General features: G+C 35.7%; 65 protein-coding genes, 1 other RNA gene and 1 other annotated feature (1 of these 67 running past the window's edge). Of the genes, 3 read left to right on the forward strand and 63 right to left on the reverse strand.

Features of this window, described 5'->3' with window-relative positions:
- Positions 1-80: 80 nt before the first annotated feature.
- The 16 genes from JF76_RS06725 to JF76_RS06800 all read right to left on the reverse strand — a co-directional run bounded on the left by JF76_RS06725 (position 81) and on the right by JF76_RS06800 (position 17828).
- The gene (locus JF76_RS06725) at positions 81-599 is read right to left on the reverse strand and encodes a TetR/AcrR family transcriptional regulator (protein WP_045928363.1); all 519 of its coding nucleotides are present in this window, start codon (positions 597-599) and stop codon (positions 81-83) included.
- Positions 600-812: 213 nt separating this feature from the next.
- Entirely contained in the window at positions 813-2174 is a 1362-nt protein-coding gene (locus JF76_RS06730) for a DEAD/DEAH box helicase (protein WP_045928364.1), read from the reverse strand.
- Positions 2167-3123: a DHH family phosphoesterase gene (locus tag JF76_RS06735; protein WP_045928365.1), complete on the reverse strand. Its 957-nt coding sequence runs from the start codon at positions 3121-3123 to the stop codon at positions 2167-2169. Before JF76_RS06735 ends, JF76_RS06730 begins: the two co-directional genes overlap by 8 nt.
- A 49-nt stretch (positions 3124-3172) precedes the next feature.
- Positions 3173-4309 (reverse strand): DNA polymerase IV, encoded by a 1137-nt coding sequence (gene dinB / locus JF76_RS06740; RefSeq protein ID WP_156962765.1) that lies wholly within the window; start codon positions 4307-4309, stop codon positions 3173-3175.
- Positions 4302-5750, reverse strand: coding sequence for a glucose-6-phosphate dehydrogenase (gene zwf, locus JF76_RS06745; RefSeq protein ID WP_045928367.1), 1449 nt, complete (start codon positions 5748-5750; stop codon positions 4302-4304). Before zwf ends, dinB begins: the two co-directional genes overlap by 8 nt.
- Positions 5751-5894: 144 nt before the next feature.
- Positions 5895-6359, reverse strand: coding sequence for a preprotein translocase subunit YajC (gene yajC / locus JF76_RS06750; RefSeq protein WP_045928368.1), 465 nt, complete (start codon positions 6357-6359; stop codon positions 5895-5897).
- Positions 6360-6430: 71 nt separating this feature from the next.
- Positions 6431-7444, reverse strand: a complete 1014-nt coding sequence (gene ruvB / locus JF76_RS06755) for a Holliday junction branch migration DNA helicase RuvB (protein WP_045928369.1) — start codon at positions 7442-7444, stop codon at positions 6431-6433.
- A gap of 44 nt (positions 7445-7488) precedes the next feature.
- Positions 7489-8073: a Holliday junction branch migration protein RuvA gene (ruvA, locus tag JF76_RS06760; RefSeq protein WP_045928370.1), complete on the reverse strand. Its 585-nt coding sequence runs from the start codon at positions 8071-8073 to the stop codon at positions 7489-7491.
- Between the two features lie 5 nt (positions 8074-8078).
- Positions 8079-9959 (reverse strand): DNA mismatch repair endonuclease MutL, encoded by a 1881-nt coding sequence (mutL, locus tag JF76_RS06765; protein WP_045928371.1) that lies wholly within the window; start codon positions 9957-9959, stop codon positions 8079-8081.
- Positions 9960-9961: 2 nt separating this feature from the next.
- Complete coding sequence (gene mutS / locus JF76_RS06770; protein ID WP_156962794.1) at positions 9962-12544, reverse strand: DNA mismatch repair protein MutS; 2583 nt, start codon at positions 12542-12544, stop codon at positions 9962-9964.
- Between the two features lie 159 nt (positions 12545-12703).
- Positions 12704-13351 (reverse strand): pyroglutamyl-peptidase I, encoded by a 648-nt coding sequence (gene pcp, locus JF76_RS06775; protein ID WP_045928373.1) that lies wholly within the window; start codon positions 13349-13351, stop codon positions 12704-12706.
- Positions 13352-13371: 20 nt separating this feature from the next.
- Complete coding sequence (locus JF76_RS06780) at positions 13372-14295, reverse strand: DUF979 domain-containing protein (protein ID WP_045928374.1); 924 nt, start codon at positions 14293-14295, stop codon at positions 13372-13374.
- An 8-nt stretch (positions 14296-14303) separates the two neighbouring features.
- Positions 14304-14972, reverse strand: coding sequence for a DUF969 domain-containing protein (locus tag JF76_RS06785; protein WP_045928375.1), 669 nt, complete (start codon positions 14970-14972; stop codon positions 14304-14306).
- 126 nt (positions 14973-15098) lie between these two features.
- Positions 15099-16727, reverse strand: a complete 1629-nt coding sequence (gene groL / locus JF76_RS06790) for a chaperonin GroEL (RefSeq protein ID WP_045928376.1) — start codon at positions 16725-16727, stop codon at positions 15099-15101.
- A gap of 19 nt (positions 16728-16746) precedes the next feature.
- Entirely contained in the window at positions 16747-17031 is a 285-nt protein-coding gene (groES, locus tag JF76_RS06795) for a co-chaperone GroES (RefSeq protein WP_034980276.1), read from the reverse strand.
- A 161-nt stretch (positions 17032-17192) separates the two neighbouring features.
- Positions 17193-17828 carry a redox-sensing transcriptional repressor Rex gene (locus tag JF76_RS06800; RefSeq protein WP_045928377.1) on the reverse strand — a complete coding sequence of 212 codons (636 nt, stop codon included), beginning with the start codon at positions 17826-17828 and terminating at the stop codon, positions 17193-17195.
- Positions 17829-18105: 277 nt separating this feature from the next.
- Between JF76_RS06800 and JF76_RS06805 the strand changes: the two genes are divergently transcribed.
- Positions 18106-20028 (forward strand): ABC-F family ATP-binding cassette domain-containing protein, encoded by a 1923-nt coding sequence (locus JF76_RS06805; protein ID WP_045928378.1) that lies wholly within the window; start codon positions 18106-18108, stop codon positions 20026-20028.
- A gap of 299 nt (positions 20029-20327) precedes the next feature.
- Complete coding sequence (locus JF76_RS06810) at positions 20328-20732, forward strand: GNAT family N-acetyltransferase (protein WP_045928379.1); 405 nt, start codon at positions 20328-20330, stop codon at positions 20730-20732.
- Between the two features lie 405 nt (positions 20733-21137).
- Here the strand turns inward: JF76_RS06810 and JF76_RS06815 are convergent, their stop codons facing one another.
- The 28 genes from JF76_RS06815 to JF76_RS10510 form a co-directional block, all read right to left on the reverse strand.
- Positions 21138-22307, reverse strand: a complete 1170-nt coding sequence (locus JF76_RS06815; RefSeq protein ID WP_045928380.1) for an ABC transporter permease — start codon at positions 22305-22307, stop codon at positions 21138-21140.
- The gene (locus tag JF76_RS06820) at positions 22307-23476 is read right to left on the reverse strand and encodes a hypothetical protein (RefSeq protein WP_045928381.1); all 1170 of its coding nucleotides are present in this window, start codon (positions 23474-23476) and stop codon (positions 22307-22309) included. The genes JF76_RS06815 and JF76_RS06820 overlap by 1 nt, the downstream gene beginning before the upstream one ends.
- On the reverse strand, positions 23473-24096 hold the full coding sequence (locus tag JF76_RS06825; protein ID WP_244267931.1) for an ABC transporter ATP-binding protein: 624 nt from the start codon (positions 24094-24096) through the stop codon (positions 23473-23475). Before JF76_RS06825 ends, JF76_RS06820 begins: the two co-directional genes overlap by 4 nt.
- A gap of 613 nt (positions 24097-24709) precedes the next feature.
- On the reverse strand, positions 24710-25759 hold the full coding sequence (gene tsaD, locus JF76_RS06830; RefSeq protein WP_045928966.1) for a tRNA (adenosine(37)-N6)-threonylcarbamoyltransferase complex transferase subunit TsaD: 1050 nt from the start codon (positions 25757-25759) through the stop codon (positions 24710-24712).
- A 16-nt stretch (positions 25760-25775) separates the two neighbouring features.
- Positions 25776-26327: a ribosomal protein S18-alanine N-acetyltransferase gene (gene rimI / locus JF76_RS06835; RefSeq protein ID WP_167594938.1), complete on the reverse strand. Its 552-nt coding sequence runs from the start codon at positions 26325-26327 to the stop codon at positions 25776-25778.
- Positions 26311-27057, reverse strand: a complete 747-nt coding sequence (tsaB, locus tag JF76_RS06840) for a tRNA (adenosine(37)-N6)-threonylcarbamoyltransferase complex dimerization subunit type 1 TsaB (RefSeq protein WP_045928383.1) — start codon at positions 27055-27057, stop codon at positions 26311-26313. Before tsaB ends, rimI begins: the two co-directional genes overlap by 17 nt.
- Positions 27058-27084: 27 nt before the next feature.
- A complete protein-coding gene (locus tag JF76_RS06845) occupies positions 27085-27603 on the reverse strand; it encodes a folate family ECF transporter S component (protein WP_045928384.1) in 519 nt (172 codons plus the stop codon).
- Positions 27604-27658: 55 nt separating this feature from the next.
- Complete coding sequence (locus tag JF76_RS06850) at positions 27659-28396, reverse strand: acyl-[acyl-carrier-protein] thioesterase (protein WP_045928385.1); 738 nt, start codon at positions 28394-28396, stop codon at positions 27659-27661.
- Between the two features lie 8 nt (positions 28397-28404).
- Positions 28405-29259 carry a 16S rRNA (cytidine(1402)-2'-O)-methyltransferase gene (gene rsmI, locus JF76_RS06855; RefSeq protein WP_045928386.1) on the reverse strand — a complete coding sequence of 285 codons (855 nt, stop codon included), beginning with the start codon at positions 29257-29259 and terminating at the stop codon, positions 28405-28407.
- A gap of 12 nt (positions 29260-29271) precedes the next feature.
- Positions 29272-29607 carry a DNA replication initiation control protein YabA gene (gene yabA / locus JF76_RS06860; RefSeq protein WP_034980509.1) on the reverse strand — a complete coding sequence of 112 codons (336 nt, stop codon included), beginning with the start codon at positions 29605-29607 and terminating at the stop codon, positions 29272-29274.
- A 9-nt stretch (positions 29608-29616) separates the two neighbouring features.
- A complete protein-coding gene (locus JF76_RS06865) occupies positions 29617-30477 on the reverse strand; it encodes a DNA polymerase III subunit (RefSeq protein WP_045928387.1) in 861 nt (286 codons plus the stop codon).
- Positions 30477-30800 (reverse strand): cyclic-di-AMP receptor, encoded by a 324-nt coding sequence (locus JF76_RS06870; RefSeq protein ID WP_045928388.1) that lies wholly within the window; start codon positions 30798-30800, stop codon positions 30477-30479. Before JF76_RS06870 ends, JF76_RS06865 begins: the two co-directional genes overlap by 1 nt.
- Before the next feature lie 5 nt (positions 30801-30805).
- The gene (tmk, locus tag JF76_RS06875) at positions 30806-31453 is read right to left on the reverse strand and encodes a dTMP kinase (RefSeq protein WP_045928389.1); all 648 of its coding nucleotides are present in this window, start codon (positions 31451-31453) and stop codon (positions 30806-30808) included.
- A gap of 102 nt (positions 31454-31555) precedes the next feature.
- Positions 31556-31786, reverse strand: coding sequence for a YaaL family protein (locus JF76_RS06880; RefSeq protein ID WP_045928390.1), 231 nt, complete (start codon positions 31784-31786; stop codon positions 31556-31558).
- A complete protein-coding gene (recR, locus tag JF76_RS06885) occupies positions 31786-32385 on the reverse strand; it encodes a recombination mediator RecR (RefSeq protein ID WP_034980309.1) in 600 nt (199 codons plus the stop codon). Before recR ends, JF76_RS06880 begins: the two co-directional genes overlap by 1 nt.
- A complete protein-coding gene (locus tag JF76_RS06890; protein WP_045928391.1) occupies positions 32386-32715 on the reverse strand; it encodes a YbaB/EbfC family nucleoid-associated protein in 330 nt (109 codons plus the stop codon).
- 20 nt (positions 32716-32735) lie between these two features.
- Positions 32736-34541: a DNA polymerase III subunit gamma/tau gene (gene dnaX, locus JF76_RS06895; protein ID WP_045928392.1), complete on the reverse strand. Its 1806-nt coding sequence runs from the start codon at positions 34539-34541 to the stop codon at positions 32736-32738.
- Between the two features lie 57 nt (positions 34542-34598).
- An RNA gene (ffs, locus tag JF76_RS10110) (signal recognition particle sRNA small type) lies at positions 34599-34692 on the reverse strand.
- A gap of 28 nt (positions 34693-34720) precedes the next feature.
- On the reverse strand, positions 34721-35230 hold the full coding sequence (gene tadA, locus JF76_RS06900; protein WP_045928393.1) for a tRNA adenosine(34) deaminase TadA: 510 nt from the start codon (positions 35228-35230) through the stop codon (positions 34721-34723).
- Positions 35230-35850 (reverse strand): class I SAM-dependent methyltransferase, encoded by a 621-nt coding sequence (locus JF76_RS06905; protein WP_045928394.1) that lies wholly within the window; start codon positions 35848-35850, stop codon positions 35230-35232. Before JF76_RS06905 ends, tadA begins: the two co-directional genes overlap by 1 nt.
- 118 nt (positions 35851-35968) lie before the next feature.
- Complete coding sequence (locus JF76_RS06910; protein WP_045928395.1) at positions 35969-36739, reverse strand: hypothetical protein; 771 nt, start codon at positions 36737-36739, stop codon at positions 35969-35971.
- Positions 36740-36859: 120 nt separating this feature from the next.
- Positions 36860-37804 carry an SLAP domain-containing protein gene (locus JF76_RS06915; protein ID WP_045928396.1) on the reverse strand — a complete coding sequence of 315 codons (945 nt, stop codon included), beginning with the start codon at positions 37802-37804 and terminating at the stop codon, positions 36860-36862.
- Between the two features lie 282 nt (positions 37805-38086).
- Entirely contained in the window at positions 38087-39184 is a 1098-nt protein-coding gene (locus JF76_RS09965; RefSeq protein ID WP_052697088.1) for a C40 family peptidase, read from the reverse strand.
- 75 nt (positions 39185-39259) lie between these two features.
- Positions 39260-40288 (reverse strand): C39 family peptidase, encoded by a 1029-nt coding sequence (locus tag JF76_RS10425; protein ID WP_045928397.1) that lies wholly within the window; start codon positions 40286-40288, stop codon positions 39260-39262.
- Positions 40289-40421: 133 nt separating this feature from the next.
- Positions 40422-41369 (reverse strand): SLAP domain-containing protein, encoded by a 948-nt coding sequence (locus JF76_RS09975; RefSeq protein ID WP_052697089.1) that lies wholly within the window; start codon positions 41367-41369, stop codon positions 40422-40424.
- Positions 41370-41380: 11 nt separating this feature from the next.
- Positions 41381-41950, reverse strand: a complete 570-nt coding sequence (locus JF76_RS06935; protein ID WP_052697090.1) for a L,D-transpeptidase — start codon at positions 41948-41950, stop codon at positions 41381-41383.
- 31 nt (positions 41951-41981) lie between these two features.
- The gene (locus JF76_RS06940) at positions 41982-42584 is read right to left on the reverse strand and encodes a D-alanyl-D-alanine carboxypeptidase family protein (protein WP_052697091.1); all 603 of its coding nucleotides are present in this window, start codon (positions 42582-42584) and stop codon (positions 41982-41984) included.
- 2 nt (positions 42585-42586) lie between these two features.
- Entirely contained in the window at positions 42587-42880 is a 294-nt protein-coding gene (locus JF76_RS10510; protein WP_052697092.1) for a hypothetical protein, read from the reverse strand.
- Between the two features lie 250 nt (positions 42881-43130).
- Here JF76_RS10510 and JF76_RS09985 point away from each other — a divergent pair, with 250 nt between their 5' ends.
- Complete coding sequence (locus JF76_RS09985; protein ID WP_052697093.1) at positions 43131-44270, forward strand: C40 family peptidase; 1140 nt, start codon at positions 43131-43133, stop codon at positions 44268-44270.
- A gap of 118 nt (positions 44271-44388) precedes the next feature.
- On the opposite strand, the gene rplL is transcribed toward JF76_RS09985, so the two are convergent.
- The 19 genes from rplL to gltX form a co-directional block, all read right to left on the reverse strand.
- Positions 44389-44754 (reverse strand): 50S ribosomal protein L7/L12, encoded by a 366-nt coding sequence (gene rplL / locus JF76_RS06950; protein ID WP_045928398.1) that lies wholly within the window; start codon positions 44752-44754, stop codon positions 44389-44391.
- Between the two features lie 41 nt (positions 44755-44795).
- Positions 44796-45305, reverse strand: a complete 510-nt coding sequence (gene rplJ / locus JF76_RS06955) for a 50S ribosomal protein L10 (RefSeq protein WP_045928399.1) — start codon at positions 45303-45305, stop codon at positions 44796-44798.
- A gap of 39 nt (positions 45306-45344) precedes the next feature.
- Positions 45345-45468, reverse strand: a sequence feature (ribosomal protein L10 leader region).
- A 33-nt stretch (positions 45469-45501) separates the two neighbouring features.
- On the reverse strand, positions 45502-46170 hold the full coding sequence (gene phoU, locus JF76_RS06960) for a phosphate signaling complex protein PhoU (protein WP_045928400.1): 669 nt from the start codon (positions 46168-46170) through the stop codon (positions 45502-45504).
- A gap of 15 nt (positions 46171-46185) precedes the next feature.
- Positions 46186-46941 carry a phosphate ABC transporter ATP-binding protein PstB gene (gene pstB, locus JF76_RS06965; RefSeq protein ID WP_045928401.1) on the reverse strand — a complete coding sequence of 252 codons (756 nt, stop codon included), beginning with the start codon at positions 46939-46941 and terminating at the stop codon, positions 46186-46188.
- 14 nt (positions 46942-46955) lie between these two features.
- Positions 46956-47756 carry a phosphate ABC transporter ATP-binding protein PstB gene (gene pstB / locus JF76_RS06970; RefSeq protein ID WP_045928402.1) on the reverse strand — a complete coding sequence of 267 codons (801 nt, stop codon included), beginning with the start codon at positions 47754-47756 and terminating at the stop codon, positions 46956-46958.
- A gap of 10 nt (positions 47757-47766) precedes the next feature.
- Positions 47767-48660: a phosphate ABC transporter permease PstA gene (gene pstA / locus JF76_RS06975; RefSeq protein WP_045928403.1), complete on the reverse strand. Its 894-nt coding sequence runs from the start codon at positions 48658-48660 to the stop codon at positions 47767-47769.
- Positions 48661-48667: 7 nt separating this feature from the next.
- Entirely contained in the window at positions 48668-49660 is a 993-nt protein-coding gene (gene pstC, locus JF76_RS06980; RefSeq protein ID WP_034980330.1) for a phosphate ABC transporter permease subunit PstC, read from the reverse strand.
- Position 49661: 1 nt separating this feature from the next.
- Positions 49662-50528 (reverse strand): phosphate ABC transporter substrate-binding protein PstS family protein, encoded by an 867-nt coding sequence (locus JF76_RS06985; protein ID WP_045928404.1) that lies wholly within the window; start codon positions 50526-50528, stop codon positions 49662-49664.
- Positions 50529-50668: 140 nt separating this feature from the next.
- Positions 50669-51361 (reverse strand): 50S ribosomal protein L1, encoded by a 693-nt coding sequence (rplA, locus tag JF76_RS06990; RefSeq protein WP_045928405.1) that lies wholly within the window; start codon positions 51359-51361, stop codon positions 50669-50671.
- A gap of 70 nt (positions 51362-51431) precedes the next feature.
- Positions 51432-51857: a 50S ribosomal protein L11 gene (gene rplK, locus JF76_RS06995; protein ID WP_034980336.1), complete on the reverse strand. Its 426-nt coding sequence runs from the start codon at positions 51855-51857 to the stop codon at positions 51432-51434.
- Positions 51858-51983: 126 nt separating this feature from the next.
- Positions 51984-52532 carry a transcription termination/antitermination protein NusG gene (gene nusG, locus JF76_RS07000; protein ID WP_038523578.1) on the reverse strand — a complete coding sequence of 183 codons (549 nt, stop codon included), beginning with the start codon at positions 52530-52532 and terminating at the stop codon, positions 51984-51986.
- Positions 52533-52632: 100 nt separating this feature from the next.
- Positions 52633-52803, reverse strand: coding sequence for a preprotein translocase subunit SecE (gene secE, locus JF76_RS07005; RefSeq protein ID WP_045928406.1), 171 nt, complete (start codon positions 52801-52803; stop codon positions 52633-52635).
- 3 nt (positions 52804-52806) lie between these two features.
- Positions 52807-52956, reverse strand: a complete 150-nt coding sequence (rpmG, locus tag JF76_RS10120) for a 50S ribosomal protein L33 (protein ID WP_081945356.1) — start codon at positions 52954-52956, stop codon at positions 52807-52809.
- A gap of 178 nt (positions 52957-53134) precedes the next feature.
- Positions 53135-53353: a P8 family protein gene (locus JF76_RS07010; protein ID WP_045928407.1), complete on the reverse strand. Its 219-nt coding sequence runs from the start codon at positions 53351-53353 to the stop codon at positions 53135-53137.
- Between the two features lie 72 nt (positions 53354-53425).
- Positions 53426-54001 (reverse strand): sigma-70 RNA polymerase sigma factor region 4 domain-containing protein, encoded by a 576-nt coding sequence (locus JF76_RS07015; RefSeq protein WP_045928408.1) that lies wholly within the window; start codon positions 53999-54001, stop codon positions 53426-53428.
- Between the two features lie 210 nt (positions 54002-54211).
- A complete protein-coding gene (rlmB, locus tag JF76_RS07020; RefSeq protein WP_045928409.1) occupies positions 54212-54967 on the reverse strand; it encodes a 23S rRNA (guanosine(2251)-2'-O)-methyltransferase RlmB in 756 nt (251 codons plus the stop codon).
- Entirely contained in the window at positions 54954-55379 is a 426-nt protein-coding gene (locus JF76_RS07025; protein WP_222711221.1) for a Mini-ribonuclease 3, read from the reverse strand. Before JF76_RS07025 ends, rlmB begins: the two co-directional genes overlap by 14 nt.
- A 10-nt stretch (positions 55380-55389) precedes the next feature.
- On the reverse strand, positions 55390-56814 hold the full coding sequence (gene cysS / locus JF76_RS07030; RefSeq protein WP_045928411.1) for a cysteine--tRNA ligase: 1425 nt from the start codon (positions 56812-56814) through the stop codon (positions 55390-55392).
- A gap of 176 nt (positions 56815-56990) precedes the next feature.
- A protein-coding gene (gene gltX / locus JF76_RS07035; protein WP_045928412.1) for a glutamate--tRNA ligase crosses the window boundary here: on the reverse strand, positions 56991-57671 show its 3' end. The gene runs 819 nt beyond the window's last position; the window shows 681 of its 1500 coding nt (coding positions 820-1500); its start codon lies beyond the right edge, outside the window; it ends in the stop codon at positions 56991-56993.

Genomic DNA, 57671 nt, shown 5'->3' on the forward strand with positions numbered 1-57671 from the left:
CGGCTCATTGCCCGACGACAGTTATTAATACTAGCAATTATTTTTATCTTTTGCAAGTCTTTTTTACAAAAAATTTAAGTTCACTCAGATTTTTTTATAGATTGCTCAATATGAACCAATAATAAATGGATACTTTGGTATACGTCCCTTATATCAAGTTGACACTCATCTACAACCCAATTGTAAACAATAGCATAAATTCCGTTTGCTACTAATTCTACTTTACGAACCGAAAATGATCCTCTAGGTCGCATATACTTCTCTATGGCTATAGCATATTCTTTTCGTAAAACACGATAAAATTCTTGTGGGTTTTGCGCAATTCTATTGAGGTTAATATAGAAAGTCTTATTTTCTTTTATTTTCGACAGCATCCTGTAAAACATGCGATCCATCGTTTCACCGTCAATACTTCGTAATGCCCGTCTAGTTTGTAAAGCTAAAACTGAAGTAAACAAATCACAAATATTACGGTATTTTCTATAAAAAACTCCACGGTTAATATTCAATTGCTTACAAAATTTAGTGACTGTGTACTTATAGACATTATATTTTGATAGCTCTAACACGAGAACTTGTTCATTCTTTGTTAAACTCATATTAAATGCTCCTACTTATAATGCTATAAGTATATCAATAATAGTAACGACAAGCAATATTATCTTGGAAAAAAATGATTTTATTTTTAAAATGCTAAAAAGAACTTAAAACGACAAGATTCTTTAATTTGTATGCAAAATAAAAAGCCAACATCTAAGTGAAATCGTGTGTTGGCTTTCTAGGAATAATTTAAATATAATTTTTATTTTAAGTTAGTCTTGACTATCACGCCTATTTTTTCTTTGTCGTTTAGCTTTTCGAATTTTACTGCGTTGTTCAATTCTATTTTTTTGCGCTCTATCTTGCTTAATAGCTCTTTTAATCTTTTTCTTATAGCCAGGTTTACGTTTTTTCTGCGCTTTTTTTACCATCCCTCTTACCTTATTATCAAGGCCTTGAGAAGTTGATTGTCTTAATTTGCGGTTATGATAATGCGTTCGCGGTACCAGAGAACTATCTTTAATTTCGACAAAATCAAAATGAATTCCCATTTTTTCCAGCTTAAGAATTTGATTCATTTCTTCTTCACGAATTAACGTGATGGCATGACCGCTCATCCCATTTCGGCCGGTTCTACCAATACGATGAATCACAAATTCTAATTCACGGGGAATTTCATAATTAATAACTAAGCTGACACCTTCAATATCAATGCCGCGTGCAGCTAAATCAGTTGCCACTACATACTGGTATTGTCCGGCTTCTACTTCACGCATTGTTCTTTTACGTTCGCGCTCAGTAATTCCACCATGAATTTTGGCCACTTTTAAGCCTTGATTAATGAGAAAATCTGCTAGTTCATCAACAGTTTGCTTTGTGTTAGCAAAAATTAGTGCTAAATACGGCTGACCCATTGTTAATAATTGATAAAGTATTTTTTTGCGACTTTTTGAGCCAATATCAAGCAAGTCGTTTTTGACCGTTGGCGAGATAACAGTAGGATTATCTATGATAATGGTTTCTGGCTTTGCCATGTATTTACGTAAAAAGTTAGCCAACTTAACCGGAATTGTGGCTGAAAAAGCAGTCAAAACACAGTTTTGGGGCAATCTTTGTGCAATAAAATCGATTTCACTTAAAAATCCCATGTCCAGAGTCATATCAGCCTCATCAATGACAAAGTTTTTGACATAATCTAGTGGCAAAATCTTTTTTTCAACAAAATCATGTAGTCTACCGGGAGTAGCAATGATAATTTGCGGTTTATGTCTGCTAATACTTTCAATTTGCCGCTCACGATCGGTACCACCTGCTAATAACGCAATAGACAGGTTTAGATTGGAAGCATCCCTTAACTGACGGGCTACTTGATACAATTGCTGGGCAAGTTCACGACTAGGCGTAGTCAAGATTGCCTGAGGAAATTGAAGATTCTCGTCAATTTCATTCATAACAGGAATCAAAAAGGCGTGAGTTTTACCTGAACCGGTAACTGCTTGCACTACAGCATTTTTGCGTGCCATTAAAACAGGGATCACTTTTTCCTGCACTTCAGTGGGTCTAACAAAATTAATCTTTTTTAACCCCTGTCTAATTGCTGGATTTATCTGTTCATTTTCAAAAATATTATTCATGTTCCTCTTGATATTCCTTGGTTACCTGAACTAGTTCTGCGAAAATTTGTTTCACTTCCGCCATGTCTTTTGCGTTAGCTCCACTTGCTAAAGCGTGACCGCCTCCATCATGTTTTGCTGCTAATTCGTTAATTACTGGTCCCTTTGAACGATAATGGACTCTGAATGTACCATCTGGTTTTTCAACAAAAACATTCCAGGCAATGATATCCTTAATTCGACCGGGAGTAGAAACAGTACATGAAGCTTGTTCTGAATCTACACCCAATTTATGCAAAGTATCTTGAGTTAAAATTGCATAGGCTGCACCACTAGCATCGACTTTCATATACTCCAAAACTTCGGCCTGTAATTTTGCCTGTTCGAAGGTAACATCACTGATATTACGCGCAATTTCATTAATATTAATTCCGGTCGCTGCCAATTTAGCCGCAATTTTAAAAGTATGATCTGTTGTTTCAGGATACATAAATCTACCGGTATCACCCACTATTCCAGCATAAAGTGGATAGGCAACTTCTGCAGTAAGTGGCATTTTTTCAGTAATAATAAAGTCTGCTACAATTTGTGAAGCAGCAGGAGCCTGATCATCAACAAAACTCATATCAGCATATGGTTCAACATCGGGATGATGATCAATTTTAATTAAGAAATCACCTTTGCTATATAGTTTATTAGAAATACGGGCTGTATTTCCGGTGTCTGTTGTGATTACAAGAGCTCCTTCATAATCCTGTTCAGTCACTTGATCCATATGATTGATCCATGCTAGATCGCCTTCATCATTTTCACCCGCGCATAAGATACGCTTATTGGGAAACTGCAGCTTTAAAGAACGTGCAAGTCCTGCCTGAGAACCTAAAGCGTCTGGGTCTGGACTAGTGTGTCTATGTAAAATAATGGTGTCATATTGTGTGATTTTTTGATATATTTCGGTAAAAGCATTCATATCTAAACTCCTTTGTTACTTATATAAATTCCAGCCTAATAACAACTTTTTATTGAGTAAACAAATCTAAATCCATATTTTCATAGTCTGCTTCTGTAAAATCTGTAGCAGTCACACCCAAAAGTCTTATTCCATCATTTAAAAATGAACTGGAAATAGGATCAAAAAGTTCTTTAGCAACATTGTATAACTCTAATGGATTATTAGTAGCATGATCAAGTTTACGCCTTTTAGTAACAGTCTTAAAATCACTGTTGCGAATTTTTAAGACAACCGTATTAGCATAAAAATTACGTTCAATTAGCTTATCGGCCAGATCATTAACGTAATTACGCAAATTTGTCAGTGCGGTTTGCTCACTGTAAACGCTGGGTTCATAGGATCGTTCAATACCAATAGATTTGCGATTACGCTCGTCGTCGGGAATTACCCGGGATAAATCAATACCATTTGCGTGCTCTGCCATTAAATAACCCATACGGTTGAAATGTTTTATTAAATCACGAACATGCATTTTTTGCAAGCCACGTCCTGTAAATACACCCATTTCTGTTAATTTTGCTTGAGTTTTTGGACCGATACCATGAAACTGAGCAATTTTTTGTTTTGCTAAAAATTGCTGCGCTTCTTCGGGCAAAATAATAGTGCGACCAAAAGGCTTCGAATATTCAGAACCCATTTTGGCCAAAAATTTGTTATAGGTGACACCAAAGGAACAGTTCAGGCCAATTTCTTTTTTTATTTGTTTCTGCAAATTAATTGCAATCTGCAAAGCAGAAGTTACTCCTAATTTGTTTTCAGTTACATCCAAATAAGCTTCGTCAAGTGCAATAGATTGAACGTTATCAGTAATTTCATGCATCAACTGATGAATTTCTGCAGAAACACTATGATATTTCTTAAAATCGGGACTCATAAATACTAGTTTATTTTTGGGTATAAGTCTTAGGGCCTTAATCGATGGCATAGCCGAATGAACGCCATATTGACGGGCAATATAGTTGGCTGTAGCAACCACACCGTGACCGTGATAATTTCTAGGATCTTGACCAATTACCAGTGCTTTATTTTTTAATTCAGGATTATCGCGTGTTTCTACAGATGCATAAAAAGCATCCATATCAAGATGAATAATTTTTCTATGTGTATCATTTTTAGGCAAAAGGCCATCGTCAAAATTACTCATAAATCCAACGCTCTGTCGGTGACTCAAAAATTTTAGCAGCTGATTTAGGACCCATTCTGTATGGCAAATATTGTTCAGGTTCTTGACCCTGTTCGTTTTCTTTTTGCCAAGCTTCTTCAACATGGTCAATAAATTTCCAATAGTTTTTTAGTTCACTCCAGTGAGTAAAATTAGTTGAATCATTTACAAAAACATCATGCAGCAAACGTTCATAACCATCTGGCACCTGTTTTTGCTCATCACTTGAAAGTCCGTAACTCAAATTCTCTCGTCTAATGCCAGATTCATTGATTTTTTTACCGTTAATAGTAATAAAAATCTGCATCTGCGGATCTATAATGATTGAAATATTATTTGAATGAGCCATGCCATACTGATTCGACATATGCTTTAAAACAATGTCAATCCTATTTTTCTTTTCTCTCATTTCTTTACCAGTTCTAAAATAAATTGGTAAATCTGCCAGTGGCCCCTTTTTAAACTTTACTTCACCTGCTACATAGGTTTCCGTATGAGAATCCTCAGCAACATTAGGCTCTTGACGATAGCCAAAGGTAACATCGCTTCCAAGATATTGCCCCCTCACAAAATGCCGCTCAATTTCATCTTCTGTGGGAATTACCATACTATCAAGAAGTTCTTGCTTTGCTTTGTGGATACTTTGCGAAGTTAGATCTTTAGGTTCCGGCATTGCGAGCAACGTAATTATCTGAAAAATATGGTTCTGTACCATATCGCGCAAAGCTCCTGCTGTTTCGTAATAGCCACCTCGAGCCTCAACTCCCAGTTGTTCTGCCAAAGTGACCTGAACGTTTTTAATATTATGATTATTCCAAATATTTTTAATCAATGGATTAGTAAGCCTCATTGGTAAAATGTTCTGAATCATTTCCTTGCCTAAATAATGATCAATCCGAAAGATATCATCTTCAGCAAAAGAAGCAGTTATTTGCTTGTTTAACTCTTCTGCTGTAGCTAGATCACGCCCAAAAGGCTTTTCAACAACAATGCGGTTAAAACCTGAGCTGGTTAAATGTTGATCATTAATGTGTTCAGCAATAGTACCAAAGAATTTAGGAGCCATCGCCATGTAGAAAATACGATTTCCCTGTGCACTATATCGATCGTCAAGATCTTGCGCCAAATTTTTCAAGGTTTCATAGTGTTCCACATTTGTCACATCATGAGACTGATAGTAAAAATGACTGGCAAACGTAGCTAAATCATTTTCATCCACTTCATTATGTGTTTCGTGCACAGCGTCACTCACTTGGTCGCGCAAATATTCATGTGACCAGGGACGACGAGCCGTGCCAATTACAGCAAAATTATCGTGAATTAAACCTTGTTCAAATAAATTAAACAGTGCTGGGTATAGCTTCCTATGTGCTAAATCTCCACTACCACCAAAGATAATCATAATTACCGGAATATTATTCATGAAAAAATCCTTTCTGTTATCTTTTTACACTAGCTTTATTTTATACTATTTTGCCGGTAAACTCGCGCTTTGAGCAATATTTGCTATTTTTTGTTTATTAATTTTGGTAACAAAAAAGTGCCTTAAAGGCACTTTTTAACCACTTTATTTTGACTTGTCCGGTGTTTCAGCAGATGAACTAGCTGGTTTTTCTTCAGCTGGTTTTTCAGCAGGCTGATCCGGCTTTTGATCAGTAGTCGGTTCACTTTGCTCTGCTTCTTCAGTTTTGTCAGCACTTTCAGAAGTAGCAGCTGGTTCAGCATTGGTTGCATTGCCTGGCAGAATTTGCTGTACCGCCATTCTACTAAAGGTTAAATAAATGCCATCTGCATCAAGCACCACAGTTTTGTCTTTAGTATTAACAGAATCAATTTTACCGTGCAGGCCGTCGATCATGATGACGCTGTCACCTTTCTTCAATTGATTCATCATTTCCATTTTCTTTTGCTGTTGCTTTTTTTGGGGTTTGATCATAGTAAAATACATCAAAGCGATCAAAACAACAAAGATAATGATCGTCCACAAACTTCCTCTTCCATTATTAGCATTAGCTAAAAATAAATTATTCAATGTTACACTCCTCAAATTAAAATTACTCATTGTCTAAATATTAATTATACAAAAAATAACGAACAATTGCATTATTTGTTTGGCAAGGGCAGGCCTAAATGAACGTAAGCTTTCTCAGTGACCATTCTTCCTCTTGGAGTCATTAATAAAAAGCCATTTTGCATTAAATATGGTTCGTACAGTGACTGGATAGTTTCAACGTCTTCTCCTGAATTTGCCGCTAAAGTCCTGATTCCTACCGGACCACCACGATAATTTTCAATAATCACACGCAAAATTTTGCGATCAGTCTGATTAAGCCCTTCATCGTCAACTTGCAATTGTTGCAATGAGCTTTTGGTAGTCGCAAAAGAAATAACTTCTTCTCCTTTGACCTGAGCAAAATCACGCACTCTTCGTAATAACCTGTTAGCCACACGGGGCGTGCCCCTAGATCTGCGTGCTAATTCGTGTGCTGCTTGAGGTTCAATATCAATATTAAAAACTTTGCTTGAACGACAAATAATTTTTTCCAGTTCATCAACAGTATAGTACTGCAAGTGTTCCACGATACCAAATCGTCCGCGTAAAGGAGCAGAAAGTTGACCGGCTAAAGTAGTTGCGCCAACTAAAGTGAAAGGTGGCAAGGGGACATGAACCGCGTGAGTAGTCTGCCCTTCACCAATCACGATATCAACATAATAGTCTTCCATTGCGGAATAAAGTACTTCTTCAATTGGCTTGGCCAAACGGTGAATTTCATCAATAAATAAAATATCACCAGGATTAAGATCAGTTAGCAAGGCAACTAAATCACCAGCCTTTTCAATTGCAGGTCCACTGGTACTTTTTAGGTGGACACCAAGCTCATTAGCTATTACAAATGCTAACGTTGTTTTTCCCAGTCCAGGCGGACCATATAATAGAACGTGATCCAGTGCTTCGTCTCTTTTTTTGGCAGCCTTTATATAAACTGCCATCTCTTTTTTTACCCGTTTTTGTCCCAAATATTCATCTAGTGTTTGGGGACGCAGTGAAAATTCGGCTTGTTCTTCTTCTGACCCCTGAACTTCACCAGAAACTATCTCATTTTTATTTTCTGCCAACTGTCTCACTTCCCTTTAAAACATTAATTTTATTATAGCAAGATTTACTTCTTTAAGAGAAGAGACAATCCCTTTTTGATGTACTGATCTACCGTTGTCTTTTCCTCTTCTATTAAAGCCGGTGTAATTCTGTCTACTTCTTTTTTAGTATAACCTAGTGCCAGTAAAGCTAACAAAGCATCATTTAATTCTGGTGTTACTTCCGCTAAAGCTTCTTTATTTGCCTTCTTGACATAGTCTCCTAATTTACCTTTTAAATCAAGGACAATTTGTGAGGCCGTTTTTTTGCCTACACCTGGAAAACGAGTTAAGTATTTCACCTCACCCTGTTCAATTGCTTCTGCTAGAGAATTACTGTCTTCAGCAGCCATAATTGCTAAGGCAGACTTTGGTCCGATACCACTAACACTTAAAAGTTTTAAAAACAGTCCTTTATCATCTTCTGTTTGAAACCCATATAAGGTTACTCCAGTATCTCGCACGATTTGTTCAATAAAAACTCGCACTTTTTGTCCCTCTTGGTATGCGTATGGTGAGGGACTAAAGACCTTGTAGCCAACTCCATTTACGTCAACTACTATAAAATCTGGCTTAATTAGAGTAATAGTACCATTTAAATATTCATACATTGTTATTAATCTTTCTTAAACATTTTGTGCAAATCACTTTTTCTTAGGCGCACAATTACCAAGTTACCCTTCGCATCATGATACGGATCAGAAATTTGTCTCAAACTCGTCAAAATTTCGCCACAATCTGCAGATGTCAGCCTTTTACGTCCAGGGACTTCCCTTTGAGCTTGATCTGCTGCTATTCTTTTAATTAAATTTTGAAAATTGCTGTCATCTACGTTTAAAAACGTGTCTAAAATTGTACGCACAGAATGTTCGACATCTGTACCCAGCCAGGTAGGATAGGATCTTAAGATAAAGGTATCTTGCCCAAAATCTTCTAAAAAAATACCAATTTTTTGAATATCAGCCAACTTATCTTTTATTTGTAAAAAATCTAAATTGCCAAATTCTAAAATTAAAGGACTCAATAAACCTTGCTGGCTGATTTTAGAACTAGACAATTCGAGCATAATCTTTTTAAAAGAAAGCAGTCTTCTGGCAGCAACCTGATCAATTAAATATAAGTCATCATTACTTGCAGCAATAATATATATTTTAGTTTGACCTACAAAACTTAATTCGGGTAAACTACTTGCCAGTAATTCATCCCCGGTAGAAATCACTCCGCTACTAGACTGCTTACTGGTGAAAGGCGTCAACTGACATTGTTTTTTAACGTTCTCCGTCCAAGTTGCGGTAATCAGATAACGATCATCATCTCGCGGGGTATCTAAATCTACATACTGTGTATGTTGAATATGCTGGATTTTTTCAGGTACCGTTTCATTAATTTGGTCAGTTTGAGTTTCAGGTCTTTTAGTTTCAACCACGTTTTTATTTAAATTAAATTTTAACTGATCAACTAAAGTATCTTCTGTAGCGTTATTTAAATTGCTGATAGCATCAGATTTTGTTTCATTCTTCAAGAGCACAGTGCTGATTGCATTTGTTATTAAACGACTTAATTCAGTTTCTTTGGATAAACGTACCTCCCTTTTTGTGGGGTGCACGTTAACATCTACCAAAAGTGGATCAGTTTTTATCTTAACCACAGCTATCGGATAATGTTTAGCAGCAAGGTTATTACCATAACCAGCCATCACTGCACTAGCTAATTTAAAATTTCTAATGTACCGACCATTAAGTAAAATGGAAATAAAATTACGCGTAGATCTGGTAAGTTCAGGGTTAGAAATTAAGCCACTTACCTCAAAATCATTATCACTGCTTTTAAAAGACAACATTTTTTCCGCAATATTTCTGCCATAAACGCTAGAAACCGTTTGCCGTAAATTATTGTTGCCAGCAGTTCTTAATAATATTCGACCTTCGTTCATCAATGTAAATGCAATTTCAGGATAACCTAACGCAATACGATTAACAATATCCACGATTTTCATAATTTCAGTTCTCGGACTACGTAAATATTTTAATCGCGCCGGTGTGTTATAAAATAAGTCTTTAACAGTAATCTGTGTACCTTTTCTGGCAGCAGCATTTTCCTGCGTTTTCTTAACTCCGCCCGCAAACTCGGCGCGCGTACCTATTTCATTAGCAGAATTAGTTAAAATTTCGACGTGACTGACTGCAGCAATTGAGGCTAAGGCTTCGCCTCTAAAACCTAATGTATTGACATTAAATAAGTCATGCTCATTTGCAATCTTACTGGTCGCATACCTGGTAAAAGCAAGATCAATCTGATCGCTATCAATTCCGGAGCCGTTATCTTGAACTACAATTTGCTTTAAACCGGCATCAGTGAATTCAATTCTTATTCTGCTGCTACCTGCGTCAATTGCATTTTCGACCAGTTCTTTTACCACGCTAGCAGGTCGCTCAATTACTTCTCCAGCTGCGATCTGATTAGATAGATTAACCGAAAGCTCATGTATTTTTGCCATGACTAGTTCTCATCCTTTAAATCTTCCTGCCAGTTTTCGACTAGTTGCATCACTTGCAACGGCGTTTGATCTGCCAAATAAAGATTAGAAATTTCATCTAGGATATCTTTTTCTTTATCAGTTAATTCATCCTTGGAATCTAATGGTGTTTCAACAGGCTCAGATTCTTCTGTTTCACTAACTGAACTAAACAAATCCAGCTGCGTGGAAGCTGGGCTCAAATTACTTCCTTGAGCTTCAAGCCTATTAAGCAACTTGGTAGCTTTTCGTAAAACTTTTCTCGGTAATCCGGCAAGTTGAGCAACGTGAATGCCATAACTTTGATCAGCAGGTCCAGGTAAAATTTTATGAAGAAAAATTAATTTACCGTTTTCTTCGGTTGCTCCAACGTGAATATTCTTTAAATGAGACAGTGTCTGTTCCATTGCTGTTAGCTCGTGGAAGTGCGTCGCAAACAACACTTTAGCACCAACTTCATCGTGCAGATACTGCACAATAGCACCAGCTAGAGCCATGCCATCATAGGTTGCTGTTCCGCGACCAATTTCATCAAATAAAACCAGGCTCCTCTTAGTCGCATGCTGTAATGCATCGTTAGCTTCGGTCATTTCGACCATAAAGGTACTTTGTCCGGAAATTAAATCGTCTGCTGCACCAATTCTGGTAAAAATTTGGTCAAAAATAGGCAAATCTGCACTATCTGCTGGCACAAACGAACCAATTTGAGCCATCACGGCAATAAGTGCCATCTGCCTCATATAAGTGCTTTTTCCGGACATATTAGGACCAGTTATCAGAAAAATGTCTGTATTTTCTGTTAATTTTACATCGTTAGGAATAAAAGAGCCTGCCTTCATCACCTGTTCAACTACAGGGTGACGTCCCATGATAACTTTAACATCCTGATTATCAGTATGAAATTGTGGTCTGCAGTAATTATTATCTTCAGCTACTTGAGCAAAAGAGCAGAAAACATCAAGCTCTGCCACTTGTCCAGCCAACTTTTGCAATGCTGGAATGTATTTCTTAACTTCTTCTCTTAACTTCACAAACAAATCATATTCTAAATCCGTCGATTTGGTCTGTGCTTCCAAAATCAGATTTTCATGTTCTTTAAGTTCTGGAGTAATGTAGCGCTCAGCATTAGTCAGGGTTTGTTTACGGGTATAACGATCAAGAGGTACTTTGCCCTTATTCGAGTTTGTAACCTGAATATAATAGCCAAAAACCTTGTTGTAACCAACTTTTAAATTCTCAATACCAGTTTTGGCCCGTTCATCCTGCTCCATTTCAGTCAGCCATTTTTTACCATTATTCATGGCATCCCGGTAGCGATCAAGTTGACTATCAACACCATCTTTGATTAATCCGCCTTCAGTCGTCAGAACTGGAGGCTGATCAACAATGGTATCTGTAATTAATTTAGCAATGCCTTTTAACGGATCAATTTGTCTGGCAAAATTTTGCAGATTTTTATTATCAGCTTTTTGGATTGCTGTCAAAATCGTTGGCACGGCATTGAGAGAGTGAGCCAACTGCAATAACTCGCGGGCATTGACATTGCCAAAAGCAATGCGCCCAGTTAAACGTTCCAGATCATAAACCCCTTTTAGAGCATCGTTAATATTTTCTCGCGTAAAATATTCATCAATTAAGGCCTGCACCATTTCTTGCCGTTTATTTAGCTGCTCAACAGATAAGAGTGGCCGAGCCAGCCATTGTTTTAACAATCGTCCACCCATTGCAGTATGAGTTTTATCCAGAACCCAAAAAAGGGAACCCATTTTTTTGCCGGTTTTCGCAGACGCTGTTAACTCTAAGTTATCCCGTACGGTGTGCGACATTTGTAAATATTGATTGACTTCATAACTTTTTGCTACTTGTAAGTGGGCTAAACTGCGGCGCTGCGTCTGCAATAAATAACCTACAAGTTGTTTTACAGCAGCTTTTTCGGCAGAATTAGTTAAATTTTGTTCAGCAAATGAAATCTCTGCATGTTTGCCAGTTAATTCTACGGGCTCTGACACCGTAATATTAGCTTTATGGAGAAAATCACTATCCTTGTCACTTAAGTGACCATTAAAAACAACTTCGCGTGTTCGCAGCGAAAGCAACTCATTTGTAACAGCAGCAAAGCTTTTTAAATGTGTAGCATAAATTTCACCAGTGGATAAGTCACTGTATGCCAGTCCAAAGCAACTTTTGGTAGTTACAACCGATGTAAGATAATTTGATTCTTTAGCTTCACTGGGCTTGTCATTCATTAAAGTTCCGGGAGTCACAAGTTGAATTATGCCCCGTTTAACCATTCCTTTAGCTTTTTTAGGATCTTCGAGTTGTTCACACAAGGCTACCTTATAGCCTTTTTCAACCAAAGTATCTACATAGGATTGGACTGCTACATGCGGAACTCCTGCCATTGGAACAGGGTTTTCAGCTTTATTAGATCTGTGAGTCAAAGTTAATTCTAAAATTTGAGCACCTTTGACTGCATCATCTTCAAATAATTCATAAAAATCGCCCACCCGATAAAAAAGGAAAGCATCGGGATATTGCTTTTTAATTTCGTGATATTGCTCCATCATCGGAGTCAGGTTTGTTTGCGCCATTATTCCCCTTCTTTTCTGCATTACTGTTATTATTATACGCTAAAGTTCTTATTAAAAGAAAAAAGACCGCAAGTAAAACGATCTCTTTTCACAATATGTTTTTTTGCCGCAGTGATTGCTTTCTTTTTAAAAAATTTAAGCAATGTGGCCTTCAATACTTTGTAAATCTTTTTTGCCATCCATTTTCACAATAGCGGTAATTGCAGCAGTAATGCCTCTAACATCATCTGTTAAATTAAGACATGGAGTTTCAGGTTTATCAACAACTTGCTCAGGTAAATATGGAATATGCATAAATCCAGCTTTTAAATCATGAAATTCCTTATCAATCATATACTGCACTTGATACATAATATGATTGCAGACAAAAGTTCCTGCAGTTGTTGAAACAGAGCTTGGCAATCCAATTTCACGAATTGCTCGTGCCATGGCCTTAACAGGAAGTTGTGTAAAATATGCGTTTTGTCCATCTTCATGAATAGGACTAGCAATTGGTTGATAACCTTTGTTATCAGCAATACGGCCATCATCAAAATTAATAGCTACTCTTTCTGGAGTCAAAGCATAACGACCACCAGCTTGACCGATATTTAAAACATAATCTGGTTTTTCCTTAAGAATAGCTTCATGAACTACTTCTGCACAGTCGCCAAAAACTGTTGGTATTTCGAGTTTAACGATCTTTGCACCAGCAATCTCATCATCCAGCCGTTTAACTGCTTCAATTGCAGGATTAATCTTATCTTCACCAAATGGATCAAAACCTGTTACAAGAATTTTCATTATCTTTTCTCCTTACTATCTTAAAAAGCTAAAAAGTACATTAGAATAATTTGAATGAGCAACATGCTAATTGCAATCGGAAATTGTTGCTTGATTACACCTAATTGATCTTTCATTTCCATTAATGCAACTGGCAAAGTATTAAAGTTGGCTGCCATTGGGGTAAGCAATGTGCCACAATACCCAGATGTCATTCCTAATGCCGCAACTACAATCGGTGAACCACCTTGGGCGACAACGAAAGGAATGCCAATCCCTGCTGTAATAACTGCAAACGCAGCAAATGCATTACCCATAATTGCTGTAAATAATGCCATAGCAATACAGTAAAGTGCAACTCCTAATAAGTGGTTTCCAATAGGAAAAAGACCAGAAATCGCCTTGGCGGTCACTTGTCCCACACCTGAAGCTGTAAATACCACACCCAAAGTAGCGAGTAATTGTGGCAAAATTCCGGCAGAGCCGACAGAACGCACCATTCTTTGTGTGTCTTCGTAGACTATTTTGGTATTTGATTTAGTCAAAATTTGTGCAACAACAAGTGAAACAATAGCTGCTACACCGATACCTACTTGACCACCTAAATTAGTAAATTGGGCTATGACCAAAGCTAAAACTGCCAGCAGGATACTTGGTAAGAAAATCCAGTTGCCAATGCGTTTAACCGTTTTTTGAGCAACTTTTTCATTTAAATCCTTTATGTGTCCTACACGCACTTGTTTAAATAAAGATAATAAAGCAATGATCAGAATAATGCCACCATTAATTGCATTTGGCAACCACTGTCCAGCACAGAAAAGTACTGCAAACAAAAGCCAAAATATTCCAGTACCCCAGCGGACTGGATTAGATTGATCACGCCAAGATTCAATAGCAGCAGCGAGGAAAAAAAGGCCAATTAAAATATAGAATGCGAGTAAAATGTTATTAATTATAGTTTCCATTATTTCTCCTATTTTTCTTTATTCTTCATTAGCTTTTGGTCAAATGCGTGATTGTAGAACAAGCATAAAATATAGCTGATAATTGCGACTGGGAAAGTATATAAAACTATTCCAGATGGATCTACAGGATGACCCAGCGATTTCATCGTACTTGCAATAAGTAAAACACTCGAGGAAGCAACAAACAGGTTTTGGGCAAAGAAATTACCAAAATTTTCTGTTGCAGCAGCTCTACCTTTGATTTGGTCTACTTCAAGAGGCGTCAATTCGCTATTAACCTTACCGGCCGCTTGCGCCATTGGATTAATTAATGGCGCAATAAACTGGACGTGTCCTTGTAATGAAATACCAAAGGCACCGGCAATTTCACGAATGGCCTGATAAATATCGAATATACGACCAGGTGTCAGTTTCTTCATTTTTTTAATTAAATTAACAGCGGCTTGTTTTAAACCATGTCTTTCTAAAATTCCAATAGTTGGTAAAGTGAGAAAGAAAAGAGAAACCATTCTGTTATCCATAAATCCTTTACCTAGAATTGTCAAAAATGAGGTAAAATCTATTCCTGAAACTAATGCCGTAACTAAAGCAGAAATTACGACTACAGCTATTGTATCAAGTCCCAAAGCAAACCCTAACACTATAACAACAATACCCAACAAACTTAAATATTCCACTAATGTTCCTTTCAAGTAAATAATCTTAACCAAGATAAACTAAAAATGAATTGTAACAAAAAAATCCCACTAGCAAGCCCCACAGGATTGCTAGTAGGATTTATTAATTAACTAATAAAAACTAAATTACATCACACCTGGATTGCCAGCGCCTGCAGCATTAGGATCAGCAGCAGGTTTATCTTCTGGTATTTCAGCAACAACAGCTTCAGTAGTTAAGAGCAAAGCAGCAATTGAAGCAGCATTTTGTAAAGCAGTGCGGGTTACCTTGGTTGGGTCAATAATTCCGGCTTCAACCATATTTTCCCACTTGCCATTAGCTGCATTGTAGCCTACTTCATTTTCTTGACCTTCAAGTTTGTTCAAGATAACTGAGCCGTCTTCACCAGCATTGTCAGCGATTTGACGAACTGGTGCAGTTAAAGCTTCTAAGACAATGTTGATACCAGTTTGTTCATCAGCATTATCACCTTTAAGATCCTTAACAGCATCCTTAACGTCTACTAATGCTGTACCACCACCAGCAACATAACCTTCGTCAACGGCTGCACGAGTGGAGTTCAAAGCGTCTTCAATGCGGTATCTGCGTTCTTTCAATTCAGTTTCAGTAGCAGCACCAACATGAATAACGGCAACACCACCAGTTAATTTAGCTAGACGCTCTTGTAATTTCTTCTTATCAAAGTCAGAAGTAGTCTCTGCAATTTGTTTTCTAATTGAATCTTCACGATCTTTAATAGCTTCATCAGAACCAGAACCATCAACAATGGTAGTTGAATCCTTAGTTACAGTTATGCGACGAGCTTGACCTAATTGATCAATCTTAGTGTCCTTTAACTCAAGACCTAAGTCCTCAGTAATAACTGTACCACCAGTTAAAGCAGCAATATCTTGCAGTTGTTCTTTACGACGGTCGCCAAAGCCAGGAGCTTTAACAGCAACAACGTTAAAGGTACCACGAATCTTGTTCAAAACTAAAGTTGGTAATGCTTCACCAGAAACATCATCAGCAATAATCAGCAATGATTTACCTTGTTGCACAATTTCTTGTAACAATGGCAAAATGTCCTGAATGTTAGAAATCTTCTTATCAGTGATTAAGATGTATGGATTGTCAAGATCTGCTTCCATCTTGTCATTATCAGTTACCATGTATTGTGAAAGGTAACCACGGTCAAATTGCATACCTTCAACTACTGATAATTCAGTTTCAATACCACGTGAATCTTCAATAGTGATAACACCATCATTACCAACTTTTTCCATTGCGTCAGCGATTAGGTCACCAACTTCTTTTGAAGCTGAAGATACTGAAGCTACTTGAGCAATCTGGTCTTTTGAAGAAACAGTGTGACTAATCTTATGTAATTCGTTAACTACTGCCTTAGTAGCTTTTTCAATACCGCGGCGAACACCTACAGGGTTAGCACCAGCAGTAACATTCTTCATACCTTCACGAATAATTGCTTGAGTTAAAACAACAGCAGTAGTTGTACCGTCACCAGCTATGTCATTGGTTTTTTGTGCTGCTTCGGCAACTAACTTAGCACCCATATTCTCATAGTGGTCTTTTAATTCAATTGCCTTGGCAATTGTCACACCATCATTAGTAATGTCCGGGTTGCCGTATGATTGCTCTAAAACAACATTTCTACCCTTAGGACCAATAGTTGCCTTAACAGTGTCAGCTAATTTGTCAACGCCCTTTAATAGAGAACGTCTTGCTTTTTCTGAAAATTTAATTTCCTTTGCCATATTTTTCTGCGCTCCTTAATTACTTAACAATTGCTAAAATATCTTTTTCGTGAAGGACTAAATACTTTTCGTCATCATACTTGACATCTGTGCCTGAATACTTGTCGTATAAAACAACGTCACCTTTTTTAACAGTCATAGGAATTTTACTGCCGTTCTCAGCATAACTGCCCTCACCAACAGCAACAACTTCACCTTCTGTTGGCTTTTGTTTAGCATTAGAAGCCAGGACGATTCCGCCTACAGTTTTCTCTTCTTCTTCTTTAACTTTAACGATCACGCGATCACCAATTGGTTGTAACACGTTTGTCCCTCCTAAAATTAAATTATTAATCTATTTTACGTGTCATTAGCACTCCTATCAGTTAAGTGCTAACTTACATTTATGATAATAACCCCTTTTATGAAAAAATGCAAGAAAAAATTAGCACTTTTTTACTCAAAGTGCTAATTTTATTTTTAGACCTACTTTTTCTTGTCTGAGTCCAGAAAGTAAATTAGAGTTTGTAATTCCGTTGCCAAGTCAACGTTTTGGATTCTAATACCACTTGGAGCAGACAAACGAATTGGCGTGAAATTCATAATTCCTCGAATACCGGCTTCAACCATATCATCAGCAGTCTTTTGTGCTGTCGTGGAAGGAACAGTCAAAATTGCAATAGAAATCTGTTGGTCACTAAGCTGTTTTTTTAGTTCACTCATGTCATAAACAGGCACACCACTGAGAATCTTGCCTGTAATTTTATCATCTATATCAAAAGCACATGAAATACGAATATTGTTTGTACGTTTGAAATTATAGTTTAATAACGCATGGCCTAAATTACCAACGCCAACCAGGGCAACATTTGTTAAGGTATCTTGATTTAAAATCTTTTTAAAAAAGGAAAGCAAACTTTTCACATCATAGCCATAGCCCCGTTTGCCTAATGCGCCAAAATATGAAAAATCACGTCTGATTGAAGCACTATCTACTTGAACGGCTTCAGATAATTCAGTAGAGGAAACTTTTTCTTTGCCAGCCTCATTTAAAATTATCAGATAGCGGTAATATAGCGGCAGTCTTTTAGCCGTAGCCGTGGGTATTTTGATTTTTTCCATTTAAAAAGCCTCCAACTTGATTAAGAATATATTTTGTTTTGTGAATTTTTCAGCAATTACTACTATTTTATCTATAAATTTGCGCCATTTGCAAACATTTTTTTCACAATCTATCAAATTTTAGCATAATAGTAACAGGTTTGATAATAGAAATTTAATTTTTTACTCTTTTAATTAAAAAATGCTTCTTTTTTACATTTATTTCCTATATTTATCAATCAAACTCTCCCACAAGAATTTTGCTACGTATGCTAAAATGGTTTCTAGGTGAAAAATTATGATAATTGCTCAAGGGCACGATTTAAAAAAACAATTCGGTGCCAACACATTATTTAAAAATGTCAATTTTTCAATTGACTCAAATGCAAGAATAGGTCTCATTGGACCCAATGGTGTCGGTAAAACGACATTGCTTAAGATTATGACCGGCGAAGAAGAAGCCACACATGGCGACTTTACCATCAATAAAAATATAGATGTCGGCTATATTGCTCAAGAAAATGATTTAAATGAAAATAAAACTATTTGGGATGAAATGTTGTCTGTTTTTACCCCTTTAATTAATATGGGTAAAAAAATAAGTGAATTACAAGAAGAAATGTCTGCAAATCCACAAAAAAATGACCTGCTAAAACAATATGACCAATTGCAATACAGCTTCGAACAACAGGGAGGGTACACCTACCAGGCCGATATCAAGAGTGTTTTAAATGGCTTTAATTTTCCTGAAGCAACTTGGACTAAAAAGGTTGGCAGCCTTTCCGGTGGAGAAAAAACACGGCTTTCTTTTGTCAAGTTATTATTACGCAAACCCCCGTTATTATTACTTGATGAACCTACCAACTATCTTGATTTAGACACATTAGACTGGCTTGAAAATTACCTTAAAAACTATTCTGGTGCCATTTTGGTAGTTTCTCATGACCAATATTTTTTGGATAATTTAGCAACGCAGATTTTTGAATTACAATTTGGCAAATTAACTGTGTTTAAGGGAAATTATTCTGCCTACGTTGCTGAGCGGCAATTGCGTGACCGCCAACAAGAAGAAGCATACGAAAAGCAGCAAGAAAAAATCAAAAAAGACGAAGAATTTATTCAAAAAAATATCGTCAGAGCTAAAACTACCAAGAGAGCACAAAGTCGGCGCAAGCAATTGGAGAAAATGGATAGGATTACTCCCCCAAAGCACAAAAATAAAGTGCGCATAAATTTCCAAAGCGAAAGGCCTTCAGGTAAAGAAGTATTAATTTTGCGTGATTTAACAATTGGCTACCCCACAAAAACAATGGTTCACGATATTTCTCTGCAAATAAATAAGGGCGATCGCGTGGCCGTTATTGGTCAAAATGGTATTGGTAAATCAACTTTACTTAAAACCGTGATGAAGGAGTTAAAGCCGAAAAAAGGTTCAATTAAATATGGAGCATCCCTTGATATCGGCTATTATGATCAGGAACTTCAGGGACTTGATCCAACTAAAACGGTAATCGATACAGTTTGGGACCGGCACAAAACAATGTCTGAAAAAGATGTGAGGTCGATTTTAGCCAGTTTTTTGTTTACGGCAAAAGATATTGATAAAACTGTCGGGCAACTTTCAGGTGGTCAAAAGGCCAGATTAACATTAACTGTTTTGTCACTAGAACATAATAACTTTCTGCTGATGGACGAACCTACTAACCACTTGGATCTTGAAGCCAAGGAGGTTTTAGAACAGGCACTACAGAGCTATGATGGTACTTTACTTTTCGTTTCCCACGACCGCTATTTCATCAATCAGTTAGCAAATAAAATTGTAGAAATTAAAAACGGTATTGCTCAAGTATATGAGGGTGATTATAGCTATTATTTAGATGAAAAGAATATGCAAGACTCAGCCTCAAAAAATGAATCATCCGAGAATAGAGAAATAGTAGAACCTGAGCAAAATAAAAATAAATTGTCCTATCAGGAGCAAAAGTTGCGCGATTCACAAAAGCGTAAATTGCAAAGAGAAGTTGAAAATACCGAAAATAAAATTGAAAAGCTGGAAAAAGAACAAAAAGATATTCAATCTCAAATGGCTGATCCTGAAATTGCCACTAATTTTGACAAATTAGGTCCTTTGCAAGAACAGCTTAGCGCTGTACAAAAACAACTGGACGATGCAAATGATGCTTGGGAAAAAGCACTGACTGAACTGGATAGCTTTGACTAAAATAATATATTAAGTAAGCACAATAAAAATAGGAATAAATTAGCTTTCTTATCTGATGTTTCTATATTCTAACTTGCAGAAAATAGCTCGCTAACTATTAATAAAATTTTCTTTTTATTTATAAATACGTAATAATTATCAGACGCAAAAAAAGATCGTTATACTGTTGCTTTTAAAATTGTAGTTGTTTAAACTTAAAGATAGTAATTTTACTGGCTTTATAAAAAATAAATTGAGAGGTACACATGGAAAAATTACGCACTGCTCTTTAATTATTAATTAATTAAGGAGGAATAAAAATGAAATATATAGCTGACAAAAATATCGCTATGGAACAACTTATAAATTTATACACAAGCGTAGGTTGGAGTTCCTATACGCAAAATCCTCGGCAACTGCAAAAGGCAGTTGTAAATTCGCTTTTTGCTATTGGCGCTTATGATCAAAACCAGTTAGTTGGATTAATCAGAGTAGTTGGTGATGGTCTGACCATCATTTATATCCAAGATTTACTTGTTAATCCTGCTTATCAAAGACAAGGAATTGGTACGAAATTAATAAACAGCGTGCTAAAGAAATATAATTCTGTAAGACAGAAAATTTTGTTGACAGAAAATACCGTTAAAACGCGCAGGTTTTATGAGAGTTGTAATTTTAATCCGTGTGACAAATACAACTTGATTGCTTTCTACAAAGATTTTTAAGAGATAATAAGGAGTCTGGGAAAAAAATATCTTTTCCTAGACTCCTTTGCTCAATATTTTATCTTTTAGTTTTAAGAAGAACTCACACCAATCTAGTTGACTTTATCATGGTAGGTACCTTATTACCTGATTAGAATAGATAACACTGTAACATAAAATTTACACAGCAAGTTAAGATATTATTGAATATTAAATCTGTATATATTTATTTAATCAAAATGGGAAACTCTTTTGAAATGAGTTTCCCATTTTGTAATAACGAGTATGTTATTGCTTGTTATATATTTTTACACTTAGCTTTAAAAGACTTTTGAGTAAACATAATTTAAATAAACAAATGAACTATCTAAAGTCATGATAACACTAAATTAGAAGTAAAAATATTAATTTAAGAAATATAAAATTTTATTCTTTATATTTTATATGACTGGACAGTAAAATCATAATAGTAATTATTAAAATTGAACAGCACAGCGTTAAAAGCCCTGTCGTATAGTTCAACTGCACATTTTGATAATTCATTCCTAAATTGCCTGATACTATGTCAACTGCGTTCAGGTAACTCATTGGCAACCAGGCGGAAATCTTACGCAACGGCTCAACTATCATAGTTGCAATGTTGAGCCCTGGGACAAGTAGAATAGCGAAAAGTAATGCTGGTAATTTATCACGAAAAATTCGGGCAAGGAACTGAACTAAGACAACATCGAAGATCAAGGTAAGTACCTGCAATACAATTACTTTAATAATAAAGCTGCCAGTAGTTACACATTTAATAAGGGGACCACTAACTGTATATTGAACTACAATATAAGGGAAGGATAAACTACCAGTACCAGAAATAAGTGAAGCTACAATAAATAATACTAAGTTAATCCCTAAAAAACTACCAAGAGTCAGGACTATTCCTGCTATGGTATTCGAAATCATTAAATTATTTTTTTCAAGCGGTAATAACTGCCCCGTATCTAACTTTTGATGGTAAGAATCAGTTAAAAGCAAAGTTAATAAAAACAGAGCAACAAGAGTAAATACGTAAGGCAAATATTGCTGATTTAATTGCAGTAAGAATTGCCAGCCTGTTACTGGCATATCCTGACTTTCATAAGGCAAGGGCTCATGGCGTAAGTAGTTAAAGAATTGCAGTTTTTTCTCTACGTTTGTCCTTGAATTAAGGCCTGTTGAATCTTGGCCATTTGATGTAATAGTTTGTTCTTGCTTTTTTTGTTGCCACATAATCGTGTAGGCTTTGTGCCAGTTGCCTTTATTTGCCGCTTTTTGAACTTGTTTATCTTGCTTAACTGCATCTTGGTTTTGCTTAATAGCAGCTTTAGTATCATGGTAAACTTCAGTTTTTGATTTTTGTTTATCATGTTTAAGTAATCTTTGCTGCTGGTTAATTTCTTTTTGGCGGTAAGCAATCTCTGATTTAGCCCCCGCCTGCAAGGAAAATTGGGGATTAGTACGAATATTCATGAATAAGACAATACCCATCAATAAGAGCAAAATTGCTAAGCAAACTGGGGTTAGCTTATTCTTAAATACTTTTTTAAGCTGAAAAGCCAAATAGGACATTATGCCAATCTCCCATTTCTATGTGCAATAGTTGTAATGCGATCAATTAAAAGTACCAGCAAGAATAATAATATAGAACTTAGTATTAAGGTAAACACACCATTTGAAAAGTTAATCGCGGAGTTATCCATTGCATAGGCTGTTTGGTTTGATACAACATTTAAAACTCCTAAATAAGTACCAGGAAGCCACTGCGCAATCTTCTCCAACGGAATAATAAAAATTGTAATAAAATGACCTCCTAATAAAAGCAATAGCGAAACTAACAGAGTCGGTAACTGGTTATGAAAGATTTTAGCAGCCAGCTGCACAAACAAAACCATAAATATGAAATTTAAGAGCTGCAGTATAGCTGCTTGGGGCAACAATTTGGCGGTCGGAATAATTCCTGGCACCAAGTGGTCGTTAACCAGATGGTGAATGATGTAAGGATAGTCACTGCGACCAGTACCAAAAATGCTCGCTGCTCCACCGAAAACTAATAAGTTTAGTAATAGAAAAATAAAGCTGACAACTAATAGCCCAACAATATTATTAGTCAGGGTACTTTGCAAGCGATTAATTGGCAAGACAGTCGAAATGTTAAGACCATTTTTATAAGAACCAGTAAATAAATAAGTCAAAACAAAAATCATTACTAAACTAAATAAGACGGGCAAATAGTTTTCATTCAAATCTAATAGAAACTGAATCCCGGTGACTGCGCTATCGCTTTCATATGGCATAGGGTGAGCTATGAGATATTTTAAACGCAGTATTACACTTTTATGTCCATCTTTTTCATCCGAACTTAGATCAGTCAATTTGCCTTTTTGATCCCTTTTTAATTTGGTCTCATAAACTCGCTTCCAGTGATTGTGATTAATATTATCAACAAAGGCTTGATCTTTTTTTAATTCCTTTTCAGTTTGTTTAATATCTTTTTCAGTGGCCTTGTATGATTTTCCTTGCGGTGAATATCGTTTGAGTGCTTGACGATCGGCTTGTAAGGCTTCCTTTTTCATGGCAATCTGACCTTGAGCATCTCCCTTTAAAGAACCTGTACCACTGAGCTGCGTAGACTTCATGTATAATAAGCCAAAAGAAATTAATGATAAAATAACCACTGAAATAATTGATAGATTGTGTTTAGTAACTTTTTTAAGTTGCAATGAAAAATATGAGCTCATTGTTTTACCTCGTGCATCTTTTGCTTGTGTAAAACAAGCCGGTGTAAGTTATTCACTTTAATCTCGCTGCTATAGTGAGACGTTAGAATAATACATTTATTACGCTGAGTCACCTCATTATTTAGTCGTTCATAAAGAATTGCGCGACTTTCTTCATCAAGACCGTTAGTGATCTCATCCATCAAGTAATATTCGGCGCCACTAACTAAGTACATGGCCACAATCAATTTCTGTTTCATTCCAAGCGAATACTTTTTAATCGGGACTTTGACATACTCACGTACACCCAGCAAATCAAGTTCTTGATCAAGGTCGACATTAGAATGCCATTGTCTTTTCACGAATTTTAAGTAATCAAGGCTAGTTAAATTGACGTTCAACCATTCATTGCTTTCAAAGAAAAAAAGCTTACGCTTATTTTTGGCATATGGTTTTCCGTCTAATAAGACTTTACCAGAAGAAACTGGAATAAGATCCGTAACAGCACGCAAGAAACTTGTTTTACCAGAACCGTTTTCTGCAGCAATTTGATAAAATTGACCGGGTGCAAATTGATAAGAAAAATCATGCAGGATTGGCTGCCTGGTTTTGAGTGATAGGTTTTGGACTGTTAACATCATTGTCTCCTTTTTGAGTGGTGAATTAAGTTGAAATGATAGAATACTATATCAGGATATCATTTAATTATATCAATTTCATTGTTTTTTGATTAGTAGTTTAAACATTTCCTCTATTTATTTGTAGGAACTTGGTTATATTTGAGTTTTATTAATAGTTCATCTTTATAAAATTCATAATCAAAATGATTATCAAATTTTGTATTTCTTGAACTTATTTTTTTGATTTCCTATTTTACCTGTTTGACTTTATTATAATCTGGTAGGAAAACTAAATTAAAAAATGTCATATATGATTTTTGAAATGACTAAATTAACTAAACAAGATAAAATTCAAATCTTTTTCAGAGTTTTGATAATAGGCTTCATTAATTAGTTGATTAAATTCTGCTTCTTTTCAATCAAAGGACTGATCACGCTCATTCAGTCATTGATATATAAATTTAATGTTTAAAATAGTTAATCTTAAAACGTATAATGACAAAAAAGGTCTAGGAAAAGCTAGCCCTCTTGACTTAATAAAACTAAAGCCGACAAACCACTTTTTTAGTGATTCGCCGGCTCTTTTAGTAAGATCACAGATCTACTTTTTTCACAGACTCTTTTATTATTTATTTTATTGCAGCATTTCTGAAGCGTAAGGTAATTCTAAAGATGGATCAGCATCTAAAGTAAGATCAGTAAATTTTCCTTCTTGGTACAAGTTATAGGCTGCAGCACCGATCATTGCAGCATTATCTCCACACAACTTTAACTCTGGCAAAATTACTTTCGGTTGTAAATTCCGAGGCAGGTTTGCTATTTCATGATTCATTCTTTCACGTAAACCGTGGTTAGCTGCAACTCCTCCACCCATAATAAAAGTTTTTGGAGCATACTGTTTAATTGCTCTAATAGTTTTAGTAGCCAAAACATCTATTACTGCAGCTTGGAAACTAGCAGCTAAATCATATTTATTCAGGTCTTGATGAATTTGTTCAGCATGATGATAGGTATTAATAAAAGCACTCTTTAAACCAGAAAAAGAAAAATCATAATCATCTTCTTTAATCATTGCCCGCGGAAAATCAAAGGTATCCTTTCCCTTCTGAGCCCATTCATCAATAGTTTTACCAGCGGGGTAATTAACACCGAGTACTCTTCCAATCTTGTCATAAGCTTCTCCAGCTGCGTCATCCCTAGTATCGCCAACTATTTCAAAGTGGGTTGAATCTTTTAACAATACAATCTCTGTATGACCTCCAGAAACTTGCAAAGCAAGAGCCGGATAAGAGATTTCTTCCTTTAACTGAGCTGCCATAATGTGACCCATGATATGATCAACGCCAATTAAAGGAATACCTGTTGCCATTGAAGCAGCTTTTGCCGCACTAACACCAATTAAAAGGGCACCTACCAAACCAGGTCCATAGGTTACCGCAATTGCATCAATATCTTTCCAAGCTACGTGTGCTTCTTTCAATGCTTGATTGGTTATTTGAGTAATAACTTCAATATGATGACGACTAGCAACCTCAGGAACAACACCCCCAAAACGTTGATGGCTCTTAATTTGAGTTGCTACTATCAAACTTTCCACTTCTCTGCCATTTTTGACAACAGAAGTCGAAGTCTCATCACACGAACTTTCAAAAGCCAAAATACGGATGTCTTTTTTGTTTACCAATTTATTTTCCTTTCTTTTAGTCACTTGTCAATTCAAGCACCATGTTAAAAGCATCTTGATGCGAACTCTGGTAATAATTAGGCCACACAAAACTTACTGTAAAACCTAACTTGCAATACAAATTTTGAGCAGTCAAGTTATCAACTCTTACTTCTAGACTAAGTTCTTTACAGTTTTTATTTTTAGCAATTTCAATCACTTTTTTGATTAAATAAGTACCTATACCCTTTTTTTGCCAGGCCGAATCAACCATCAGATTAGTAATATGTGCACTACTAACGTCAAAATGCACACCAATTAAGCCAATGACACACTGAGTTTGCAATACAACTAAATACAGTGAATCATTTCTACTTATTTCAGTATGAAAAGCCATTGAATTCCACGGTTGTTTACCCTGATAAAGACTTTGCTCCAATAACAATATTGCAGAAATATCTTTAACTTGGGCTTGCCTGATACTCAGACTAGATTGATTCACAATGATTTTTTCTGGGACAAACTTAATAAACTTTTTTCCTTTTGCTAAAAGCCAAAAAGACCCAAAATGCTTAAACTTCTTCCACATAATTGCTATCTGGTTTATAGGCTTCCCCTGTCTTTTTATGCCAGTCAATTTCAGCTTGCGTGCGACGCAAATAATTCGGCAATAATTGATCAGGGTCATCAGGTTTAGCATTCAGAGCCAGCTTACCTATTAAACCAGCATGAACAACATTCTGTTTTTCCGTGGCAAAACTGAAGGGAATATTTGTCTTTCTTATAGCCTCTTCCTGCTTTTCAAAGCCAGTCCCAACATAAATAACATTTTCCAGATTGTTATCTGCACAATATTCTTCTACTGCGCTTAAAAGTGTGTCAATATGATAGTGCCCATCAGGTATTACACATTCAGGGCCCCAATCATTTTCCTTATTTATATAAGCACCAGCAAAATAGTTATCATTACGGGCATCAATTCCAGCCACTATTAAAGTGCCTTCTTCTGCACAACTTGCAGCCAGTGCTTGTAAAGTAGAAATGCCTACTACATCTTTATGTAATATGCTGGCAAACATTTTTACCGTAGTTACACCAATCCGTAATCCAGTATATGAACCCGGTCCTATCGCAACAGCAAAACGATCAATTTCAGCTAATTTCAGATTATGTTCTTTTAAAATTTGGTCAATTAAAGGATCTAAATGTGAACTATGATTGCGGGCATCATATTCATTTTTTTCCGCAATAATTTTACTGTCCTCATTTAAAGCCACACTAAGATTGTTTGTGGCAGTCGACATACTTAAAATTTTCATTCTAAAATTTTTATACTCTTTTCAAAATTACCTTTTGATTTTAACGCGTGAAATGGCGTTCAAAACAAAGTAACTAATAATCATCTCTAACCACGGCGTAATCGCTTCTTTAGGTATTCGTTGAATAAGGACAACGCGAAAGTCCATCCCGTATAAAAGGTGCACCCATAAAGTATTTAACCCAATATTAACGAAAACAGTTACCAGTAGAGTCGCAAGAATTATCCGCCAGACTTTGACTGGTTTTTGGTAAAACACTAAACCATAGATAAAGGGGCCAATCATGGCACTTAAAGTAAAGCCGAGGAAAAAGCCCCCTTGATTGCCAAATAGAGCTGATGAAACTAAGTCACTAATTCCACCGCCTACACTACCCCAGACTGGACCAAAAAGGTAACCCAGCATCACACTGCCTATAAATCCCAGGCTAACATGCACAATAGTTGTTCCAACTGTAAAACGACTAAGAATAATTTTCATTGCCACGATAATTCCTAAAAGGACAAGATCACGCAATTCGACCTTAAGCATCTCTTTAATAGTCATTTGCAGCACTTTCTTTCTTCAATTAATTTGTGTAAGAACACAAAAAACAATTATATTATAATTTGCGCCAAGTTAGTTCACAAACAGCTTTGTCATTTTTGTCTTCATCTGCAATTGTATGATAAGATTTAATACCTGTTTCGTTTTTAATTACGCTCACGCGCGAATATGGGGTTTCACCATAGCGCACTTCAAGGTTAAATTTAATATCAATAGTCTTGACAATATGATTTTTCAAAAAATCGCGATCCAATGTATCAATAAACCAGTTAAAATAGTGGCCATTGGTCATGTGATGGTTTGTATCTAAATCATCATAACGAACCCGATATTGTTTCTCTTTTTGATATTTATCCTGAACTCTTAATCTAGGAAAACGAGGTAATTTTTTTAGAAGTGGAACGCCTATTTCAGCCATCATTTCTTTGTCTGTGGAAACCAGCTTACGAGTTTTTAAATCAAATAGCACCCATTCACTCTTAACAGTTATTAGTTCATTTCCGCTTTGATCTGTAAAAGCATAATTTCTATATTCTAAAAAACGGTTATAGCCGAATGGTTCGGTTGTGATGGTAATTTCTTCATTTGGTCTGGGCAGACGCGCCACTTCAATATGATATTGTGTTACAACCCAGCCTAATCCTCTTTTAGTTAACGCACTTGTACTGCCATTGCCTGAGTCTAATTGATGCTCTGAAACGCTCATCATTAAATCAATCATTGCAGGCAATTTCAAATTTTTATTTTCATCACACTCATAATAATTTACTATATGCTTTTCACTATACTTCATACTTTCACCTACTTTTGATGATAACGTTCATATAACTCATTTTTTGAAACATTATTTTCTTGAGCTACTGTCTTAATCGCCGATTTTTTACTTTCTCCTGTGTCAACCAACCGATTCACCGCTTTAATTAATTCGGCCCACGACAATTGCGTTTCTTGAGCGGCATTAGGAGAGATTAAAACAACGAATTCACCTCTAGGAGCATTTTGTTCAAAATAATCTGTAACCTCACTGATTGTACCACGAATAAATTCTTCATGAATTTTTGTAAGCTCTCTGGCAACAACAATTTTTCGTTCAGAATCCAGTATTGCGGACATATTATTGAGAGTTTTTATTAATCTGTGTGGTGCTTCATAAAAAATAGAGGTAGCTCGTGCTTCTTTCATTTGTTCAAAAAAAGGCTGTTGTTCACTTTTTTTGCGTGGTAAAAAGCCATAATAGGTAAAGGGTTGGGCGTCAAAGCCAGAGGCAATTAGGGCGGTAGCAAATGCAGAAGCACCGGGCAGAGGAACTACGGGAATATTATTTTTGATACATTCTTGCACCAAAATGTATCCCGGATCTGAAATGACAGGCATCCCCGCATCGCTAATTTCAGCGATAACCGCACCATCCTTCATTAGCTTAATTAATTCCGGTGCCCTTTCTTTTGAATTATATTTGTGAAAGGAAAGCATATGATTATGAACCCCAATTTTTTCAAGCAGGATGCCACTTGTTCTAGTATCCTCAGCAGCAATATAATCAGCTTCCTGTAAAATTCTTTTTGCTCTAAGGGTAATGTCTTCAAGGTTACCAATAGGAGTTGGCACTAAATAAAGTTTGCCGCTGTCTTGACCATAACTACTTTGCCTTTGCATTTAATCAATCCTTTAATGTTTTTTCTTTTTCTCGCCAAAATTATCAAGAATATCCAAACAAAACATGCAGTCAGTATTAGGATCACGGTGAGAGCCATAGTACATATTGCAAATATGGTAACCTGAGCTGTAAATTTGCCGTAAAGATTCAAGACCACTCTGAGTTTTAACGGTGCTATTGTGGGCATTATTCATTTTGTCCATTTTTTCACGCAGCAATTGATTCTCTACTTTTAATTCCGTATTTTCTTTCAACGTTTCCAAAATACTATTTTCTAAACTTTCGATTGTTTTGGTCATGCTAACCATTGAATCGTGAAGTTGTTCCAACTTTGAATAAGAATCCACCATGAACACCTACCGCTTCCATTGTAAAGCAAGAAAGTCGAGTAAATTGCGAAAACCAACATTGCTGTATTGCATTTTGTCAATTTCAAGCAAATACTTTAGCATCCTTGCCCCGTTTTTTTGATTATTGCTGTTTAATTCTGCTTGAGCCCATTTTTTAAGTAAAAAGAGAACGTAATTTTGCTCACTTTTGCTTTTTGCCATTTCTGCTAACTGATGTGCACTCACAAGTGAAAGTGAGTTATGTTCAAGCATTTCTTGGTAAAAATATTTGCTTCCTTTATCTAATTCAGCTGTATCTTCCAGTGAGTCAACTTCACTCGGACTAAAACCATTTGCCAGTAATTCTTCACTCTTGTCATGTTTTTTTTGTTTGAGCGTAAAATTAATAATTTGAGTGCGTGAACGAATCGTTGGCAGAATTTGATCAGTATTATTTGTGATTAAAATAGTAACAACAGGAGCAATAGGTTCTTCTAATAAATTAAGTAAAGCATTAGCTGCAGGCAAAGTTAACTTCTGGGCTTCATTAATAAAAAAGAAGCGCACACTGCTTTGAACCGGACTTTTAGCTAGTTCTTCCTTCAAAACACGAACTTGATCAATTCCCAAATTTTGCTTGCCTTCAGGCTCTATCATTAGTACATCAGGGTGGTTGCCGGAAATAATTTGCCTGCAATTCTGACACGTACCATCCGGTTTTTCAGTGCCACTACAATTAAAAAGGCAAGCTAGCCAATAGGCAGTATTTAATGCCTGAACTTCATTGGCATCAACAAATAAGTAGCTATGGGCCAATTTGTTTTGCTCAAAAGCTTGACGCAAAAGTTCAGACTGTTTCTTGCCTCTTTCTCTAATATCGACGGACATCAGAATTGCTTGAATTCATCAACAGGCAAAACAAAACACGTAGCTCCCCCAACTGTAATTTTTACTGGCTGGCTACTCATTTCAAAACCTGTCATCACCAAATTAGGATTCATATATTCTTCACGAGATTTGGACTCTTCCTTAATGATGCGCAAAACCTGCTTAACATGTTTATCATCTATTCCGATAAGAAAAGTAGTATTACCTTCACTTAAAAATCCTCCGGTCGTAGCAAGCTTAGTCGCACGAATGCTTTCCTTGACAAAGGTACGCTGCAGCCTATTAGCATCTTCTTTTTGAACAATTGCAACTATTAACTTCATTTTAATCAGTCCTTTAATAAATCTGCTGGTAATTGGTTTGCAATTATTTTAACACAATCTTCTACTACTAAATTAAAGGGTTTATTTGCATCAACTACCTTTATTCTTTCAGGATGAGCCTTAATTACTTTTTGATAACCCTGGTAAACTTTTTGATGAAAATTTAATTTTTCCTGTTCCAAACGATCTTCTTGACCGGCTCTTTCTTTAGCAATTCTGGTTAATCCAACTTGCGGTTTAACATCTAAAAAAATAGTTAGATCGGGTTCAATTTTACTTGTAGCAAAATCATTAATCTGTTTTACTGCAGCAATACTTAATTCTCGTCCTGCACCTTGATAGGCCAATGAACTATCAACAAAACGATCTGAAAAAACTATTTTCCCTGCTTTAAGTGCTGGTATGACTGTTTCAAACATATGCTGACTGCGAGAAGCTGCATAAAGCAAAGCTTCAGTTTTGGCAGACATTTCTTCATTAACTGGGTCTAAAATTAATTGGCGGATTTTCTCAGCAATTTTTGATCCCCCTGGCTCCCGAGTCACTAGATATTGTGTCTTAAGTCTAGGAGCAATTTCTGCCACAACTTGCTTTAAAACTGTACTTTTTCCAGATCCATCCGGTCCTTCAAAACTGATAAAATAACTCTTCATAAAACTCTCCATGTTTCTATTTTACAAGAGTTCTCTTTATATGAACACCCCAACGTACTTTTAATTTTTTATCAAAATAAAAAGCCCTTTTGGAAAAGGACTTTACTCTGAAATTGCATTGGTAAAACCACTAAATCTTGTATGACGATGTCGTGCTTCATCATATAAAAATGAATACTTGGCTCTTAAAATTTTACCTGTTACTACATTATCTTCAGACATATCAAGCGTTGTCGGATCAAGATTTTTTTGAACAGCAATCTGTTCCTGTAAGTTTTCAATAGTGGTCATGAGCCACTCATCACCCATATTTTTAATTTTGTTACGTGCCATTAGATTGAAGTTCTCCCTTGTACTGCTCGTTTCAAAGTAATTGAATTAGCGTATTCAATATCACTCCCAACGGCCAAACCTGCAGCTAGCCTGGTTACTTTAATACCGGACGGCTTGATCAGCTTACTGATATACATAGCCGTTGATTCTCCTTCTGGAGTTGAATTTAATGCCAAAATAACCTCTTTTACGCGATCCTGCTTTTGCAGACGAACTATTAATGACTTAATATTAATTTCTTCTGGGCCAATACCATCCATTGGGGACAAAACTCCGTGCAAAACATGATATAACCCGCTATATTCACCCATATCTTCAAAAGCCATCACATCTTTTGGCTGCTCAACTACCATAATGGTCGATTGATCACGTTCAGGATTACTGCATATAGTACACGGATCCTTTTCTGTAATGTTGCCACAAATAGAGCAACGATGAAGTTTTTCTTTCACCTCGGCCAACGCAGTACTAAAACTATGAACATCTTCATCCGGCATATCTAAAGTATAAAATGCAAGCCTTGTAGCTGTTTTTTCACCAATACCAGGTAATTTCATGTAAGAATCAATTAAATGCGCAATTGGTGCTGGATACTGCAATTAAATCATGCCCTTCGTATACTTGCCTAAACTTTGCTGGGTAGCTTGGTCTATTTCTGCTAATCCTTTATTAACCGCATCAATAATCAAATCTTGCAACATGTCAGGATCGTCAGGGTCAATCGTATCTTTATCAATAGTAATATTTTTCAATTTGCGATCTCCGCTAAAAGTAGCTACAACCAAGTCATCTGCTGACTTGCCTACAAATTCCTGTGCAGTAATATTTTGTTGTTCTTGAGCCATCTGCTCCTGCAATTTCTTAGCCTGCTTCATCATTTGTTGCATATTCATGCCGCCCATAGCCCCAAAATTAGGTCTTTTACTCATATTAATTTCTCCTTTAAATTTTAGTCTTTAACATTTACTGTGTCACCAAATAACTCTTTAGCTTTTTCTACAACCTGGTTGCTTGACTCGTGTTGTTCAGGTCCTGAATCTGATTGTTTTTGCTTGTTAAGCAGTTCTTTACCATGCTTTTGCAAAAATTCTGTCCGCACAGTAGACCAGTCTTCATCAGGTACAAGCACTATTTCATAGCTATGCTTAGTAAATTTAGCAATTTCATCTGTCAATACAATTAATAAATTACCATCTTCACTGGCTTTTTCAAACCAAAGAGTATATTTGCATTTCATTACTACCTGTTCTGAACTGGCTGCAACAGGTTCTAGCACATCTAGCAAAGCACGTTGTGATACTCCTAAAACTGATTGCAGATCAGGCCAAACATTTTTGATAGCTACAAGATCATCCTTTGTGGCATTTTCTAAGACATGATAAACCTGTTTCCGATTTTGCTCATTAGCCTTTTTTCTACTTCTGACTGTTTTTTTAGGTTTGGGAGCAGTTTTTGCTTTGGAATTTTTACTTTTATTAGTATCAATTCGATCAGAAACGGCACTATCAAGATGAAAAATCTTATCGCTATTTTGAGTTTGCTTTTTGCTTAAATTAGAAACTTTTTTAGTTAAGTTTGAAACCTGCTTTTTTAGTGCCTCTAATTCACTTGTCAAATCAGTATTTGCATTCTTTTGACTTTCTGAACTAGCCAAAACATTTTCAGAATCTACTTTGCTATTTTGTTCGCCAGCACATTCCACTAAAAACACCTCTAGTGGAATCTGTTGCTGATTAGTATAGCGTAAATCATTCAATGCAGTATTAGCTGATGCAATTACTTGAAAATAGCGGTCAGAATTTACATCTTGTATCTTTTTTATAAAGTCAGCATTCAAAAAGTTTTTCTGACTATTGTCTTTTGTTTTGACAGCCATTAATGCATTAGTCGCCATTTCAATGAGCTCATCTAAAATGTTTTTTGAACTGGCACCATTTGCAAGTTCTGTCTGCGCCAAAGACAATGCTTCAGTTGCATCATTATTCAAAATTGCCAATAAAATTTGTTCGATCTTTTCTTTATCGGCAAAACCGGTAATTTCAAGAGCCGCATCATATTCAACTTTATTTTTATCAAAACTTAAAAGCTGATCTAAAATGCTTAAGGCATCCCTCATACCACCATCAGCTACCTGAGCAATTACGGCTAAGGCTTTTTCATCATAACTGATTTTTTCTTGCTCAAGAATATACTTCATTCTTTGTTCAAGGTCAGCCTGAGTTATACGCTTAAAATTATAACGTTGAGTCCTTGATATGATGGTTGCTGGCACTTTTTGCAATTCCGTAGTGGCCAGAATGAAAACAACATGCTCTGGCGGTTCTTCTAATGTTTTAAGTAAAGCATTAAAAGCACCCATAGACAACATGTGGACCTCATCTATGATATAAACTTTATATTTGCCCTGAGTTGGGGCATACTTAACTTTATCTCTAATATCACGTATTTCATCAACGCCATTGTTGGAAGCTGCATCAATCTCCATAATGTCTGCCATCGCGCCCTTGTCGGCTGCAAGACAATTAGCACACTTGTTGCATGGCTCACCATCCTGCAGATTGCTACAATTCAATGCCTTAGCCAAAATTTTTGCACATGAAGTTTTCCCAGTACCACGTGGTCCAGCAAACAAAAAAGCATGGGAGATTGTACCTCGCTTAATTGCATTTTTCAAAGTATCCGTAATATCATCTTGACCAATCACACTATCGAAAGTGCGGGGTCTCCATTTGCGGTATAACGCTTGATAAGCCATTGATCAGTCTTCCCTAGTAAAAAACTCTTAACTCTTTCGAAAGAGTTAAGAGTTTGTAATTGTCTAATAAAAGGCACATGCCCGAGCAACCTTAGTGCTGCTACCTTCCGGTCCTGACACGCTTTGGAGGTCAAACATTGCCCATAAGATATATTAACGTATTTTAAGGTATTTTTCCACTAATTTGCGAAATTTTTGCCGGAGTCCTTTGCTGCTTTTTGTTTTTGTCTAATATCTTTAAAAAAATTTTTTAGCATCTGGCTTGACTCTTCGCGGTATAGTCCCCGAATAACGTTAGGGTGATGATTAAACTTTTCAATATCAAAAAGGTTAACAACACTACCGGCTGCACCAGCTTTAGGGTCAAGTGCCCCAAAATATACGTTCTTAAGACGAGAATTGATAATTGCACCAGCACACATGGGACAGGGTTCCAAGGTAACAAAAAGACTGCAGTCTATTAAACGCCAAGTACCAAGTTTATTGCAAGCATCCCTGATAGCAATCATTTCAGCATGTTGAGTCGCGTCTTGGTCCAATTCGCGCCGATTAAAGCCTTCCCCGATAACTTGCCCATCGGGAGCTACCACAATCGCACCAATTGGAACTTCTCCTAAATTTTGGGCTTTTTTTGCTTGCTGAAAAGCTAATTGCATAAAGTCTTTTTTTTTTGCACTTGAAAATGACATTAATTATTCACCGCCTGCAAAACATAGTAACCTTTATCTCTTTTTAAAATGGTACAGTTGCCAAAAGTTTTTGTTAATAATTTACGGGCACTCGGCTCACCCTGTTTTTTTTGAATTACTACTAGTAAAACCCCATCACTTACCAAATGATTTTTCGCACCAGACAGAATATTGGAAACAACTTTTTTACCAGCTCGAATCGGTGGATTAGTCAGAATTAAGCCATATTTCTTTGCTGATGAAATATTGCTATAAATATCAGAGGAAAAAATAGCAACATTATCTATATGGTTAAGCTCAGCATTCTTTTTTGCTAGATCTAATCCACGCTGGTTAACGTCTATCATTTCTACTGTTTGCTTTGGCCAAAATTTAGCTGCAAAAAGACCGATTGGTCCATATCCGGTGCCAACATCTAAAATATTGTTTTGAGGAAAATCAACATCAAGCATTTTCTTAATTAAAACACCTGAACCATAATCCACGCGTAATTTCGAAAAAACTCCAGCATCAGTAGTAAATTTGAGATCAATGCCGTTAACTTGATAGTCAATTATATGCTCATCATGCTGAGAAGTGGGGTTCTCAGTAAAATACATTTGGTTTTGTTTTTCAGTCATAATTCGCTCATTTCTAAAACCTTATCCAGATAATTTTAGCGGACATCTAAATTTTTGCAAATATAAAAAAACTAATTATGTTTAAAAGATGTTTTCCAACATAATTAGTTTCTTGGTTTTAGTAAATACCGTAAAGCATGCGAAACTTCACATAGTTTTTATATTTTTTAAATTTATCTATTTTAAAGAATATATAATGATAGCCGTAACTGGGATCATTTATCTCAACATCACCAAAACGAACTGTATCCATAAAATCAGCTACGGTATCTTTCATAGTATCAGAGGTATCAATCTTCCAATTCTGATAAAAGTGTTTTTGCTTTTTAGATGCAAGAAAATCTGTTTCGTTACCCTTTTTTAATTTAAAACCACCTTTTGGATCAATAAAGTCTTTATAAAAAGCTTTAAGTAAAATGTTAGGAGTTAATTTAATTCTTTTGACCTTGATATTCTGCTTTTTCTTAAAAGCTATGCCATGAATTATTGCATTATCCCTAGTTTTATAGTGCATGATGAAGTTACCTTTTGAAAAGTCTGCACTAACCGCGTGAGCCTTTAATTGTTTAAATCTCGGATAATATGAAGATTTAACTGGTTTCATATTTTTAGTGTATTTGGTATATCCACTATGATCGGTGACAACATAGCCATTCATATGAATCCAAGGATTCTTAGCATAGGCTTTTTTAGAGGCCTTTTTTTGTAATTTATAGCAGTAATCATACTTTTTAGGATGTTTTTTTGGAATTAGATGCTTAAGGCTATGAAAATTGTATTCATTATAGGAAGCCTTTATTTCAGAACTTTTTGCAGTAAACGGCAAGGCTAGACTGACTAACCCTATAGTTATGTAAGCCAAAATTTTGGCAGTTTTAAGATGCTTCATTTTTACCTCAAAGGACGTTTAATATTATTGAAATTATAGTTGCTAAATTTTTTGGCTAATTTTTTAGTTTCAAAGTAACCCATACTAAAACTGGATTATATCTTAACCTACAATTAGAAACTAACGAATTAACCCTTTAATAATTGAAGGGTTAACGCCGTCAAACATGCCTTTAGTATCTGATAAATTACTGATATCCCAGCCATTTAAGTTGAGCTCAATCAAACCACTATCACCAAAGAACATATTTGATGTAGTAACGTCATCTTCATGTTCTAAAGCGTACAGATCCCAACTACTAAGATCTAATTTTTCTAACTTTGGATCATTAGCAAATAATTCATCAAAGTTTTTACATTGTCCAGCATATACTCTTTCGAGACCAGTAATGTCACGCAAATTCGCAAAGTTAGCAAAAGTGCTCCCTGCATAATCTACACTTAAAGAAACATTTGTATCTATACTAATGTGTTCTACTTCGCTAATTGCTAAGCTCCGACCTCTATTTAATTTTGCACCGTTTATTTTTTCAGCAATACCATCGTTATAATCACCAAGAGTATTATTTTCACCATACGCAGAAATGTGTACTGTCCTAGTTGCTGGAGAATATGTTAAGTTACAATCACCAAATTCACCCACTTTATATAATTTACTTGATGAAGAATCGTCTTCTACGGGCTTACTAGTAGAACTATTGTTATCTTTAGAATTTGAAACATTGTTTGGTAATTTAGACTTTATAAATTTAGCATTTGCAGCGACAATGTATAAACCACTGCCTATTCTGTAATATTTACGATGTTTAATATATTTTGTGCCATAAACTTTTACTCGTTTATCCTTTTTGTAAGCTTTTAATTCTAAGCGGTGACCTTTTTTATTATAAATATATGCTTTCTTTGTCAACTTAGCTTTTTTTGCTGAAGCTGCTTGAACTGTCTGAATGCTTTGTGACTGCTTTGGCAAAATAGTTAAGGCAGTTCCCCCAAGTAGTCCTAAAATTGTGGCATTTAATATTAATTTTCTGCTCAATTGATGCTTTTTATTATAATTAGAGTTCATTTCTAAAGTTCTCCTTCATCTAAAATTATATTAACTAGTTGCACCTTAAATTTTATTTCTTAAGTTTTAATTAAGCAACATAAATCACATTATAATTTGATAATTTTTTAAAAACAATTTATTTTAGTATATACAAGAATAAATATATACGTTAAGCATAATTTTTCCATCAATGTTTTCGCACTATGCCTGTACTACATTAATCAAAAAAACACTAAACTAATAAATAGTCTAGTGCTAAAAATTCATTTTAAGCATTCTGAAAAAATAGCTTAAATTTTTCTATGACATTTGATGAACCTTTTGAATTTTTGTTACTGGAAATACACGTTTAGCATAATAGTATGGGCGGAAATTGGCATTCCATACTGTTACGCCAGCATTAGGCCAAGAATGTAAGACTTTATTATTGCCTAAATAAATCCCTACGTGATAACAAGTTGGCTTTGGTTGACCATAAAAAATTAAATCCCCCCGCTTTAATTTATTAAGGCTAACCGTTTGCAAAGTCGGACTTTGAACAAATGAACGACAGCCCCATTCATGAGTAGCATGCCATCTCGGGTTAGCAGGAGAGGGATCAATTCCTGTTGCATACATACATTGCATTACTAAACCAGAACAATCTACAGAGGTTCCTGGTTTTTTAGTAGTAAAATCAACCCAAGCTGTACCAGCATTCTTATATTGGTAACCACGCTTGATAAAAGCATTAACATAATCATTTCTGGTAGAAGCATAGTTTAAGCTTTTATCAAGTGGACTGGTATAGAAACCCTTGAGATGCAAACTCTTCATATGTAATTGGCGATACCTTTTTGGTATTTGATAACGCCTAACAGTATTTATAGTAATTTTGTTACTCTTAGCTGCTGTAGCATCTTTTGTTTTAGGAGCATAAAGTCTCCAGGTTGAATGTTTGTGATGATACCAAGATGAAGGATAAGTTATTTTAAAGGTTCCCTCTTTATTTGTTGAAAACTTTTGAACATTAACGTATTTTTTGCCGTTCCATTTTTGCAAACTGACTGATCTTTTTTCATGGCTATTTAATGCTACTTGATCAGTAATTTTATCGCCCGCTGTCCATTTAAATCTTGTATGTAATTTGTTAAATTTGGTTTTAATTTTTTCAGGTGCTTTAGGCTCTTCTGTGGGTTTATTCGAATTTTCAGTATCACCTGTATTATCAGATTGGTTAGAACCGTCAGCGTTATTTGTCTCATTGGTATCATTAGTTAACTGACTATCTTGATTATTTTGTGATTCATCAGTTACTGGTGATCCACTAGTTTGTGCACTAACAACTGAAGTAGTACCAATATTTGCAATTAGAGTAATAGCAGCAATGCCCAAAAATAATTGCTTTTTATATTTCATATTCTTTCCTCTTTTTCAAAAAATAAGATACAAAATAATAATATCATAAAACTATTATTAGAGCGTTAAAACATTTTAATAGCTCAGCGCTCTGTACCCATCTCGACTCCAATAGCTGATGAAGTCAGCACTATTAATTTGAGCTTTGGTCCCTGTCCACGGATCATTGTAGTACAGTTGTTGATTATGATATCCAGTCAAAGTAAGTGCATGATTAGAAAAACCATCCATACCATTAACCCAAACAACTACTAAGTGAGAGTGTAGCAATTTATTTTTAATTGCACTTAACCCACAACTAGTCATAATTTTAGCCTTGCCCAGATATTTTTTGACAACGCCCTTTAATCCACCAGGTGCTACCCAATAGCCTGCCGGATAAGCTTTGTAAGGAGAACCGATAAAACCTTTGTTGGGATTACTGCTACGAGGAGTTTCATTAGCAATTTTTAATTTAGACACTTTTTTACCAGCAAAATTAATCATCATTGTAGCTGCTGTCATTTCGCACCCAGTTGGTAATTCCGGTCTTTGACAAATACATTTAGCATAGTTTTTTATGCCCTTGACTACTCCCTTTTTAATCCAATAATAGGCTTTCTTGGTAGATACTGATTTCTCACTTCTTTTACCGTTAGTCATATAGTAGCTGTAGGTAGATTTACGCGGTGTTTTTCTTAGTCCACTTAGCAAAACACCGTGTTTATTAAACAAGTAATGGTATTTTTTTAATTTTACAAGTCCTTTGACTTTTTTGTTATTTTTGTAAAAATATTTTTTCTTTCCCCTTTTGATCCAACCCTGTTTAATTTTGGGTTTTACCTGTGGAGTCTTTTTATTTTGCTCTTTTTTCGGCGTTTCATTATCAGTATTCTGCTTATTTTGGTCACTATTACTATCTACGGTTTTATTATCATTTGCACTAGAACCAGCATTATCATTATTTTTGATATCAGATTTGTTTTTATCATTAGTATTATTATTTTGAGCATTAACTGTAGTATCTTCAGAATAGCCACTGGAGTCCGCTTTTACGGTATTTGCTGCCTGAGTCTCAAACAATGAAATAATAAATACTAGCCAAAAAATATATCTTTTTTTCATTATATTTACCTTTAATAATATGAGTTATATTGCGGATATATTCAGTTTGTTGGACATATTAGAACTATTAATTAAACAACTTATTAGAACAATACTAATTCATTGCCACTAGATAGCTTTTAAAAATACGTCTTTAATATATAACGCCAACTGAAGAAAAAATCTGGCCACTCTTTTTATCTGCTAACGCACCAAGACCAATTGTTTTATCGTTAGGAGCAAGCAAAATATCTCGATGTCCCCAATTAGACTGCGCATCATTATAAATATATTCATAAAGCATGTTATCAGCAACCAAAGCACTGCTTGCAGTATTTTTAGCATTAATCAGCTCGTTATTTGAGCGATCTATGGTTGCACCCCAAGGAAACATTGCTAGACATTCAGCAGTAGTTTTACGCACGATACCTGCTTTATTGAAAAAATCATTCAAAATAAAATTACCGGCAGAATCATTATGGGAAAAATTATCAGGCAATAATTTGGTTCTTTCCTGTACAACTTCATCCAGATGAGAATCTTCCGTCACTGGGCTTAACCCACGTTTTGTTCTCTCATTATTCAACTCTTTTAAGAATTCCTGTCTAAATTCACTGATTGAAAAATCAGCAATTGAGGAATTATTTTGAGCAGGTTGTGTTGTGCCTGTATTAGCTGAACTTGCTGGTTTATTAGTATCTACTGGATTGGCAGAATTACCTGAATTAGATTGAGTAGGTTGATTTACAGGCTGTTTTTGTGGCTTTTTAACTTTTGACTTAATATTTGCAACATCTTTTACCAGAACAAATCTATTTTTAGTTACAAGATAGAATTTTTTCCCTTTTATTTTCTTAGCTTTTTTAACAACTGTTAGCTTCTTGCCCTTTTTTAAAATCTTTTTCTTTAACTTCTTGCCTTTTTTATTATAGTAATATGTTCTTTTTTTGACTTTTACCCTTTTAACAGCTGGTGCTTTCAAAACCACACTGCTGGAAACTTTCTTAGCTTCTGTGGTCGTTGAGCCAAAAGACAGACCGCTTGCCATGCTTGTAAAAGTTAATAGTACTGCGACAGTTTTACGATAATTAAATTTTTTCATTGCTTTCTCCTTTATTTAATAATAACTCTTAGTCCAGTTGGTGCTTTTTGATAAAACCATTTTGCATCGCTTGTGCTTAAATGAATACAACCATGAGAGGTTGGCTTTTTACCTAATTTGTTAGCTACCTTTTTAATTAATTTATGATGAATATTCCGCGGATTTTCATGAAAAAGATATAAACCACCTTGCAGCCAACCTACTGCAAATCTTGCACCCATTTTCTCACTGGCAGAATAAAACCACGGTGCCCGATAAGTATTAATACGAAAATGTCCCTTAGGTGTTGAGTTATGTGCTCCAGTTGAAACATAAAATTCGTATCTGGTTTTGTGACCACGAATCAAATACGCGCGTTGCTTTTTTAATGAAACTACTATCTTATCTTTTTTAGCGCTCATCCCTTGAGGATATGGTTTAATTTCAGAAGATTTAGTATAACTAATCGGTTTACGCATATATTCTCGTGGAATTTCACTAACGGATTTTGCAAAGATTTTCTTTTGCCCAAAATTTAATATGAATCCGCCAATAATAATTAAAAAGCAAACTATTACAAATTTATTCTTTTTTATTTTCACTATCTATTACTCACCTTCTTTAATATGTCGACTAACTACGATGCTTATACGTAAATTTTACTAATTTATTGGCATCCGAAAACTCATTTTTGTCATGCAGTACAACTACAATTCTTCCAGTGCCTTTTTTATAGCTACCAACAAAACAATAGCCTGAGCGTGGCGTCCAACCTGTTTTCATACCGTCTGTTTTTAAGGATTTAACGTTATACTTACGACCAGGTAACGTATCATTATAGTTATGTAATTTCTGGCCTGCCACATACATCTCAGGTGTGGCAAAAAATTTCATCAAACTGGGATAATCATGAGCAACATGATAACCAATTATTGCTAGATCTTTTGCTGACAATAAGTTTCCTGAACTCCAAGCACCTTTAACATAATACCCATAAGGTGCTAAATCACTGTTTTCAAGCCCTGAAGCTGATACGAAATTTGCAGAAAGATGCCATAGCTTTGCTTGTTTATTCATCATTGTGATGAATTTCTTATTTGAACCTGCAACCCATTGACCCAATCGAATTGCAGAGTTATTGTCGGAATCAATTATTGCTGAAGACATGATCTCTTTGACAGTATACTTTTTTCCTTTTTTTACATGAAAGCAGTTAAGGTTGGGATTCTTGGCCATTTTTACCAAAGGGCTGGAAAACTTGAGCTTTTTTTCCAATCATGCGGATTACGGGCAAGCTTGCGTCTGGCTAAATAAATTGTCATTAGTTTCCCAGTAGATGCTGTTAAATAGCACTTCTTCGCATTTTTTGCCAACAGTATTTCTCCAGTCTTACGATCCAAAACTAGGTAAGCTTTTGCTTTGGTTTTAGGCTTTTTTCCATGAATATACTTAGTATATTTGCCAACTGATTGGTCTTGATTGTGACTATAAACTGTAGTTTTATGTTTTTTCTTTTTAGTTTTTTGATCCACTTTATTGTTTGCACTATTGCTGTCAATTTGAATGGTTTCATCAGCCTGAACTACAGAAGCGCTAACAAAAAAGCTGCTATTATAGAAAAAAGTCCAAAAATAAACTTATTTTTGACTTGCACCTATACCTCCCTAAACATTTTCAAATTTAAAATTACAAGTGATATTTTAAAATTAATTAACTATAAATTTCATTATATTATAAAATGGTAAATGTAGTTAAATTTTTTTAAAATTGATTGGAGCTAAAATGTTAAGCAAATCCAAATTATTTTTAGTGGCTATCAGCATATTGCTTATGAGCACATTTATTTTTAATGAAAGAGTTTCTGCTGCAACTACTAATACACCAAGTATTGTTGATCAGCAGAACAATGAGCAAAAAGAGCAAACTCAATCTAATTCTGACACTAGTGATGATTCTAATTCTGACAATAATCAGATAGAAGATTCTAATACGAACGATAATAACTCTGGTTCAAACGGGGCAATTAACACTAATAAAAAGCACAAAAAAGTGCCAAAGGTTGTCTATTCTAAGAAAAAAGGTAGTGGTAAAATTTACCAAACCCATTATCGCTTTAGTAAAACATTAACTGGCAAAAAGCTTTCAGCCAAAAATTGGTATAAAAGACAAATTAGTTACAGCAAATTAGCCAAAACTAACAAAGGGACTTTTGTTAAAACAAAGTACGGATGGTTAAATAAAAAAGCTTTCAATCAGTTTCTATTAACTAAAAATAAAATCAATTATAAAATGAAAATTGTCAGAAATGCCAAATTGTATAACTTACCTGCCCACACTAATGATGCCAGAAAAATAGGAACTAGCAAAAATTTGCATTTGAAGAATAAATGGGTTCATGTCAATATGATTGCCCATACTAACTTGTATGCAGTATATTATCGTTTTAAACATCGGGGACAAAATTATTGGATTTTAGGCCAAAATATCAAATATAATTTAAAGGCTCTAGAAGGCAACAAAAAGTCTCTTGAACGCACTATCAAAATCGGTGAAAAAATGATTGGTCATTCCAAATATGACGAAAAATCAAGACATTTTGACTGTTCTAGTTTTATGAATTATCTTTTTACTAAAGCAGGCCATCATCTAGGATCAACCACATTTAGTCAATGTTATAATGGCAAACCCGTTAATTATAAAAACAAAAAACGTGGCGATCTCATTTTCTTCGATGATAAAGACGATGGTCATTTAGCCCATGTTGGAATGTACCTCGGAAAAGGATTATTTTTACATGATAGTCCATACACTGACAACGGTGGGGTTGGAGTTTCCAGTCTGCAAGACAATTTCTGGAACTCACGCAATTCAAAGTATTTATCAGTTCACTATCCTGATGGTATTGTCAGAAGAATTATGTAAAAAAATTATTAAAAGCCTTTAGCTTAAGTCCAATTTTAATAAAATCTCTTGAAAAATAAAAAGACGTATTTGCAAATTGCAAATACGCCTTTTTTTAACTTGTCCAATTGGACTACAATTATTTCAATGTAACTGTAGCACCAACATCTTCAAGCTTAGATTTAATGTCGTTAGCTTCATCCTCAGAAACGCCTTCCTTAACGTTCTTAGGAGCGCCATCAACAAGATCTTTTGAGTCCTTAAGACCAAGTCCGGTAATATCACGAACTGCCTTAATAACCTTAACTTTTTCTTGGCCAGCTTCTGTCAATTCAACATCAAATGTTGACTTAGCAGCAGCTTCGCCGCCTGCAGCACCTGCAGCAGCAACTGGAGCAGCAGCAGAAACACCAAATTCATCTTCAATAGCCTTTACCAGGTCATTTAATTCAAGAATTGAAGCACCTTTTAAGTCTTCAATAATCTTATCAGTATCTAAAGCCATACTTATTTATCCTCCGAAATTTTAGATATAAATTATTTTATTTATTCTGCAGATTCATCTTTTGAATCAGCAACAGCCTTAACAGCATATGCGAAATTGCGAACAGGGGCTTGTAATACAGAAACAAGCATTGACAGTAAGCCTTCGCGACCAGGAATGGCAGCAAGTTCCTTGATTTCTTCTTTAGAAGTCAATTTACCTTCTAACATACCACCCTTAATGTCGATAACATCATAATCATCTTCGTATTTTGAAACGATACGAGCTGGTTCGGTAATGTCATCAGCATTATCAGTATAAATTACAGCAGTAGGACCTACAAAAGTCTCATCAAGACCTTCTATACCGGCCTTAGCAGCAGCACGTCTTAAGTAAGTATTCTTAACAACCTTCATGTTAACATCGTTTTCACGAAGTTCCTTACGCATGTTAGTAACTTCTTCAACAGTTAAACCCAAGTAGTTAATTATTAAGATTGCTTTAGCAGCTTTAAGTTCTTCAGCAAACGCATCAACAAACTTTTCTTTTTCAGCAATAGCAGCTTTACTCAATCGATTTCACCTCCATCAAATTTAATAATAAATTCCATCAGGCCCAAATAAAAACTCCATGCCAAGAAAGACATGGAGCTTTAAACTCATCAATATCTTCTGGCCTCGGCGGGAAATTAAGGCGTCATGCCACCCGAGTCTTAGGTAGAATTTACTTTATTAAATATAACAGGATTATATTTTAAATGCAAGTCAATTATTTCTTTTTAGGTTTAATTAACTCAAATAATTCACCTGAAGTTTTGTAAATTACCCAACTGGCCAAGTTCACAATATGATCACTTATTCTCTCTAGTAATCTGATGATAACAAAGTAACTGGCAGAAGCTACAGCGGCGTCAGGTTCTTGTTCTACACCATCTATAATCATTTGTCTGGCATTCTTATAATCTTTAAAAACCTTAGCATGTCCAAGTACCATTTTTCTAGCATCTTTTTCATTTTCTTGAACATAAGCAGTTAACACTTGTACCAACATTTCACGCACTTGATGGGTCATGTTGGAAATTACTTTTTCAACTTCTGGCAGACGTGGATTACCTTTGACTCTGACAGTTTCAACGGCAATACTGTTTGCATTTTCGCCAATTCTTTCTAAGTCCGTTGTAGCTTTTAAGATACTAATAACAACGCGAAAATCTGTCGCAACCGGCTGTTGCAATGCCATTAATTCCAAAGCCTTTTTTTCAATTTTAACTGCTTCTTTTGCGACTTCCTTGTCTTCGGCAATCATTTCTTGCGCCGTCTTTTTATCATGTTCAACGAATGAACGCGTACCCTTGTCAATCAAATCATTGACCAAGACTCCCATTTCCATAAACTGAGCGTTCAACTTTTTCAGTTCATCTAAAAATATTTCGTGCATAATCCACCTCCAAAATTAGCCAAAACGGCCGTTAAGATAATTGTTTGTCATTTCTTTTTTAGGTGACAAGAACATTTCTTGTGTCGAACCTGATTCAATCAATTCACCATTCATTAAAAAAGCTACCTGATCTGAAACCCGACTCGCCTGTTGCAAGTTGTGTGTCACCATAATAAAAGTATATTTCTGTTTCAAAGCCATTAACGTTTCTTCAATTTCTGAACTTGATATTGGATCTAAAGCAGATGTCGGCTCATCAAGTAAAACAACTTCCGGTCTGATTGCCAGAGCCCGAGCTATACAAATACGTTGCTGTTGTCCTCCTGAAAAAGCAAGAGCATTACGCTGCAAACTGTCTTTAGTTTCATTCCAAATTGCAGCTTGCTTCAAACTTTCTTCAACACGCTGTTCAATCAAATCTTTATCTTTAACACCAGCTATGCGTAAACCATAAGCTACATTATCAAAGACGGAAAACGGAAACGGCGTGGGCTGTTGAAACACCATTCCCACCTTCTTACGTAAAGCAACTAAATCAATATGAGAATGATAAATATCTTTTCCTTCCAAAAGTATCTCACCAGTAATATTAATATCGTCAATATCATCATTCATACGATTTAAACAGCGCAAAAAGGTAGATTTGCCACAGCCAGATGGTCCAATTAAGGCAGTCAATTTTTGAGCGGGAAAAGCTAAACTTATACCATGTAAAGCTTCAAAACTGCCATACTTAAGTTTAACATTTTTAGCCTCCATCACATTTGTCATCAATAACGCCACCTTTATCCAAAACTACCCTGAATGTACTTCTCAGTAATTTCACCTTGAGGGTTGGTGAAAATATTTGTAGTAGTATCATATTCTAACGCATGTCCCAAGTGAAAGAATGCTGTATATTCACTAATTCTTGAAGCCTGCTGCATATTATGCGTTACCATAATCATGGTATATTTCTTTCTCAACTGCTTTAAAGTATCTTCAAGCTTAGCAGTAGATACAGGATCCAAAGCACTAGCAGGCTCGTCAAGAAGTAAAATTTCGGGTTTTAGAGCAATCGCTCGCGCAATGCATAGTCTTTGCTGCTGACCCCCTGATAGTGCCAATGCACTTTGGTCGAGTTTATCCTTTACCTCATCCCATAAAGCCGCAGCTCTGAGACTTTCTTCTACAATTTGATCCAGTTTCTTTTTATTCTGCTGACCGTTTGCTTTTAAGGCATAAGTGATATTTTCTCTAATTGACTTCGGAAAAGGATTAGGCTTTTGAAAAACCATTCCAATTGCCTTCCGCAATTCATAAACATTAATTTTGTTCTGATTAACATTAAGGCCATGAAACATAATTTTGCCGTCAACTCGTGCTACCCGGTCATTCATACGATTAAGTGAACGCAAAAATGTTGATTTACCTGAACCAGATGCTCCTATTAATGCAGTAATTGTATTTTTCTTAAAGCCTAAGCTAACATCAAACAACTTTTGAACTGTACCACCATAGAAAACACTCAAATCAGTAGTTGAAATTGCACAGTCATCTTCAGGAAAGGTCTTAATGTAGGTTTTTTGTTTTTGCCAATTTTCCATAAGAACCCCTTTACTTTATTCTTGCGGCAGTAAGCCGTTTATAGATCCAGTTTCCTAGTGCTCTAGCACCGAAGTTAAAGATAATGACAACAATGACTAGCAAAGCAGAAGTAGCAGCTGAAACCACATTCACATCCGGAATTATCCCTTCAGTATTTACTTTCCAAATATGTACAGCTAGCGTTTCTGCTGGACGCATTACATTCAAAAAACTAGTAGGACTAAACATATTCCAGTTAGAATAATCAACCGTTGAACCACTTTGCCCTGCGGTATAAATCAAAGCTGCAGCTTCACCAAAAACACGTCCAGCGCTCAAAATAACACCAGTAATTATTCCTGGCAGGGCTGCTGGCAATACAATGCCGTGAATGGTCTTCCAATTAGATAAACCCAGAGCCCAGCCAGCTTCTCTTTGAGTTTGAGGAACACCTTTAATGGCTTCTTCAATATTACTAGTAAGAGTTGGCAAGTTGAAAAAAGTTAGTGCTAAAGCGCCAGCGAGAATTGAAAAGCCAAATCCGAACTGAACCACAAATAAAAGATAGCCAAACAGACCAACAACTATTGAAGGTAAAGAGCTCAAAATTTCAATCGTGGTTCTGATTAACTGAGTGAACCAGTTATCAGGAGCATATTCGGCTAAATAAATGGCAGCACCGAGTGCAATTGGCATAGAAATTAGTAAGGTAAGTAATAAAAGATAGATAGAATTAAATAATTGGTCTCTAATTCCACCGCCTGCTTCAAAAGAGGACGATTCTGAACTCAAGAAATGCCACGATAAATGCGGTAATCCCGAAACTAAGATATTACCAAGAATACCAACCAAAAGAAGTACAACGATTCCAACTAAGAAATAAATCACGCCAGTAGCAATTCTATTTGTTTTTTTTGCATTCATAATACTACTAACTCTTCTTTCCAATTAAATGTACCAAGAAATTAAATACCAGTGACATAATTAATAACAAAAGTGCCAAAGACCATAATGAATTGTTAGGCAAGGTCCCCATAACAGTATTGCCCATTTGACTAGTTAACTGACTAGTTAACGTTGCTGCTGGGCTAACCAAGTTATATGGCATTAAGACTGCATTCCCGATTGCCATTTGCACAGCTAAAGCTTCACCAAAAGCACGAGCCATACCGAAAATAACGGCCGTCATGATACGTGAGCGAGCTGCTCTCAGCACAACGTGATATATAGTCTGCCATTTCGTAGCACCAAGAGCTGCTGAAGACTTTCGCAAATCTTTGGGAATAGCTTTAAACGCATCAACAGTAAGAGAAGTGATTGTGGGCAGAACCATTACAAAAAGTATTAACGTGGCAGTCAAGATGCCAAAGCCCGTTCCACCAAAAATAGTTCTGACAGCTGGAACAACTACCATTAAGCCAATAAAGCCATAAACTACAGAAGGAATACCTACTAAGAGCTCCATTACGGATTGCAGTAACTGCACTCTCTTACCAGATTCATATTCTGTCATAAATAGTGCCACGGCAATCGAAAATGGTGTTGCAATTAGTGCTGCCAGCAGCGTTACGGCAAATGAAGTGACAATCATTGCTGCGGCACCCACATGGTTTTTACCAGCATTAGGATTCCAGTCAGTAGAAAACAGAAAATGGAAAATGTTCACTTTATTATCAATAAAGGTTGCTAACCCATGCATGCCAACAAAACCAATGATTGCAACTATTAATATTCCTATTAATATAATTGCCAAAAATGTTAATCCTCTGCCCCACCATTCTTGTCGTGTTTCTTTTGATGGCTTAGTTAAGCGATCAACATCAATATTTTTGGGATCAATACCTTTGAACTTAACATGTGGTACTTTTTGTTCGGCAAGAGCATTCTCAACAACTTGTTGTAAATCTTGTTCTTTTTTTGCCATTTTATTTACCTATCTTCGTAATTTTATTTTGACTATCACGCGCAACTTTCATTTCATGTACACTTATATAGCCAATTTTAGGAACTAAATCTTTTTGAACTTTTTTACTCAATACGTATTTAATAAAAGCTGCAGTAGCCTTATTCGGTTTACCTTTTGTATACATATGCTCATAAGACCAAAGTGGCCACTTGTTCGTGGGTATGTTTCTATTATCTGGTTGAATATTATTTATACTTATTTTTTGAATATTTTGGTCATTAGCATAGGGAAAAGAAATATAAGAAATAGTACCCGGTGTAGAATTGACAATTTTTTTGACAGTTCCATTTGAATCCTGTTCTTGAGAATTAATTGCTTCTTTTCCATTTAGAACCAAGTCCTCAAATGTCGATCGCGTACCACTTCCACGAGAACGGTTGATCACAATAATTGACTGATTTTTACCACCTACTTGACGCCAATTTTTAATTTTACCAGTAAAAATATCAGAGAGTTGTTTAGTAGATAAATTTTTAACTCCGACACCCTTGTTTGCAATTGGCACAATACCAACTACTGCCACAGGGTAATCTTCCAGTTTCCTTGCATCAATACCCTTTTGGGTCTCAGCATAAACATCTGAAGTGCCTACTTCAACAGCTCCGGCTTGAACTTGACTTAAACCAGTACCGGATCCTCCACCTTGAACTACAATGTTGCTGCTCATGTGGGCTAGGTGATAGTCATTGCCAGCTTGTTCTATTAAAGGTTGTAAGGCACTGGAGCCAACAATAGTAATTTTTTCTCGGTTTTGACTGCAACCTGTCAAAAATAGGGACATAAATAATATTAATGTCAGCAGTCTGCCTAAATTACTTTTTTTCATATAAGATTCCCTCAATTAAACAAATAAAATTTAGCTCTAGTTTATCAAAACTTTTACCTTTGACCAATCATAAATACTCATAAATAGATAAAAAAAGCAACCTGCTTAATCGCAAAGTTGCTTTAATTAATTGTTCAATTTTAGTCCAGATTTAATGGATCAAGTTTAATCCCAGGTCCAAAGGTTGCAGCTACAGCAACGCTCTTAATGTATTGGCCTTTAGCAGCAGATGGACGCGCACGTAAAATAACGTCACGCAATGCATCAAAGTTTTCAATTAATTGTTCATCAGTAAATGAAACTTTACCAATTGCTGCGTGAATAGCAGCTTGACGGTCAACACGATATTCAACCTGACCAGCTTTTACATTCTTAACGGCTTTTTCAATATCCATTGTAACGGTACCAGTCTTAGGGTTTGGCATCAAACCTTTAGGTCCAAGTACACGACCTAAACGTCCAACTTTTGCCATCATTGTTGGTGTAGCAACAACGACATCAAAGTCTAAGTAACCGTTTTGCACTTTTTCAACTAAGTCGTCAGAACCAACTTCATCAGCACCAGCAGCCTTAGCTTGTTCAGCTTGAGGACCCTCAGCAAATACAATAACTTTTTGTGTCTTACCAGTACCATTAGGCAAAACCAATGAGCCACGAATTTGTTGGTCTGCTTGTTTAGGGTCAACGCTCAAATTGTATGAAACTTCAACTGAAGCATCAAAGCCCGCGTATGAAGTTTCTTTAACTAACTTCATTGCTTCAGCAACTGAATATAATTTCTTTGAATCTACTTTTTTAGCAGCTTCTAAATATTTTTTACCATGCTTTGGCATGTGATTTCCTCCTTAATATGTGGTCAAGCGAGCTAAAGCTCTCCCACCTAAATTGTTATAAATAACAGGATTAGTCTTCGACTTCGATACCCATGCTTCTAGCAGTACCTTCGATCATACGCATAGCAGCTTCGACATCAGCAGCGTTAAGGTCCTTCATCTTAGTTTCAGCAATTTCCTTAACTTGATCCTTGGTTACCTTACCAACTTTCTTAGTATTAGGTTCACCGGATGCCTTGTCAATCTTAGCAGCTTGCTTCAAAAGCACTGGAGCTGGTGGAGTCTTAGTAACGAATTCAAATGAACGATCTTCGTATACTGTGATGACTACAGGAATAATCATGCCTTTTTGGTCAGCAGTTCTAGCATTGAAGTCCTTAGTAAAGCCAACAATGTTAATCCCAGCTTGACCTAAAGCTGGACCAACTGGGGGAGCGGGTGTTGCAGCACCAGCCGGTATTTGTAATTTAACAACATTTATAACTTTCTTTGCCACGGTCAAAACCTCCTTGATTCCGTGCGTGGTTAAAATGGAAAAGTTACCTACTTTTCCTCCCACAATAATAAAAGTACTTTAATATATTATCATCTATTTAGTAGTTTTGCAATAATTGACTTATTACTAGCTAATTTTCTTTACTTGATCATAATCAAGCTCAGTGGTTGTAGCACGGCCGAACATATCAACGGAAACAAATAATTTGTACTTATCTGGTTGAATTTCAGTAATTTTACCTTCAACGCCATTAAAGGCGCCGTCAATAATAGTGACAGTTTCTCCAACTTCAAAGTCAATTTGCGGTCTTTTAGCTGGTTCACCTTGTTGACGTAAGAGCCTGTTGACTTCTTCTTCTAAAAGTGGCGATGGCTTAGAACCACCCCCGTGTGAACCGACAAATCCTGTTACATTTGGTGTGTTCCGCACAACAAACCAACTTTCATCTGTCATCACCATTTCAACTAAAACATAACCAGGGAAAATCTTTTCTTCGACTTCTTTTTTCTTGTTGTTTACCTTTTCAATCTTTTCTTGTTCAGGAACCATTACTCGAAAAATATAGTCTTGCATCCCCATGCTTTGAGCTCGCGACAATAAGTCTGATTTGACCTTGTCTTCGTAACCTGAATAAGTGTGAAGCACATACCATTGCTTTTTAGTAGTTTCTACCATTATTACATATTCTCCTTATATTTTTGGCAAACAAAAAAGCCTCTACTCCGGAGGACTTTCCAATTAATATAATTATACCACAAATAAAAAGACTGTGCTATTACATAACTATTTGCGTAACATTGGTAAACAAAAGATCGAGTAACCCTAAATACGCAGCAAACAAAATTGAAGAAACAATAACAATTGCGGTGTCGTGACGGTTTTGTTTTGCTGTTGGCCAAGTGACCAATTTCATTTCCTCAACAACACTCTTAAAGAATTTAACCATAATTTACCTCGTTTCTTTATGTAACGTCATTTTACCGCAGTGCTTACAAAATTTTTTTAATTCAAGGCGCTGAGTGCGATTCTTACTTGCAGCGATTGAGTAATTACGAGAGCCACAGATGCTGCAAGCTAATGATGCTTTTTTCACTGCCATAATCTCACTTCCAAACTATTGTATTTTAGCAAAAATGGCTAACTTAAGCAATTAATTTAATAATTACTTGTAAACTTAATTATTACAAAACAAAAGCAGTTGCTCATTCAAGCAACCGCCTTTGTAGTAGCCAAACAAATGCGTGACCACAGTGCGTAGAACATTGTATTAGTCGGATTTACTTCTTAAGATTTTCATTTACGAAGGATTCGATTTTATCGTCAGAGTCTTTCAGGAATGGAAGCATAGCTTCTTCCGTCTTGATGGTATCTCTACCATTCTTTTCCATAAAATAATCCCAAAGGGCATCTCTTACTGGAATATCTGAGTCACTCCAGTCAAAAACTTCTTTCATGTGACGATCTAACAATGCAGTCTTCATAACTTCATCTGCCATCTTAACTACCTCCTAAAATTTATTCTACAAAAACAATTATACCGCAATTTCCAGATATCAACTATAAAAATACTAATTAAGCAATGTTTGACGCATTTTCTGTGCAAGACGTGAACGCGCTCTTGATAAAGTTAATTTACTAATTTTTAGTTTTTGGATAACTTCTTTTTGTTCTATCACACCCAAGCCCACCAATAGCGCATTGGTCTCCAAATGAGACAACTTACTGGTCAAAATAGCAATATTTTCACTTAAAGGAATTTCTGGTATAGAAACAAATGATTTATCTAAAGGCAATAAATTGTTTTTCTTGGCTGTTTCTAATGAAACTGATTGTTTCAAAGCCTGCCTCCGATAGGCATTATCATATCTTACAAGTGAGCGTGCATGATTGATCAGTCGTGTTTTAAAATAGCTACCGAATTTTCCTTTATTTAGGTCAAAACTTATTGCAGAATCGTGACAAATAATCATCGCATCCTGTTCCCAATCCTGACTGTCATAATAGCGAACATGATACAAACTTTTCACCTTATTAATCAATGGCTTATAAAGAAAACATAGATTCAATAAAGCTTCATCATCACCATTTTTTATTTGCCTAATAAGTTCCGCCTCACTTTTAATATTTGTTTCAGTATTCTTCATTTCGCTTCTCCTATTTAAATTTTTATTGAAGAATACAGTAACTAATGAACCTCAAAAATCGAACCTAAGTTCAAATTCAGCAACTATTTTTTACTGTCAGTTCGGCAACAACAAAAAGCCAGATTTGTTGAAACCGCATTAAATAAAAAAGAGAATATTACTTTATTTGGCCACAAAAATACACTCTGATTGATCAGAGTGTTAGAAAAGCTATTTAAGAGGATTGCGGCTGTTAAGCATCTGATAAAGCAAAACACCAGTTGCAACACTGGCGTTCAGTGATTGCACATGCCCGACCATAGGCAATGTCAGCATTTGGTCCATCTGCTCTTTAAGAAGGCGTGAAATTCCTTTACCTTCATTGCCGATTACCAAAACAGTTTTGCCATTACTATCCCACTGCCGATAATCTGTACCTTTCATATCAGTACCAAAAAGCCAATAGCCACGTTTTTTTAATATTTTTGCAGTTTGCACCAGATTATTTACCCTTGCTACTGGCACATAATCAATTGCTCCAGTTGAAGTTTTAGCTACAACAGAAGTTAACCCGGTAGCACGTCTTTTAGGAATAATAATGCCGTCAACTCCAGTGGCATCTGCTGTTCTCAAAATAGAACCCAAATTATGGGGATCTTCAATTGAATCAAGCATCAGTAGAAACGGTTCGTGATTGCGGTGGTCAAATTTATCCAGCAGCTGATCCAGATCGGCATATTCAAAACTAGCTACCGTTAAAACTATTCCTTGATGATTTCCACCTTGAACCAATTTGTCTAATTTGTTTTTGGGTACCGTTTGGACAATTAACCCCTTCTGCTTAGCCAAGGTAAATACTTGATTGGCAAAACTTTCTTTAATCCCCTGCTGTAAAAATATTTTGTTAATATGATCAGCATCTTGAGTTTTTAAATAATCCAGTCCCGCATGCCTGCCAAAAACAAAGTCTTTGTCACTTGAAGTCATATTCCTCTATGCCCCCATTCTCAATAGTTTTAATACACCATTCAGTCAGCTGCTCTATACGATCTTTTTTGTTTAAGAGTTCTAAGTAACCCCAAACAGCTTCAAAACCTGTAGATAACTGATAAGTAGCCAAACTGGTATTTTTTGCTTTAGTATAGGTTTTCGAATTGCGACCGCGGTGAAAAGTTGCTACTTCATCTTCAGTAAGCAACTCTTCTTCCTGAAGTTTGGTAATTAATGCTGCTTGCGCTTTGGCCGACACATAGTGAGTAGCTCTTCTTTGCAAGACTTGGGGTTTAACAATGCCACATTTAATTAAATGTCGCCTGATAAAAATTTCATAAACAGCATCACCTAGATAAGCTAATGTTTGACCATTTAGAGTATCCGGATTAACATCACTTTCTGTCATTTTTAGAGTTTTATTCACGTAGCCACCTTGTTCCTTGTGGTGTATCTTCAACTGTAACACCCATTTGTTTAAGTTCGTCCCGCAACGCATCGCTTTGTGCCCAATCTTTGCTTTTACGTGCTTCTTCACGTTTTTTAATTAGTCTCTGAACTTGCTCATCATCATTTTGATTTTCAGCGGTAATTAAGCGCTGTACATCTATCCCGAAAACAGCTAACCAACTTGTCAAAAGTTTAGCCGCTTTTTTAAGAGCATCTTTATCTGCATTTTTAGCATTAATGTTGGCATTTATTTCTGGTAATAAATCGTAAATGGCGGTTAAAGCGTTCTGAACATTAAAGTCATCATCCATAGCATTAATAAATTTATGCTGAGTGTCTTGAATTCTATTGACTAAAATTTCTGACTTTTTGCTTATTGAACCATCTTTAAGGCGATATTCAAGATTGTTAAGAGTATTCTTAAACCTCTGCAAAATAATTTGTGCTTGTTTTAAATTATCAGTCGAATAATTAATTTGTTTTCTATATTGAACACTGGCCATAAAGAAGCGCAACACAAGTGGATCAACTTCTTTTATCAAATCATGCACAGTTACAAAATTATGCAGTGACTTAGACATTTTTTCAGCATCTGCTCCAACTGTAACAAAACCATTATGCATCCAGTAATGGACAAAGGTTTTACCAGTTGCTGCTTCACTTTGAGCAATTTCATTTTCATGATGAGGAAATTCCAAATCTTGACCACCACCATGAATATCAATTGTTTCGCCTAAATATTTTGTAGCCATAACTGAACATTCGATATGCCAACCGGGACGACCCTTACCCCAAGGAGAACCCCAAGCTATTTCATCAGGTTCCTTTTGTTTTTTCCATAAAGCGAAATCTATTGGGTCTTCTTTACGCTTTTGTTCTTCTTCATTAACATGCTCAGAAGCACCCTCTTCAAGCTTTGCAATATTTTGGCTACTAAGGGCGCCATAATGCTTAAATTTTCTGGTATGAAAATAAACATCCCCATCTGACTCATAAGCATAACCGTTAGCAATCAGTTTTTTAACAAAAGCGATAATTGCTGTGATTTCGTGAGTTGCCCGTGGATTAAGTGTTGCCGGCTCAACATTTAAGGCTGCAATATCTTCACGATATGCTTTAATGTAGCGCTGAGCTAATTCAGGTACCGTAACATTTTCAGCTTTAGCTTCAGCGATCATTTTATCGTCTACATCAGTAAAATTAGACACAAAATTTACCTTAAAACCCCGGAATTCCAAATAGCGTCTGATGGTATCAAATGCAATGACGCTCCTGGCATTACCAATATGAATGTAATTATATACTGTTGGTCCACAAACATACATTGTTACCTGACCTGGGGTGATCGGCTTAAATTCTTCTTTAGTATTAGTTAAAGTGTTGTAAATTTTCACTGTGGCTAACTGACCTTTCCAAATTCTATATCTTAATTTTACCAGAAATCGTAAGCAATTTTTTTAACTAAAAGTTTACTATCTTGCTTTTTTGCTATAATCTGATTTTGTTTAACTGCAAGTTAAAACAGCGTATTACTCTCATTTAATAATAGAATAATACGCTGTTTTGATAACTATAAGCCGTTTTCACTCATTTGCTTCAGAGTTAAATCTAAATGTTCTAACACCCGTTTTTTGCCTAACAGCTCCATAGCTTCACCAATTCCTGGTCCCACCATTGACCTGGTAGTAGCAATTCTTATTGGCATAAACAAGCGTCTACCCTTAATTCCCGTTGCCTTGCGAGTTGCTTGTACAGCATTCATTATTTGAGGAGCAGTAAACCGTGGAATTAAATCAATTTGCTTCTTAAATTCTTCAATTACCGGTCTAGCGTCATCTTTACGAATTTCTTCAATTTCTTTTTCACTTAAGTCTTTAGGAGCATTAAAGAAAATTTTTGCTAGGTCAACGATCTGCTTTGTATATGACATTTGAACAGAATAGATGTTAACTAACTGTCTGACCCACTCCATTTTTTCCGGATTTGGATCTTTTTCAACCAAACCTGCTTCTTGCAAATTATTAAGTGCCAAGTCTAAAAGAGTATCACGATCAGCCTTTTTAATATACTGGTTGTTAATCCACTCCAATTTCTTCTGATCAAAAGCAGCAGGAGAATTAGATAATCTTGCCGGATCAAATTGTTTAATTAACTCACGTTGGCTGAAAATCTCGCTTTCACCAACTGGAGACCAGCCTAATAATGTAATAAAGTTAAACATTGCATCAGGTAGATAACCAAGATCTCTGTA

This window comes from Lactobacillus kullabergensis, from assembly GCF_000967195.1.
Lineage (GTDB): Bacteria > Bacillota > Bacilli > Lactobacillales > Lactobacillaceae > Lactobacillus > Lactobacillus kullabergensis.

Bases quoted from the DNA above. Each gene is read 5' to 3' on its own strand.
- JF76_RS06910 (WP_045928395.1), bottom strand. From the start codon at position 36,739: ATGAAGCATCTTAAAACTGCCAAAATTTTGGCTTACATAACTATAGGG.
- JF76_RS06905 (WP_045928394.1), bottom strand. From the start codon at position 35,850: ATGACTGAAAAACAAAACCAAATGTATTTTACTGAGAACCCCACTTCT.
- rsmI (WP_045928386.1), bottom strand. From the start codon at position 29,259: ATGCAAAGGCAAAGTAGTTATGGTCAAGACAGCGGCAAACTTTATTTA.
- JF76_RS06850 (WP_045928385.1), bottom strand. From the start codon at position 28,396: ATGAAGTATAGTGAAAAGCATATAGTAAATTATTATGAGTGTGATGAA.
- tadA (WP_045928393.1), bottom strand. From the start codon at position 35,230: ATGTCATTTTCAAGTGCAAAAAAAAAAGACTTTATGCAATTAGCTTTT.
- dnaX (WP_045928392.1), bottom strand. From the start codon at position 34,541: ATGGCTTATCAAGCGTTATACCGCAAATGGAGACCCCGCACTTTCGAT.
- JF76_RS06890 (WP_045928391.1), bottom strand. From the start codon at position 32,715: ATGAGTAAAAGACCTAATTTTGGGGCTATGGGCGGCATGAATATGCAA.
- JF76_RS06915 (WP_045928396.1), bottom strand. From the start codon at position 37,804: ATGAACTCTAATTATAATAAAAAGCATCAATTGAGCAGAAAATTAATA.
- JF76_RS09985 (WP_052697093.1), top strand. From the start codon at position 43,131: ATGTTAAGCAAATCCAAATTATTTTTAGTGGCTATCAGCATATTGCTT.
- nusG (WP_038523578.1), bottom strand. From the start codon at position 52,532: ATGGTAGAAACTACTAAAAAGCAATGGTATGTGCTTCACACTTATTCA.
- pstB (WP_045928402.1), bottom strand. From the start codon at position 47,756: ATGGAAAATTGGCAAAAACAAAAAACCTACATTAAGACCTTTCCTGAA.
- JF76_RS06940 (WP_052697091.1), bottom strand. From the start codon at position 42,584: ATGGCCAAGAATCCCAACCTTAACTGCTTTCATGTAAAAAAAGGAAAA.
- JF76_RS10425 (WP_045928397.1), bottom strand. From the start codon at position 40,288: ATGAAAAAAAGATATATTTTTTGGCTAGTATTTATTATTTCATTGTTT.
- JF76_RS06780 (WP_045928374.1), bottom strand. From the start codon at position 14,295: ATGGAAACTATAATTAATAACATTTTACTCGCATTCTATATTTTAATT.
- JF76_RS06805 (WP_045928378.1), top strand. From the start codon at position 18,106: ATGATAATTGCTCAAGGGCACGATTTAAAAAAACAATTCGGTGCCAAC.
- groL (WP_045928376.1), bottom strand. From the start codon at position 16,727: ATGGCAAAGGAAATTAAATTTTCAGAAAAAGCAAGACGTTCTCTATTA.
- JF76_RS07025 (WP_222711221.1), bottom strand. From the start codon at position 55,379: ATGACAGAAAGTGATGTTAATCCGGATACTCTAAATGGTCAAACATTA.
- JF76_RS06800 (WP_045928377.1), bottom strand. From the start codon at position 17,828: ATGGAAAAAATCAAAATACCCACGGCTACGGCTAAAAGACTGCCGCTA.
- JF76_RS07010 (WP_045928407.1), bottom strand. From the start codon at position 53,353: ATGGCAGATGAAGTTATGAAGACTGCATTGTTAGATCGTCACATGAAA.
- zwf (WP_045928367.1), bottom strand. From the start codon at position 5,750: ATGAATAATATTCCGGTAATTATGATTATCTTTGGTGGTAGTGGAGAT.
- rpmG (WP_081945356.1), bottom strand. From the start codon at position 52,956: ATGGCAGTGAAAAAAGCATCATTAGCTTGCAGCATCTGTGGCTCTCGT.
- pstA (WP_045928403.1), bottom strand. From the start codon at position 48,660: ATGAATGCAAAAAAAACAAATAGAATTGCTACTGGCGTGATTTATTTC.
- JF76_RS06815 (WP_045928380.1), bottom strand. From the start codon at position 22,307: ATGTCCTATTTGGCTTTTCAGCTTAAAAAAGTATTTAAGAATAAGCTA.
- JF76_RS09965 (WP_052697088.1), bottom strand. From the start codon at position 39,184: ATGAAATATAAAAAGCAATTATTTTTGGGCATTGCTGCTATTACTCTA.
- phoU (WP_045928400.1), bottom strand. From the start codon at position 46,170: ATGCACGAAATATTTTTAGATGAACTGAAAAAGTTGAACGCTCAGTTT.
- dinB (WP_156962765.1), bottom strand. From the start codon at position 4,309: ATGAGTAATTTTGACGATGGCCTTTTGCCTAAAAATGATACACATAGA.
- mutL (WP_045928371.1), bottom strand. From the start codon at position 9,959: ATGGCAAAAATACATGAGCTTTCGGTTAATCTATCTAATCAGATCGCA.
- rplL (WP_045928398.1), bottom strand. From the start codon at position 44,754: ATGGCTTTAGATACTGATAAGATTATTGAAGACTTAAAAGGTGCTTCA.
- mutS (WP_156962794.1), bottom strand. From the start codon at position 12,544: ATGATGGAGCAATATCACGAAATTAAAAAGCAATATCCCGATGCTTTC.
- JF76_RS06820 (WP_045928381.1), bottom strand. From the start codon at position 23,476: ATGAGCTCATATTTTTCATTGCAACTTAAAAAAGTTACTAAACACAAT.
- ruvA (WP_045928370.1), bottom strand. From the start codon at position 8,073: ATGTATGAATATTTAAATGGTACTATTACTCTAATTAAGCCAGATTTT.
- secE (WP_045928406.1), bottom strand. From the start codon at position 52,803: ATGGTTAAATTCTTTAAGAGTGTTGTTGAGGAAATGAAATTGGTCACT.
- pstC (WP_034980330.1), bottom strand. From the start codon at position 49,660: ATGGCAAAAAAAGAACAAGATTTACAACAAGTTGTTGAGAATGCTCTT.
- JF76_RS06730 (WP_045928364.1), bottom strand. From the start codon at position 2,174: ATGAATAATATTTTTGAAAATGAACAGATAAATCCAGCAATTAGACAG.
- JF76_RS06810 (WP_045928379.1), top strand. From the start codon at position 20,328: ATGAAATATATAGCTGACAAAAATATCGCTATGGAACAACTTATAAAT.
- JF76_RS09975 (WP_052697089.1), bottom strand. From the start codon at position 41,369: ATGAAAAAATTTAATTATCGTAAAACTGTCGCAGTACTATTAACTTTT.
- JF76_RS06880 (WP_045928390.1), bottom strand. From the start codon at position 31,786: ATGGCACGTAACAAAATTAAAAATATGGGTGATGAGTGGCTCATGACC.
- JF76_RS06870 (WP_045928388.1), bottom strand. From the start codon at position 30,800: ATGAAGTTAATAGTTGCAATTGTTCAAAAAGAAGATGCTAATAGGCTG.
- pcp (WP_045928373.1), bottom strand. From the start codon at position 13,351: ATGAAAATTCTTGTAACAGGTTTTGATCCATTTGGTGAAGATAAGATT.
- rplA (WP_045928405.1), bottom strand. From the start codon at position 51,361: ATGCCAAAGCATGGTAAAAAATATTTAGAAGCTGCTAAAAAAGTAGAT.
- JF76_RS06735 (WP_045928365.1), bottom strand. From the start codon at position 3,123: ATGAATGCTTTTACCGAAATATATCAAAAAATCACACAATATGACACC.
- JF76_RS06825 (WP_244267931.1), bottom strand. From the start codon at position 24,096: ATGATGTTAACAGTCCAAAACCTATCACTCAAAACCAGGCAGCCAATC.
- JF76_RS06725 (WP_045928363.1), bottom strand. From the start codon at position 599: ATGAGTTTAACAAAGAATGAACAAGTTCTCGTGTTAGAGCTATCAAAA.
- JF76_RS06985 (WP_045928404.1), bottom strand. From the start codon at position 50,528: ATGAAAAAAAGTAATTTAGGCAGACTGCTGACATTAATATTATTTATG.
- JF76_RS06865 (WP_045928387.1), bottom strand. From the start codon at position 30,477: ATGTCCGTCGATATTAGAGAAAGAGGCAAGAAACAGTCTGAACTTTTG.
- rlmB (WP_045928409.1), bottom strand. From the start codon at position 54,967: ATGACTTCAAGTGACAAAGACTTTGTTTTTGGCAGGCATGCGGGACTG.
- tsaB (WP_045928383.1), bottom strand. From the start codon at position 27,057: ATGAAAATTTTAAGTATGTCGACTGCCACAAACAATCTTAGTGTGGCT.
- JF76_RS06845 (WP_045928384.1), bottom strand. From the start codon at position 27,603: ATGACTATTAAAGAGATGCTTAAGGTCGAATTGCGTGATCTTGTCCTT.
- tmk (WP_045928389.1), bottom strand. From the start codon at position 31,453: ATGAAGAGTTATTTTATCAGTTTTGAAGGACCGGATGGATCTGGAAAA.
- rimI (WP_167594938.1), bottom strand. From the start codon at position 26,327: ATGTGGAAGAAGTTTAAGCATTTTGGGTCTTTTTGGCTTTTAGCAAAA.
- JF76_RS07015 (WP_045928408.1), bottom strand. From the start codon at position 54,001: ATGAAGAATACTGAAACAAATATTAAAAGTGAGGCGGAACTTATTAGG.
- pstB (WP_045928401.1), bottom strand. From the start codon at position 46,941: ATGACAAATGTGATGGAGGCTAAAAATGTTAAACTTAAGTATGGCAGT.